Source organism: Psychrobium sp. 1_MG-2023 (genome assembly GCF_030689115.1).
Taxonomy (GTDB): Bacteria; Pseudomonadota; Gammaproteobacteria; order Enterobacterales; family Psychrobiaceae; genus Psychrobium.
In genome coordinates, this window is the sequence record NZ_JAUYVJ010000009.1 from 1 (window position 1) to 57671 (window position 57671).

At 40.6% G+C, this 57671-nt stretch carries 41 protein-coding genes and 2 pseudogenes (1 of these 43 running past the window's edge); 16 read left to right on the forward strand and 27 right to left on the reverse strand.

Going from position 1 to position 57671, the window contains the following annotated elements; all coding sequences use genetic code 11:
* Nucleotides 1-908: 908 nt before the first annotated feature.
* On the forward strand, nt 909-1031 hold the full coding sequence (locus Q8W26_RS06305) for a hypothetical protein (RefSeq protein ID WP_305472764.1): 123 nt from the start codon (nt 909-911) through the stop codon (nt 1029-1031).
* Between the two features lie 217 nt (nt 1032-1248).
* On the opposite strand, the pseudogene Q8W26_RS06310 reads toward Q8W26_RS06305, so the two are convergent.
* From Q8W26_RS06310 to Q8W26_RS06360, 11 genes and pseudogenes are all read right to left on the reverse strand, one after another.
* Nucleotides 1249-2267, reverse strand: a pseudogene (locus tag Q8W26_RS06310) (IS256 family transposase).
* An 81-nt stretch (nt 2268-2348) separates the two neighbouring features.
* Nucleotides 2349-3632, reverse strand: coding sequence for a hypothetical protein (locus Q8W26_RS06315; protein ID WP_305472765.1), 1284 nt, complete (start codon nt 3630-3632; stop codon nt 2349-2351).
* A gap of 179 nt (nt 3633-3811) precedes the next feature.
* Nucleotides 3812-5845 carry an ATP-dependent helicase gene (locus Q8W26_RS06320; protein WP_305472767.1) on the reverse strand — a complete coding sequence of 678 codons (2034 nt, stop codon included), beginning with the start codon at nt 5843-5845 and terminating at the stop codon, nt 3812-3814.
* A complete protein-coding gene (locus Q8W26_RS06325; protein WP_305472768.1) occupies nt 5835-6827 on the reverse strand; it encodes a hypothetical protein in 993 nt (330 codons plus the stop codon). Before Q8W26_RS06325 ends, Q8W26_RS06320 begins: the two co-directional genes overlap by 11 nt.
* Nucleotides 6828-7000: 173 nt before the next feature.
* Nucleotides 7001-7105: pseudogene (locus Q8W26_RS06330) on the reverse strand (HNH endonuclease); the annotation flags it as partial.
* A gap of 226 nt (nt 7106-7331) precedes the next feature.
* A complete protein-coding gene (locus Q8W26_RS06335; protein WP_305472770.1) occupies nt 7332-7931 on the reverse strand; it encodes a hypothetical protein in 600 nt (199 codons plus the stop codon).
* Between the two features lie 8 nt (nt 7932-7939).
* Nucleotides 7940-8302 (reverse strand): mCpol domain-containing protein, encoded by a 363-nt coding sequence (locus Q8W26_RS06340; protein ID WP_305472771.1) that lies wholly within the window; start codon nt 8300-8302, stop codon nt 7940-7942.
* A 431-nt stretch (nt 8303-8733) separates the two neighbouring features.
* A complete protein-coding gene (locus Q8W26_RS06345; protein ID WP_305472772.1) occupies nt 8734-9309 on the reverse strand; it encodes a hypothetical protein in 576 nt (191 codons plus the stop codon).
* Between the two features lie 51 nt (nt 9310-9360).
* Nucleotides 9361-9780: a Mov34/MPN/PAD-1 family protein gene (locus Q8W26_RS06350; RefSeq protein WP_305472774.1), complete on the reverse strand. Its 420-nt coding sequence runs from the start codon at nt 9778-9780 to the stop codon at nt 9361-9363.
* 23 nt (nt 9781-9803) lie between these two features.
* Complete coding sequence (locus Q8W26_RS06355) at nt 9804-11525, reverse strand: ThiF family adenylyltransferase (protein ID WP_305472776.1); 1722 nt, start codon at nt 11523-11525, stop codon at nt 9804-9806.
* Nucleotides 11522-12763: a CBASS cGAMP synthase gene (locus tag Q8W26_RS06360; RefSeq protein WP_305472778.1), complete on the reverse strand. Its 1242-nt coding sequence runs from the start codon at nt 12761-12763 to the stop codon at nt 11522-11524. The genes Q8W26_RS06355 and Q8W26_RS06360 overlap by 4 nt, the downstream gene beginning before the upstream one ends.
* Before the next feature lie 1013 nt (nt 12764-13776).
* Here Q8W26_RS06360 and Q8W26_RS06365 point away from each other — a divergent pair.
* From Q8W26_RS06365 to Q8W26_RS06380, 4 genes are all read left to right on the forward strand, one after another.
* Nucleotides 13777-14361 (forward strand): hypothetical protein, encoded by a 585-nt coding sequence (locus tag Q8W26_RS06365; RefSeq protein WP_305472780.1) that lies wholly within the window; start codon nt 13777-13779, stop codon nt 14359-14361.
* 60 nt (nt 14362-14421) lie between these two features.
* Entirely contained in the window at nt 14422-15060 is a 639-nt protein-coding gene (locus Q8W26_RS06370) for a response regulator transcription factor (protein ID WP_305472782.1), read from the forward strand.
* Nucleotides 15047-16687, forward strand: a complete 1641-nt coding sequence (locus tag Q8W26_RS06375; RefSeq protein ID WP_305472784.1) for an MASE1 domain-containing protein — start codon at nt 15047-15049, stop codon at nt 16685-16687. The genes Q8W26_RS06370 and Q8W26_RS06375 overlap by 14 nt, the downstream gene beginning before the upstream one ends.
* A 345-nt stretch (nt 16688-17032) precedes the next feature.
* Complete coding sequence (locus Q8W26_RS06380; RefSeq protein WP_305472786.1) at nt 17033-18196, forward strand: hypothetical protein; 1164 nt, start codon at nt 17033-17035, stop codon at nt 18194-18196.
* A 132-nt stretch (nt 18197-18328) separates the two neighbouring features.
* Here Q8W26_RS06380 and Q8W26_RS06385 read toward each other — a convergent pair whose 3' ends face one another.
* Nucleotides 18329-19462 carry a GGDEF domain-containing protein gene (locus Q8W26_RS06385; RefSeq protein ID WP_305472788.1) on the reverse strand — a complete coding sequence of 378 codons (1134 nt, stop codon included), beginning with the start codon at nt 19460-19462 and terminating at the stop codon, nt 18329-18331.
* Between the two features lie 467 nt (nt 19463-19929).
* On the opposite strand from Q8W26_RS06385, the gene Q8W26_RS06390 reads away from it, so the two are divergent.
* The gene (locus Q8W26_RS06390; protein ID WP_305472790.1) at nt 19930-20811 is read left to right on the forward strand and encodes a GGDEF domain-containing protein; all 882 of its coding nucleotides are present in this window, start codon (nt 19930-19932) and stop codon (nt 20809-20811) included.
* Here the strand turns inward: Q8W26_RS06390 and Q8W26_RS06395 are convergent.
* On the reverse strand, nt 20808-21245 hold the full coding sequence (locus tag Q8W26_RS06395) for a F0F1 ATP synthase subunit epsilon (protein WP_101214353.1): 438 nt from the start codon (nt 21243-21245) through the stop codon (nt 20808-20810). The genes Q8W26_RS06390 and Q8W26_RS06395 overlap by 4 nt on opposite strands.
* A gap of 199 nt (nt 21246-21444) precedes the next feature.
* Here Q8W26_RS06395 and Q8W26_RS06400 point away from each other — a divergent pair, with 199 nt between their 5' ends.
* The 5 genes from Q8W26_RS06400 to Q8W26_RS06420 all read left to right on the forward strand — a co-directional run bounded on the left by Q8W26_RS06400 (nt 21445) and on the right by Q8W26_RS06420 (nt 27163).
* Nucleotides 21445-21627 (forward strand): hypothetical protein, encoded by a 183-nt coding sequence (locus tag Q8W26_RS06400; RefSeq protein ID WP_101214354.1) that lies wholly within the window; start codon nt 21445-21447, stop codon nt 21625-21627.
* 121 nt (nt 21628-21748) lie between these two features.
* Nucleotides 21749-22951, forward strand: a complete 1203-nt coding sequence (locus Q8W26_RS06405) for an ABC transporter substrate-binding protein (protein ID WP_305472793.1) — start codon at nt 21749-21751, stop codon at nt 22949-22951.
* A gap of 213 nt (nt 22952-23164) precedes the next feature.
* Nucleotides 23165-25117 (forward strand): methyl-accepting chemotaxis protein, encoded by a 1953-nt coding sequence (locus Q8W26_RS06410; RefSeq protein ID WP_305472794.1) that lies wholly within the window; start codon nt 23165-23167, stop codon nt 25115-25117.
* A 130-nt stretch (nt 25118-25247) separates the two neighbouring features.
* The gene (locus Q8W26_RS06415) at nt 25248-26615 is read left to right on the forward strand and encodes a DNA-3-methyladenine glycosylase 2 family protein (RefSeq protein WP_305472796.1); all 1368 of its coding nucleotides are present in this window, start codon (nt 25248-25250) and stop codon (nt 26613-26615) included.
* Nucleotides 26615-27163: a methylated-DNA--[protein]-cysteine S-methyltransferase gene (locus Q8W26_RS06420; RefSeq protein ID WP_305472798.1), complete on the forward strand. Its 549-nt coding sequence runs from the start codon at nt 26615-26617 to the stop codon at nt 27161-27163. The genes Q8W26_RS06415 and Q8W26_RS06420 overlap by 1 nt, the downstream gene beginning before the upstream one ends.
* 33 nt (nt 27164-27196) lie before the next feature.
* On the opposite strand, the gene Q8W26_RS06425 is transcribed toward Q8W26_RS06420, so the two are convergent.
* The 13 genes from Q8W26_RS06425 to Q8W26_RS06485 all read right to left on the reverse strand — a co-directional run bounded on the left by Q8W26_RS06425 (nt 27197) and on the right by Q8W26_RS06485 (nt 49038).
* Nucleotides 27197-28924, reverse strand: coding sequence for a diguanylate cyclase (locus Q8W26_RS06425; protein WP_305472800.1), 1728 nt, complete (start codon nt 28922-28924; stop codon nt 27197-27199).
* A gap of 343 nt (nt 28925-29267) precedes the next feature.
* Nucleotides 29268-30440 (reverse strand): 2-methylaconitate cis-trans isomerase PrpF, encoded by a 1173-nt coding sequence (prpF, locus tag Q8W26_RS06430; RefSeq protein ID WP_305472802.1) that lies wholly within the window; start codon nt 30438-30440, stop codon nt 29268-29270.
* Between the two features lie 95 nt (nt 30441-30535).
* A complete protein-coding gene (gene acnD, locus Q8W26_RS06435) occupies nt 30536-33127 on the reverse strand; it encodes a Fe/S-dependent 2-methylisocitrate dehydratase AcnD (RefSeq protein ID WP_305472804.1) in 2592 nt (863 codons plus the stop codon).
* 67 nt (nt 33128-33194) lie between these two features.
* A complete protein-coding gene (gene prpC, locus Q8W26_RS06440; protein WP_305472806.1) occupies nt 33195-34319 on the reverse strand; it encodes a 2-methylcitrate synthase in 1125 nt (374 codons plus the stop codon).
* A gap of 152 nt (nt 34320-34471) precedes the next feature.
* On the reverse strand, nt 34472-35350 hold the full coding sequence (gene prpB, locus Q8W26_RS06445) for a methylisocitrate lyase (protein WP_101214363.1): 879 nt from the start codon (nt 35348-35350) through the stop codon (nt 34472-34474).
* A gap of 41 nt (nt 35351-35391) precedes the next feature.
* Complete coding sequence (locus Q8W26_RS06450; RefSeq protein ID WP_305472808.1) at nt 35392-36066, reverse strand: GntR family transcriptional regulator; 675 nt, start codon at nt 36064-36066, stop codon at nt 35392-35394.
* Nucleotides 36067-36233: 167 nt separating this feature from the next.
* Entirely contained in the window at nt 36234-36371 is a 138-nt protein-coding gene (locus tag Q8W26_RS06455; RefSeq protein ID WP_305472810.1) for a hypothetical protein, read from the reverse strand.
* Between the two features lie 138 nt (nt 36372-36509).
* Nucleotides 36510-38387 carry a diguanylate cyclase gene (locus Q8W26_RS06460; protein ID WP_305472812.1) on the reverse strand — a complete coding sequence of 626 codons (1878 nt, stop codon included), beginning with the start codon at nt 38385-38387 and terminating at the stop codon, nt 36510-36512.
* Between the two features lie 572 nt (nt 38388-38959).
* On the reverse strand, nt 38960-41173 hold the full coding sequence (locus Q8W26_RS06465) for an EAL domain-containing protein (RefSeq protein ID WP_305472814.1): 2214 nt from the start codon (nt 41171-41173) through the stop codon (nt 38960-38962).
* Nucleotides 41166-43196: a sensor histidine kinase gene (locus Q8W26_RS06470; protein ID WP_305472816.1), complete on the reverse strand. Its 2031-nt coding sequence runs from the start codon at nt 43194-43196 to the stop codon at nt 41166-41168. Before Q8W26_RS06470 ends, Q8W26_RS06465 begins: the two co-directional genes overlap by 8 nt.
* A gap of 24 nt (nt 43197-43220) precedes the next feature.
* Nucleotides 43221-44351: an ABC transporter substrate-binding protein gene (locus Q8W26_RS06475; protein ID WP_305472818.1), complete on the reverse strand. Its 1131-nt coding sequence runs from the start codon at nt 44349-44351 to the stop codon at nt 43221-43223.
* 116 nt (nt 44352-44467) lie between these two features.
* Complete coding sequence (locus Q8W26_RS06480) at nt 44468-47320, reverse strand: response regulator (protein ID WP_305472819.1); 2853 nt, start codon at nt 47318-47320, stop codon at nt 44468-44470.
* Nucleotides 47321-47433: 113 nt separating this feature from the next.
* Complete coding sequence (locus Q8W26_RS06485; RefSeq protein WP_305472820.1) at nt 47434-49038, reverse strand: YdiU family protein; 1605 nt, start codon at nt 49036-49038, stop codon at nt 47434-47436.
* Between the two features lie 353 nt (nt 49039-49391).
* On the opposite strand from Q8W26_RS06485, the gene Q8W26_RS06490 reads away from it, so the two are divergent.
* Entirely contained in the window at nt 49392-50294 is a 903-nt protein-coding gene (locus Q8W26_RS06490; protein WP_305472822.1) for a DMT family transporter, read from the forward strand.
* Between the two features lie 38 nt (nt 50295-50332).
* Here the strand turns inward: Q8W26_RS06490 and Q8W26_RS06495 are convergent, their stop codons facing one another.
* Nucleotides 50333-52252 carry a TonB-dependent siderophore receptor gene (locus Q8W26_RS06495; RefSeq protein ID WP_305472823.1) on the reverse strand — a complete coding sequence of 640 codons (1920 nt, stop codon included), beginning with the start codon at nt 52250-52252 and terminating at the stop codon, nt 50333-50335.
* Nucleotides 52253-52379: 127 nt separating this feature from the next.
* On the opposite strand from Q8W26_RS06495, the gene Q8W26_RS06500 reads away from it, so the two are divergent.
* The 4 genes from Q8W26_RS06500 to purH all read left to right on the forward strand — a co-directional run.
* Nucleotides 52380-54494: a PQQ-dependent sugar dehydrogenase gene (locus Q8W26_RS06500; RefSeq protein ID WP_305472825.1), complete on the forward strand. Its 2115-nt coding sequence runs from the start codon at nt 52380-52382 to the stop codon at nt 54492-54494.
* 651 nt (nt 54495-55145) lie between these two features.
* On the forward strand, nt 55146-55847 hold the full coding sequence (locus Q8W26_RS06505) for an AzlC family ABC transporter permease (protein ID WP_101214373.1): 702 nt from the start codon (nt 55146-55148) through the stop codon (nt 55845-55847).
* Nucleotides 55847-56164 (forward strand): AzlD domain-containing protein, encoded by a 318-nt coding sequence (locus Q8W26_RS06510; protein ID WP_101214374.1) that lies wholly within the window; start codon nt 55847-55849, stop codon nt 56162-56164. Before Q8W26_RS06505 ends, Q8W26_RS06510 begins: the two co-directional genes overlap by 1 nt.
* A 227-nt stretch (nt 56165-56391) precedes the next feature.
* On the forward strand, nt 56392-57671 hold the 5' portion of the coding sequence (purH, locus tag Q8W26_RS06515) for a bifunctional phosphoribosylaminoimidazolecarboxamide formyltransferase/IMP cyclohydrolase (RefSeq protein WP_101214375.1). The gene runs 307 nt beyond the window's last position; only the first 1280 of its 1587 coding nucleotides appear in the window; its start codon is at nt 56392-56394; its stop codon lies off the right edge, out of view.

Below are 57671 nucleotides of genomic sequence, written 5' to 3' on the forward strand. Positions count from 1 at the left end.
TAAATATGACATTTCTAAACATATGGCAATTTATTTGTAAGTATTGGTAAGTGTATACAAGGGGTATATATGAGCATACGACTCATAATCGTCAGGTCCCGTGTTCGAGTCACGGAGGGGCCACCATTTATAAACGGTTTCCCAGTTAGCAGTCACTCACCAAACAATTTGGTGCTACGTATGTGCTACATTTCATAATTAAGTTTACTTTTCTAAGTATAAAAATCAACCGACTACTCAACCTGAACGACAATATCGATATTTCTATCGCAACACCTTAACTCACTCATCACTTTTAACTTGCCTGCTTCGCCCATATAAAAGCTCATTAATTCTTATAGACACCAACTTTTATCCACCTCTTTATTATTCTTTCGTGTAGCAGCCGCTTTTTTCCTCGAAAGACTTACTCCACTCTTTCCACTTTGTTCGCCCGCTGGGGCATCACCTTGTTTTTCGTTTTCTTATACACTCCCTAAACTTTCTATTTATCTCGGGGTACTCAATATGTAATAACTCATAAATAGATTTAAGCCCTCATTCTGATTTTAAAAGGAATAGTTAACTTTCACATTAGTGAGTTCAGTATTATTGTGAATACACTTCTCAATATTTAGTATTCACCATAATAAAGCGATAGGGCATTTAACGTTAATATCTCTTAACGTCAACTCAAACTTCACGCAGCTAGTCCCTCTAGATTTTCACGCACCATATAAGACACAGCAAAGATAAATGAAAGGTCAAGCTAATCAGCTTCTACTCATTTCAATTAAAAATTGTTGTCCCTACCCCCCTATATTTTACTTTCCAGCTTTGCAATTATTGTCATCGTTGACTAGCAAGGCTATAGCACCAAAAATCACCTAGCTTTCAAACACATTAACTAAAAAACAAAGGAAGATAATATGCAAAACTTATTCGTGAAACCATCTCAGAAAGAAACTGGAAAAAAAGCTGGCTGGCCTAGCAAAACTGGGGAGCCATCAGGAAAGAAACGTGATAATAACCCCCCGAAGAAAGGTAATTAAGTCATGAACATTCAATGTTCCGAGTGCTATTGCTCTATATATTATGATAGTTCAGATAATAGCAGTGTTACAGGAGAGCTCTGTGAAAGTTGTACAAATAAGCAAGAACAGTGTCTTTACGATGATGATGATTATTAAGTGTAATAGTTAAAAATAAGCACAGATAGGTTAGTTACGTTTATTCGACCCTGTAACAGATTCTGTGTAACTACCTAATTTATATATAGTCTGCGATACGGTCTTCAAACTCAATGATAAAACGATTCAATGCCGGTTTCCAGTTTCTAATCGGCATTGTCCATTTCTTCGATGCCTGCATAATGGCCAAGTAGACAACTTTCTTAGCCGAATCATCATTTGGAAAGAGTTTACGGTTCTTGATAGCCTTTCTGATGACGCTATTTAATGACTCGATAGCATTGGTGGTATAAATCGCTTTTCTGATGTCCTGAGGGTAATTAAAGAGCGTGTTGAGATTAGCCCAATGTCGTTGCCAGGATGCTGAAATACTCGGGTATTTATCGTCCCATTTCTCGCCAAAACGCTCTAAATTGAGCAATGCTTCCTCTTCAGTCACTGACTGGTAAATCTTCTTTAAATCAGCAGCAACGGCCTTGTAGTCTTTGTATGGCACGAACTTCATTGAGTTCCTCACCATGTGTACGATACAAAGCTGGATTTGAGTATCCGGGAAGACGGTATTGATTGCATCAGGGAAGCCTTTTAGCCCGTCAATACAGGCGATAAGAATATCTTTTAGGCCGCGATTTTGAAGTTCGGTCAGCACGTTTAACCAAAATTTAGCCCCTTCGTTTTCAGCAATCCACATCCCTAGCAGCTCTTTATGACCTTCTAGGTTAACGCCAAGTGCTAAGAAAATAGCTTTGTTGATAACTTTATTGTTTTCCCTAACTTTGATCACTCGTCCATGGAAGTAAAGCGGGTTTGGTTCTTTTTAACTATTTCAGGCTCAAAACTGCTATTACGGTCACGCGGAGTCTCTAGTTCGAAAGCGCCATCTTCAGTTTGTACTTGCTTACGAGAGTACCCATTACGGCTATTGCCGGAAGATACCTTCTCATTCTTTTGATAACCCAAGTGATGATCGAGTTCAGCATTGAGTGCTGCCTCAACAGTGATTTTGGTTAGCATGGCTCTGAAATCATTTAAGTCTGCTTCAGATTTAATGCCTTTAGCGGCTTGCTTAGCAAATACTTCAAGTTCTTTTTTATTCATGTTCTACCTTCCATTGACCCACATAGGGTACTGATTGAAAGGCAGTTACACAAAATTATTTACAGGCTCGTTTATTCATAACTAACCTTTTTTTAGATGCGTTATTTTGCAGTCTTGCCAATACATCTTATAGTTATCATATGTCTCTTCTATAATTTCACCAATTTCAATTGCACTAATACCGGGAAGAGACTTAAACAATTCATTTAAGTGCTTATCAACCATTTTGTTTAAAGCAATCGCAATCATTGCAATCTCTTCTATTCCACGACTTTCGAATCCCAATATATTGACTAGGAATTTTTTTACAACATCTCGCCTTGGGTAAGATGCCCCTTTTCGCCAGTCATTAAGAAGTTCAGTTTTAGTTCGCTGTGTTGACGTAGCAGATGATTCACTTTTCTTATTAACTAAAGGAATATGCTTAGCTAACTCATACCAGCTTATTTCATTACCTTCTTTATAAGCCTTCGGGTTTAGTTTATATCTGAGGTTATTCAAAAATGATTCAAAAGGAGCACTTAAGACAAGCTCATTTCGTGTTGACTCATGCGTTAAGACTTTGGGCAATAGGTCTATGAAGAACCCTGTTTCTAATAAATCGTGCCTCTTAGACTCTTCTGGCGACGGGTAGTATGTACGGTAGTAGTTAATCAACCCAACTTCAAAGTGCGCCATCATCTCGAAGTAAAAGTCTAACTGCATTTTTAAGGCAGGAATGCTTAATGTTTTTAAATCGCCTATTGAAGGCTTTCTGTTAACCCTTTCTTTTGCATATTTTTTTAGTGAATGGATATCTTCCTTATTTAGTTTTGTGTGTTCAAACCAAAACTTGTACACCCATGATGCTTTATCAACATCACTTCTCAGTGTCTGCAACCCTTGCATTTCACGAGCTCCCTGATAAAGAAGATTTTCTTGTTCACACCGCTTTTCTAGAAAATTAATTAACAACTCCAAATCAAGATGATTTTTTGAGTTGAAGCCTTTAATCATCTGCCTCCACTCTGCATACCTAGCCCCATTTGATACATCTGAAATGGTGCTGCTGCTCAAGGACAGCTTAGGTATATGACAGCTGATTTTTGAAAAAAAGTTTATAAGTTTACTTTGCGTGTTCTTCCCAACACCTGTACCTGATAAGTTTCGGATTGATGTATCAGAAATACCTAACTTTATACCAGTAATTGAAACTAAGTGTTGGAGCATAATATACAAACTCCATTTAAACCCAACTTGATTCATTACTTCTTCAAGCGGTGGGAGAAACATGTTACTTGTCGATATATTAGTTAAAATCAACTTTTGTCCCTTAGCCAGCCCCTCACAGGTTTCTTTCAATTGATTTGATAGTGAGTTAGTCACCGTCTTCTCCATATTATCTAAACATTAATGAACGTGTTTATATCTCATAACTTATGTTTAATTTATTCTTGAAACGGTCTAACAAGGTGGCCAGTTTTACTTGACCACTTCAATACCATTGTAAAATAAAGATATTTGTCTGGTAAATAAGGTCCTGCCGTTTCCATCCAACAACCTTATTACAAACGCCTAAGCAATGAAGTATAGCGATTAAGCAGTTGCGACCTATTGCGAATATTTGTAATGCTCAACCCTTGGTGTATTTTTTCACCGATAGATATTGCACTTGATACGCCAGATTCAAACACAAACTTACTCGCAATTACGCTTCTGTTAGGAGATGATGACCGCCTATTATTCAACCAACGCTCTAAGAGGTCATCTGTAGGTGTATGCAATGTTAGCTTTTGTTTTGCTCTAGTAATAGCTACATAAAATAACCTTCTTTCCTCTTCTAAAGCGCCTGCTGTTTTTATTTCTTGCGGCCTAGCACTAGCCCCTCCCGGAAACTCTTTATCTATCAGTCCGGTGACAATGACATTATCCCACTCAAGACCTTTTGATGCATGAATCGTTGCTAATTCAATTACTGGCTCCCCGAGAGGTGCGCTAATAGGCTCAGACAATATGAGATTGACAAACTCTGTAGCTGAAATATCAACCGAACTTAGCAATTCAGCAATTTTATCAACACCTCTCGCTCTATCGTTGAGAACTTGACGAACAGGGGAACCCTCATCAATAGCTTCAATTATTCCAAGCTTTATAAGACTCTTCAATAAGCTAGAGGCAGCTATATCTCCCCCTTCTAGTTGTTTCAAACTTGACAACAGTTCAGCTTGCTTATTTGGGTTTTGTGAACTTGTAGGAAGTTGCTTATTAAGTATCAACCAAAAGTCTTCAGGTGCCCTTATTATTTTCTGTCTTATTTTTTTACTTTCTCCTTTCTTCCACCTTAGGCCTGAGTTATTAAGAAAACTGCTCAGCAAGCTTGAAATTTTCTCATGGTTGGAAATAAATGAAATGCCTTTATATATAACCAGAATAAAGCACATAACAAGTAAATTGACTTCATACCTAGACAATATCGAATTCTTGGATGATGAAATATAAGGCTGTTTCAATAACTTCAAAGCCAATTCAATCTCTACTAATTGCGCTTTAGAGCGAGCAATGAATGCAGTTGAGCCTTGTGCTGAATTAACGGCTTGTATTGACTGCCTTACTAAGGTTATGGTTTCGTCGCATGAGATTACATCTATACTAGTATTAATATTACTAGGGTGACTAATACATAGACCTTCGGCCTTGTTCTTATTTTTCGCGATAAGAACATTAGCCATTAGAGAAACTTTGTGCCCAAACCTAAACGTACAAGAGAGCTGGTACCTTACCGGGTTATTGAAATCTCTAGAAAAAATTCCTGAGATAAAGTCGGGCTTGCTTCCTCTCCACTCATAAATGCATTGATTGACATCACCAACAGCCATTACTTGTGCGTTATTTTTTGCAAGCGCAACTAATAACCTATGCTGAATATAGTTAGCATCCTGATATTCATCAACAATAATATGAGAATACTGAGGGATATTAAGGGGATATTTTCTAAAAAAAACTGATGCGTCAATTAAAAGATCATCAAAGGTTCGTAGCTCTAGCTCTTCAAGTAAATCAATATATCTCTTATACCCTACCTTATTGGCCTGTAAAATTTCTTCAAATAATGGATCATTATCTAACTCTTCAGGAGTTATCGCATCAGAACGAAATTTAGAAATTTGACTTTCAAAGTCTTCAATCTCTTTATTGTCAACATACTCATCTCTAGTATCATGGCCTATATTGTAAGCCTCTCTAATTATTGATTGGTACTGAGGGGCCGTGGGTATCAACAATTTTTTATATGGCAGCAGCTTATTGTCTTGGGCCTGCTCTATAACTTGTTTTGCCAAAGCATGAAACGTCTTAACGTTTGTAACTCCCATACTGCTCTTTAACGTTACCTTTAATTTTTCTGTAAAACTTATTTGCGCAGCTTTGTTATACATTAAAACCAATATATTAGCTGGATTTACTCCATTATTAATGAGGCGTTGAACTCGCTTTATCATAGTTGTTGTCTTACCACTCCCTGGCACTGCTTGTACCAAAGCGTGTCCAGAAGAATGGTTAACTACTCTCAACTGCTCATGTGTTAGCTTTTTATGAGTCAATTGAAACCTCATAGTGCATGCATATTTTGGCTTCGTCATAACCAACTAAATGATCTTTAATTTTGCATGTTATTCGGTTCTTTGAATGGTATAAAAAGCTTTTACACCTAAAGCAGTTAGGGAAGTCGTTCTCAGGATCTTTGAGTTCAAGCATTGATTTAATCAATAGTCTTTCCATCTGCTCATCTATCACATCAGGCCAGCAAGTCCTTGTCTGTAACACTTCCTGCTTAATTTGAGATAAAGCGCATAACTCTTTAGATAAGCGCCCCGCAGGGCTTATTGACCACAAAGCTATTGCCCTGTTTTTTTCTGAACAACTCTCCCTGCATTCGTCTATGTTTCTATCTTTCACTTTGAAGTGGTGTAAGGTTATAATTGGACTGGATTGGTTATATATCCCATTTTTTATATACTCAATATCCTCTTCACTTTTCACATCAAATTCAATGATGGGTATGTTCTGTGCGACCTTATTTTCACTACATTGATGTGTTACAAATATCTCTATATAGCATTTTTGTTTAGGTAGGTTAGCACATGTTAATAATACATCAGGAACCAAGTTGGTATCAGCATCGCATCGCTCAAGCTGAGCTTTGTCAAAAAGCTTTGTCAGATCATACTCTGCGTCAACTATAGATATACACTCTAAACCTGATTTGTTTAAAATATCGGCTTTGTAGGAACGACAATTTATTCGTCGCGCAAGTAAAATGGGGAGGGGATGTTTATTATGTTTAGCTTGAATAAAGCGATTATAAAACGTGATCTTTGCTGCACTATGGAGATATGATTCAAATCCACAACCATTTTTACCATGGCGAAAGTGGTGCTTTCGTATTTCACCTAAAGCAGGCGTCAGCTCAATACCGCACCCGGGGCACTTAAAAGTTTCGTTCCGATTAGTGACCTCTGATATATGTACTAAGTTAGCACTGGCATTAAGTGCATACGCATATCTTATATCCTTATTATCCATTTTCCTCACTCTTTCCACATCCTGTGTCAAACGATTCTATAACAAGAGTAAATTTGTTCAAGCGTTTAGTGTTTTGATATTAGGTAAAACAGGCCTTATATCTATTCAATATTGATAAACTCATATCTACCTTAAAATATGCGGTTAAGTGACAAAGCCTTGCACTTCTTAAATTAACCATAGTGCATTTCTCTATTACAATTGGGGCAAAGAGCAATGGCATTTTCAACAGTATCGTCACCATCATCAGCTAACCTTACTATATGATGCACTTCTAGGTATGGCTTTCTATTTTTCCTGCGATAGAGTGGGTCATCCTGTTAATAGACATTAACGTTAACTCATCTCATTATGGTTCTATTCAGAGTAAAATGACTTAGTGAGCATGATCTACGAAGCCTATTTAACATCTAAGAGAGTGCCAATTAATCTGGTTATTTAACCTAAGTCAACTTAAAATAAGCAATCTATGTTACGCACTTTACTGTGATGCTTGCTAGGCAATTAATAAAAAGATATATCTGCAACGGACTCTGTTGAAATTCGTTTAAGCATTATTCTTCCAACAGATTTTCGGTTAGTATAATATTTTCCTGAAAGCTTAAGAGCCGATTTATCTTCAATGACATCAAATATTGTTGAACCAACATATGAACCCCATGCCGGGTTTTTTGGCGTAGAGTTATACACATAGTAAAGCTTCTTTTGATTGTGCTCTATCGTAGGTGTAGTTTCCAATGTCACCGACTTTACAGATTCGCCATGTAGGTCGATTTCAGTTATTAATAATGACTGTCTAATTAATGCTCGCACCTCAAATTTAGCATCTTCTTCAGTTGTTACATGGCCGACCCAAACCCCATTAAGGTCAGGGTATAAATTCTTGTTAAACATTCGAATACATGCCCATACTTTTCTTGAGAACCATGGGGATAGCAAAATGAACATAATTATAAGTGACGATATTGATGATATAGTTATTAACTTGAAAATACTCAAAGGTTCAAAGAGCCTTTGCAAAGTAAAGTAAGCTAATACACTAATAATTATAGATAAAATTACAACGTATCTTAATAAAAGATCAAATCTTATAATCCTAAACATCTATAATCCTATTGCAAAGCAGAAAAGCATGATAAGCAATTTTTACCACTGCTTTTGGCGTTTAGCAGAGCAATATATGCTTCTCGCAGACTTTCTCCTACCCCTGCTGAAAAAGTAATTCCATTTGAGTGCAAAGAGCTAATATCAGAAAATATTTTGGAAAAGTTACATTCGTTAGTAGTGCTCGCGACTACGCCGTCAGCCGCTCGAAAGACGATAGAAAATCCATTATCGATTAAGTAATCCGCAATCGCTAAGGTCACATTTTCTAAATCATGGCTAATCAACTGCAATTTATTTTCATCGTTATTTAGATAGCACGAGGTGATTTTACGACCTATGTCATCACCATCAATAGAAATATACTTCAAAATAAAAACCCTTAAACACGTTAGGGTCAGAATTATACATAAAATGAGGTAATATGTGTGATTATGTAAACATATACTTAAAAACTAACGATATTAATTAGTTTTACAGGTCATAAGGACCTAAGATAATCTATACCGTTTTGAATAGAGGCGTAATTCTAGATATTTTTACTTTAATTTTACTGAAAAACCACCATCAAGGAGGCGATAGACTATTGAACTTTAGGGTTATATTACAGCCCTAACATGATTCTTATTTTGATGTTGTCGTGCATTGAAAGGTTCATGTAACAATCTAATAAATAGAAGGTAACAAAAACCTTATCGGTCACAAAGTGCCCAGTAACTATCATTAACACATCAAACAATAGCTTAGCTTTAGATAATTAACTAAGCTGTGAGGCGTATTAGTGTCTATTGAAAGCTGGCAATTAATCTTTCTCAAAAGTAATAGTACCAGCGGTATTTTCTTTCTTATTCCAGCAACGATTTGTCCAAAATAAACCTGACATCCTCATCGTTTTAACGTCATCAACAATTACTCTGGCAGCACCATCATAAAAAGATGTATCTGTCTCAGTTTGGGTTTTGTTATGTCCTTCAAACATATAAGCTAACTCAAATTTATCGTCTTTTGTTCTTACGACCCGACAATAATCAGCGTAGGTTCGTCCAACGGTAGTATTTGCTTTCATTCGAATTCTAAAGAAGTCGGCTTCAATCTCAATCGGGAATGACACCTTTGTACCATCATTGTAATTTGACGATATTTCCCCCATCCAACGACCATTAAAGTCTGGGCATAAATTTTCTTTTAGCCAGTCGAAGTAGATCCACTTCCAAGCATACCTGCCAACCCCCCACACTAAGAATGCTAGTGACGTTACAGTGAATGACAGCGACCTAATCAACGGTTGATCAATGACATTAAAGTAAAAGAAAAAAAGCGAGACTGATGGAGTTACCACCAACCACAACCGCACTTTAGAGTTTAAGACTTCCCACATAAATCGTTTTCCTGGATTTTAAAATACTGATTAAACTTAGAATGTTTTTTGTTACTTAATAATACCAGCCTCTAGTAAACTTTTCCCATCCCAGTATCCATACCAGCGTGAAATACGACCCTGAATGATTACCACCATGGGGCGTTTCTGGAATTTACGGCGCCAGTCTTTTGTGTCAATCGAAGATGGAGAGGGGTGATCTTCAGCATGGGTATGCCAATCACCAATAAACGTTTTCGTTGTTCCTGATTCGTTCCAAGCTTTTGTGGCTAAAGTTTGATGTCTCTCACTTCGCCGGAAAAACCTATATCTTGAGCGCCTGTCGCCTCTGGAGGGTTCCGTCGCCTCAACAATGTTGATGTGCTCACCACGGTACTCGCCAATCAATATTCCCCCCGACTCAGCTTGTTTTAGTTTCAACTGCCGATGAGACTCTAGAGCTTGCAGCACTCCATTCTGAATCAAAATCATTATCTCAGTGCCTTGGACAGCTATCAATTCTGGCATATAGGACAATTTTTCATTGGTGACATGTTTTTTTCAGGATATTGCCTAGCTTTCGGCGAAATAGCTTTTTGTAAGAAATTCACCTCTCCTTCCTGCTCTTGCTTTAAAAGGCGCATAGCTAAAGCAGCAGCAATCATGCTTGCTTCCGGACCGAAAGGGAGGTGTGACTCGCCGCAAGTACGTTTGAATAATTGACTGGCTCCCTGTGCATGCTTTGTGCTAAACGATTGATATCTGTCTGTGCGGGGGCTACTGTTGTAATTAAACTGGCATGCATAGCAGGCCCCCTCTCCGGTGTAAATTAGCGCCTTAGCTTGGTGTCCGAAGCCGGAAACCCAGCTATGTATAATATTTGGTCTTGATGTCGCAACATTCCGTTCGTGATACCATTTTGTGAGCATTAATGAAAAGCCTTGTTCACCTGTCGCATCGACAATAAGATCCCACGGTTTGTCGATTTCTGTTCGAGTGAATTCACCTGCTGCCCTAGAGTTTGGAGCCAGACCTTGTTGCTGGAAGTAATGTGCCATGGCATCACTTTTCTTCTCATCCAGATAGATGGTTCCTAAAATGTGTCGACCAAGATTACCAGTTCTTAGAATATCTGCATCATAGAAGCATAGAACACCACGCCCGACACCAGCACCTGACTGGACTAAACTCTGGGATAGATACCCTCCAACAGTCCCGCAGCCAATCACGCAAATTCGCATATCTTGCAGCCCTTTGAACGTGGTGGTGTTTCGCTGATAGATATACTCCTTCGTGGCATCTTCCACTAAGAAACGAGTGAACTTCGACAAACAATGATGCTTGGTCAGCGTGGAGAATGTTTGTCTTAGATTAAGCTTTTTTCTCTTGGGAAGGTTAACACCTAACGCAACTTTTCCTGCACGCTCCAGCGTCAATTGTAGCCCGATATATGTTGTCTCATGACTCAGTAGGATAAAGAAGTGAGAACGATTCTTTGCTTCTTTCCGAAGCTTATCCACCAAATTAGCCGTTGCATTGTGATCAACTAGCCGCAACCAAGCTAGGAAACTTCCTAGCGTTGTGAGCGGCCAATCTGCATCAAACGGTATGTAGAAGGGCTGCTTCACACTAACACGGATAACTGGGCACAATTCAGATGGGTTGACAATCGATCCTCTTGGATAGAACCCTCTTTTGAGCGCCCAACTCAAAGCTTCAGAAACACTACCTGCAATCAAATATTCAGTAGCTATGCTTTCATCAAGCTGCTTCCTGTCAAAACTGTAGAGTTTGCTATCGGAGCCACTAGAATAAAGGTAACAGGCTTTATGAAAACACCAATAGCTAGTAAATTCTGCTGCGATATCCAAACGGCTGGTACCTTTAGCCCAGCCTTCAATGATCTGCTCAAGCTGCTCGATGCAAGCAGCGATTAACGCCCTGGGGTTGAGTGGGTCAATATTCTTTGTTGCCTCATCGAATAAACAGATTGTTTGATTGCCTTCCAAGTGAGGCAGGCGAACACCAGCTAATTCATCAGGCAAAGACAACAGTTTTGGCTTTGGCAACTTCAAAAGCGAAGGATCGCTAATAGGTAAATGAACTGTAAATTCACCTAAACTGGAAGCAAATACCCGTATGAACGCAGGCATAACCGGATATGAATCAAGAACGGGAGCGTATTTAAATCCGTGCGCTAATAGCTCGTCTGAAACTTGGTCCAGTGCACATGTCATCCAGCATCACCATTAGGCACAACTGGAGCGGGGTTCGTCTTGGCAGGCTTTGACATAATATCTGCCGTTACCCCGGTAACAACATGGATCATATCTTGCCGATTTGGCACCCGCTCACCCAAGGCTCGCCTGAAGCTGTCGACAGTCTCTTGTTTGTTACTGGCTTGCTTCAAAGCAAACGACAGCTCTTCAGCTAAAGCTTCAGCTGCCAAATAATGCTGATTTATCTCGGTGTCTGACATATTCGATTGCGGGTACAACTGTGGCTTTCTTTCGTCAGTAGGATTCGGAATACTATCAATCAATTGCTGCCCTAGCCGATTCGCGCAGAGCATCAATGCCTCACTTTCCTGCTCTTGTACAAATCTAATTCCACGCTCTACAGTGATGTCATTAAAGGATTTCACTGCACAAGCCATCAGAGCGATTGATGAAGGACCACCGCTTGGAAACCTATAGTCTCTCCACGCTTTCAAGTGTCTACAAACATTACGAAGTATCTCACCGTGCATATTAATGTTGCTTTTAAACCACTCGCTGATCGTGGCAGGGTCGCTAACAACCCAGTTTTCACTATCTCGAACAGCCAGATATACATCATCTCTTGCAAGAAGTGCACGTGAATCTGTCAGCCAGTTATTTATTGTTTTAGCGTCCATTGATGCTAACATGGCAGTGTGTCTCTCCAAGGGAATCGCATAAAGTGGAATGTCGATGTGGATTAAATCGCTGACGATTAAGCGGGCACATGTATTTTTCGGCTTAAACTTCCAGCCCATATCTTCAGCGAGCTCAATGAGTGTGTTATCAACAATGAAGAAAAATAAATCTTTTGACACGATCGGGCTATCGCGGAAGATATCTAGCGGAAGATAGACACCGTCATCCAAATCTATTTGCTGTGGTGGCTTATGGCAAGGAAGGTTTAGAGTTTTATAAACAAAACTGCCTTGGCTGTTAAATTTCGGCTTAAGATGGACTAAAGTAGCCTTTTGAGCAGGGTTAAGTTGTCGCAACCGCTCTGCGAAAGGGAGTTGACTGGCTTTCTCAGATAGCTGCCATTTACCATGCATATCCTGCTCAAACGCATTATTCAAAGTCCGAAAGGTATTGCGAACTGCTTCCCTTACAATTCGCCGGTATTCTTTCAGCTCTTTTATTTGGTACGGCGTAGGTGTGATCAGTGGAAGAAAGCTCTCTGTAGTTTTACTGAGAAGCGGTGTAGCGTTGTATTTCATTATGTTGAAACTCCCTTATTCGTTAGCTGCCCACCTATCTGGATCAGAATGGCAAAGATCACAAACCGTTACCGGAATGGTTTTAAATTTAATATTTATTTTTCTGGGAAGGTGATACTCATATCCTATATCAATAGAACTGGGGATATATCGATTAAATTTCAACCCATTGTGGATTTAATTTTTGTTAATATTGGTTAATCGGCTTTTTGTTGTGAGCGTCGATTTAGAGTTGTTTAAAAAGAATTTTATGTTGTTTTATGGAGCCCACAGGCTTTAGCCGGTTGCGGACTCATATAAAATGCGTTGCTTTTATTGTCCGCTCTTTCTTAAGAATGAACTTAAACTACTGAACTGGTCTATGACTGCTTATGTCTATTGCAGTTATTTGTGTATTAATTATTAACTTACCCTGACAATTTTTGATGTGTTACCAATATTATCACTGAAAATAAAACTATATACATATCAATACTTAAGAACGTTTTAACTAATCATTTCGTCTTATTGCACAGTTTGCTACACTGCTTGTTACACACGTGAATGGTCACTAACTATGAATTTCTTTAACATCAGTAATCAAGAATTTACGAAGCTGACTTATCGACCAACTTCCATATATTAAATATTCCTACGTTTACTTTAATTCCCCCTACGAAACTATCCCCTTTTATTTTCACGTATCATACAACACACAGCAATAATAACTCAGAATCGAGCTAGCCAGTTGATACGACCTCTATGCAGAAAAACAGCGGCACTAAAAGTGAAAATTAAGGGGGCGCAGCCAAAACAACAGCATTTTTTATCACCTAAACTAGCTCCACCAATCAACTTACCGCACAAACATCTAAGAATATTTCCTAGCTAAGTAGGAAACTTACCAATAGAACTCTAATCATTTTTTAGATTAAATAACATCAAGATATTTTAGTTTATTATGACCTAAAGCGAGTAAGACTAGTATGGAACCATTAGTCAAAGCTTAGTAGGAAAATACAAAGGGACTCTTGATGAAAGCCTCTCTCCCAGAGCAACAGTCACTAAATAATTTAACAAACGAGCCAATGTTAATTAAACAAATTATAGGCCCAATTATTTTAAGGTTTAAACATTTTGGAAATGAGACTTACTCTATTTCTTGGGTCAGTAAATTAACTCAAGTGACAACCACATTAAGCAAAGTAAATGGCAGTCAATACACAATTCATCGAGCATGGAAACAAAAGAAGCATGTCCATGAGCCACTCATCGAAGAGTTTGACACACTCAAAAGAGCACTTTCATACTTCCTTGTAAATACTGATACTTATAAAGTTGCCAAAAGTGTTGTCAAAGACGCAAAAGAACAGGTTGTCGACTGGATAGCTCAAATTGAAGAGACTCCCGTTACTTCATACCCTAAAACAAGTAAAGCTCAGAGCCGAATTGGGTTTCCTGTATTAGTCGGTGAGCATCAAGAGCGAGAGGGAATAGTATTAAAAATGCTGCCACCTGAAAAGCCAGGAAGAAGCCCTTTAATTGAATTGAGGTTAACTAGCGGCTCACGGTCGGGTAAAATTATTCGTATACCAACAAACAAAGTATGGATTGAGTAACAAGCATTTAATTTTATCTGGTATATTAGCCACAACTAAAACTACAAGGAAAGTAGGTTAATGAAGATAGCTTTACTTGATGACCATAAACTCGTACGAGATGGTTTTAAAAAACTTATCGAGCTTATCGATGACTGGGAAGTTGTTGCTGAAGTCGATTGTTACGACAGCGCACAAATGGTTATGAAAGGTCTCGATGTAGATATTTTTGTTATTGATATCTCATTAGGTAGCAAAAGTGGCATTGAGTTCGTACGCTTCATCAGCAAAGCATACCCAACAGTCAAACCCCTCGTCGTCAGTATGTATGATAGCAACCCTTACGTTCAAGACGCTCTGGACGCTGGTGCATGGGGTTACGTGTCTAAACGTTCGGCCTCTGATGAGTTACTAGACGCTATCAATGAACTCATCAAAAATAAACGTTATTTAAGCCAAGACATCATTGAAAAACTTCACTATCAACCACCGCAAACAGATAAAAAAATATCTCTGCTCACCGCAAGAGAGCTAGAAGCTTTTCCATTATTTTCTAAAGGGTTTAGCGCAAAAGAAGTTGCTTCAAGTCTTAATATCATGCCCAAAACGGCTCATGTTCATCGATCTAATATATACAAGAAATTAAATGTAAAAAATCAGTTCGAACTATTAAAGATTGCTTTAAACGAGGGCCACATACGATTACATGAACTTACATAATATCACTACCCTATCGCCAAAAAGAATTGATAGTCAAGCCTGTGCCATTGAGTGTGGTAAGCAACTTTCTGTAGCGGTCATTTGTATTTTATTGTCCGTTCTATTCTTTGATCTTAGCATGTTTATGGAAATAATTCCCGGGCAAGCAAATTGGTATTTAAATGCTGGCTGGCATCTAATCATATTCCTACTGTTACCTTATAGGTTTTGGATAACGTTATGGGTGGCACTACGACTCTATACGGCCTACATCATCTCCCGAAACACTGGTGTATTTGACTTCGAATTGTTTTATGGGCTAGAGCGACAATTCTTTATTTTCCTTTCTATGTTTGCTTATAGGTACTTTTGCGGAGTCCCCTCTCTGACCAGCGTGAAGGGCGTCGTATGCCTATTTGGCTTAGCAGCCTTTATTGATATATTTAACTGGTTGTTATTCATTGAGGCGTTTGAGTTCGAGCATAACATCACAGGGGATGAGTGGCTTATCCATCAATTGAGCATGGCCTTGGGGGATTTCATTGGTCAATTATTGATTATCCCACCCATATTACTAATCCATTGGTTCATTAAAAATACACAGCGGATAAATAAGACTGACACTATTCGAGGGTTAACCGCTTTAATAAGCATCTCAGCTGTTAGCCTCTTCGTCTTTTGGCAACGACCTGACACTTACTATTTGGTTAGATTATTAGCTTTTATTCCCGTTGCTTGGATGGCTTACCGCTTTGGTTGGCTCGGTGGTGTATCAGCAATGATAACAGCAAACACCTTAATCACTATTGAAGTCGCTATTACAGGCGTTCCTCAAAATACCATAGAGAGCCAAGTATATGTCATCACAGTTTCATTGACTGCATTGATCTTGGGTGCCGCTGTGACAGAACTAAGAGAAGCCAACGCTGCACTATTGTTAAACAATAATAAACTCCAACATTCTCTTAATAAAAACAGCCAACTCGCTGCCAGAATTGTGGACGTACAAGAGACCGAGCGAAAATACCTTTCTCAAGAACTTCATGATGAAGTCGGTCAAAGCATAACGGCTTTAAAGCTAGAGCTGAAAGTTATTCAACATATGCTATTAGAAAAAGCGCCAGATGCTATGTTGAAAGGGCTTAATGACAATGCTAATGCAATTTATGAGTCGGTATATCAATTAATGCACTGGCTTAGACCACGCGTACTGGATGACTTAGGGCTAGAAGAAACGTTAACTGGCTCAACGTTTAAACAAAATCTAAGCAAGGCAAACATTGAGTATGTTGCCTCTGTCGATAAAGGCATCAATAAACTCCCTGACGCATTTCAAATTGCAATATATCGAATATGCCAAGAAGCGATAACAAACTCGCTCAAGCACAGTAATGCCACAACATTTCATTTGTCAGTTGAAATCAATGAAGCTAGCGTCAATGTATCCCTGCGGGATAATGGCTCGACTAAAATTAACGAGGCCTCACCTAATGAGTATAAGTCATCCTCTGCAGAAAAAGTTATCGGTAAATCTGGCTTTGGACTACAAGGTATTGAAGAACGAGTTCAATCGTTAAAAGGAGAGATAGTTATCCTAACTGAGCATGGGTATAAAATTAATATTAAGCTTCCTCTGAATTACTTATAGTTGTGCAGAACACTGCTCTTCCTTTCAAGCTACTCCATTTTAAATAGTTAACCAATTTAAAATGGAGTAGCTTGAAAGGAAGCAAAAGTAATCGCACATTAGTGATTAATTTTTCATTCTGGTATTCTCTTCATCAATACATTGTCACTAAATCAGAAAGCAGCTCAGCAAGGCACACTTTAAGACCAACACGCCCCGAATGACAACTAACCCTTTATTTTAAAGGCTTTTTATGACATCCTCGATTAGAGAATCGTCGGGATTTTCAATGTTCACAAGGATGCGGCATGTTAGTTAGTTGGCAAAGAGTGTTTCAATCGTACGACTCCCACAGGGAGGAATGTCATGTCTAAGTGGCTAGTTTCAATCATTGCATTCACCATCATTTGCATTACGTTACTCTTCATTAATGATGAACAAAGCTCAGAAAAGACGACCAATGTTAGTGTGCAGCCCTTAGTGGTAACGAGTGAAACACTTCCCAAGATTGCTATTCAGGAGGTTGTAAAAAAATCAGCAGACGCAAAAATAATTGACAATCGCAGACCCCTTGAGATTGTTGAAGGTCAAGAGGAACACTACATTGTCGAATGTGAACCTGAACTTTTGCCTGAACTTTTACCTGAAACAAAGCAAGAAGAGCAAATACGTCAATCGTATGTACAGTCTTTGAGCAGCTCGTCACTGCCATCGAAACAGCTCGCCTATGCCTTATTCTCAGTTCCACCAGATGATAAATCACGACTCGATCTGTTGTCATCGTTTAATGGTCGCTTCCCACACAATAGCATTGTACTCATGGAGATGATCAATTTATGCACAGCTTCGTTAACACATCCTGCTTGCAACCAAACTTTACTTGAAAATGCGACTGATATTGACGGTAACAATGGTGCGCTATGGTATCAAATCGCTAATTATCATGCGGCAAGCGGAAATGAGTTGGCGACGTTAAATGCAATGCGTGAAGTCACAAAGTCAACTCACTTCAATGAACGCTTCTTTAGCGATATCGAAGTATATATGCAGGCACTAAAAGGAAGCGGAGTTGGAAACCACATCAGTAATCGAAGTACGGCAATCGGGATCAATGCGGCGAAGCCCATGAACGTTTCAGCTATTGTAAAATTTTGTCGTCAGAAAGAGAGTTACGATGATATAACAGCTAACCTTTGCTTAGAATTAGGTCAACTATTAGAAGTGCAAGCGAAAACATTATTCAACTCACACATCGGCATTGCCTTACAAGATTTTGTTCATTTGGCCGAACACAATGAAGATGCACTTAAGGACAATAAGCATAAAAAGGATAAGCTCCGCAAGGAGGCATTCACCAAGCAGTTTAACAAAGCGATGACATTGACCTGGCTTGATGAAAACCTTTACTGGTACTTGGTCAAGGTCCGTGAACGTTTCGGTGAAAAAGAAGCTGCAAATTTATTAGTCAAGGAAGCAATATCACGTTCACAAAGAGAAGATTATGACCCTTGCCCTACCACAAATCGCTAGAGTGAGTTGTTAAGGGTGATCAATGGTACTGGGCTATCGGGGCTGTAGCTCCGACTTTTAGTATAATACCTAACCTAAATGACTAGGTAAGCTAGATACATTTTAAACATCTACTAATCCTAGTTTCAATTTTTACGCCATTGCCTTTTGGACTAAAAGCATATCAGATTTTTTATAAGCGACTCGATTTCTACCATTATTTTTAGCAATATAAAGCTGCTGATCAGCATGCTGATATAAACTTTCAATTGATGCGTGCTTTTGGCATAGCTCAGAGATACCAATGCTGATGGTAATATCCATTGAAAGCCCATCTTTAATAAAGCTCTTAGTCTCAATAGCATTACGAATATTTTCTGCAATATTAGCAGCTTCATCCAATGAGGTGCGATTGAGTAAAATAGTAAACTCCTCTCCACCAATTCGAGCAAACACATCACTTTCACGTAAGGTTTTACCGATACTGTTCGCTAATTCTTTTAAGATAAAGTCCCCTGCCTGATGCCCATAGTTATCGTTAATGCTTTTGAAAAAATCGATATCAAGCATTAAAAGCGAGACGCTCGTTTTCTCTCTGGTGGCCAGAGCAATTAACTTTTGAGATACTTCAAAAAAATAACGCCGATTGTGTACATTGGTTAGGTTATCAATCGTCGATAAGTGATGTAGCTCCTCAACACTTCTTTTTAACTCATCATGTGCTTGAATACTCGACAAGCGGCTATCATGTATCGCTTTAGACAGTAAAATCGTCGCTGGGATGTAAATAATAGCTAAAACCACTAAGCCAGTATGTTGATGCTGACCGTAATAAATCATAATGACAATTTGCGGTATGATCATGCAAAAGAAAAAGGTCAAATAAGCCCTATACAGCGATGACATCGATAAAGCTGCTGCTGTGATAATCCCTATGCTCATCACAAAACTGACTAATTCAAAAGGCTGTGGGGCATATATAATGGATAGTACTGATGATGCATTCCACATGAACGCTTGAAATACATTAGAAGCAATAAAATACTTCTCATTCCGTGTGAGATTATTTTGATCTTGTTGCGCTAAATAATAGGTAAACGATTTTGCATTATGTAAACGATACGCCGCTAACAGCACCTGAAAAGCCAACCAAATAGTTAAGTATGCCAATGGTACGAATGGCATGAATATCCAAAAATAGGCATATGACACGATCAGCATTGCCACCATCGCTCTGGGGGTTTGGTTAACTAAGCTTTCTATAAGTTTAGGATGAACAGATGACATAATACTTCTTAGCGTTCTTTATTTTTTAAATACTTCATTAAACTTTCAACTAAACCATTAAGGCAACGAAAGATTAATATTCAAATAACGGGCAACTTGGAATGAGTCAATGAAGTTGCTCTAGGTTATATAAGGTTTAAATACGTTGCTCTCCCATAAAAGAGCGATGGCTAAACTTACTGACTATTTTGAACGATCAAAGGGCATTTTTCTATGCGACTTCAGTGTCGATTTGGGCCCGATTTAAAACACAGGTTCAGCTGAACCCTGACAATAAAAACAAAATCCGAGTGGCATGAAGCACTCATCTGTATGATTACGATATACCTATACAATTAAATCAAAAAAATCACTTTCTCAATCAAAAGAATAATTAAATATTCAGCTAAGTGTGCAATCTTTTTATAAGCTTAATATAAGTAATAATCTAATTAGTGAGTGATTTAATGACAATAAAAATGAGGCCAGTGAGACTAAAGACCCTAATCATTAGCTATTCCATAGTTTTATTAGCATATGAAGCTTCTGTTGGAGCGATTACTCCGCCAAAAGAAATTATTGAAGTATTAACAGAATTCACAATGCTCATTGCTAGCCTAGTGATTATGTTTTATATCGATCGGTTAAAAGAATCACGCAGTGTCTTTTGGATTATGAATATTGGTGCCTCGCTGCTTTACCTCGGCCTTTTTTTTGATTTTTTTGAGGAGTTTTTTATTCAGCCAAATATCTTAGATAATTCTTATGAAGATATTATTCAAACAGCTGGTTTTTTGATTATTTGTCTTGGAATACAGCGCTGGATTAGCTTACATTGCAATTTAGTCGCGCAATTACATAAAACAGCTTCAACAGACCATATGACAGGACTGCTAAACCGGCGGGCATTTTATCAGCACGTTGAAAGCGACTCACCATTAACACCTATTCATAGTTCTTTTCTTCTGATTGACATTGACCACTTTAAATCTATTAATGATCAATACGGACATGCTTTTGGCGATATTGTTATCAGCAAGGTCGCCACCATTATTCGTTCTAATATCGGTGATAATCAGCTAGCAGTTCGATGGGGTGGTGAAGAGTTTTTAATCTATTTCAAGCAATGCGACGGCTCACAAGCGAGCATTATTGCAGAATCACTTCGAAGCACTATTGAGAAAGCAACCTTTACAGATCATACCAATAGTGTGAGCTGTACTGTCAGCATTGGCTTGTACACCACTCAAGAGCAAGTCAGCTACGATCACGGTATCGATCGAGCAGATATAGCACTATATCAAGCAAAGCATAATGGACGTAACAATGTCACTGTTTTTAAGACGGACGAAGTGCTAGATCCTCATTAACGGCCTTTTTTCTTGCGTAACATAGCCAATACCCTAAGTTGTGCAATCGCATTCGTTAGTTCTGCGAGCGCTGCTGCATAGTCCATACTAGCACTCCCTTTAGGGTTCTCTCGAAGATAAGTTTCTGCCGCTTTTTTCGCGGCTAATGCCGCCTCTTGATCTAAGTCCTTGCCTCTAATAGCCACATCAGCAAGGATATTAACGGTGCGAGGCTGAACCTCAATAATACCGCCAGACACATAAATCACTTGCTGGTCGCCTTTTGCCGTTTCTAAACTTACAAAGCCAGGTTCAATAGCGGTTAATAAAGGAACATGCCCTGGGTATATTCCCATTTCTCCTAATGACCCGCTCACTTGAAGTGATTTAACATCTCCTGAAAATATAGCCTCTTGAGCATTCACCACCGCTAAGTGGAGTACTTTTTCTGTCATTATCACGTCCCTTCAATCTTTAGTTATATTACTTTCAATAGGATATAAGCTAGCGCTAAAAAAAAACGTTCGCGTATTAAACATAGGTATATACTTAACAATGAAGCGCTCGTTTTTCAAGCACTTTACATTCTGTCAGAGTAATGTAATTTCGAAGAAAAATTAAGCAGGGTTTTAGCAACGTAGAGAAGTATTTACCATGACTGATAACCTCAAAGAGTCTCACCCAATACAGCATGCGATGGCACAGCTAGTTACTGGCTTACATGAACGTCCAGATAAAGAGTACATGCGCCGTAAACTTATAGCCGTTGAAAGAAAGGTTCACCAACAATTACGAGACCTATCTCGTGACGATCTTGAAGAGTATGAGATCTTTTAATTAAATAAAATACAGGTGAGTGTCGCAAATGGATTGTAACAAGACCCCTTTTTATTCATCACATTTATTGCGGTGTAAGCGATTACACCGCAATAAATCCCTTACGCTTCGAAATAAACACATGATAAAAATATTATCCTGCTCATTAATTTGTTGCTTTATTCTATTCTTTAACCAGCAAGCTTTCGGTGAAACTAAACTAGTTAAAGCAGAACCAAAGCAATTTCATGTGATGATATTTTCCCCTTCAACGCAAGATAATAAATTTTGGCGTAACGTTATTTCTTTCGCGCAAGCAGCCGCTGATGACTTGCATATTCAACTTAGTATTAATTACAGCGATATTATTAACCGCAAGCTATACCTACAGCGAGTTGAACAAGCACTGGCCGTTCCAGAAGAGCAGCGCCCTGACGCAATCATTGCTGTCTCTTATCGCAAAGTCACCAAGAAAATTTTGTCGTTATCTCATTATTACAACGTGCCAGTGATTATGGTCAACAACTCACTTCCCGAAGAGGATAGCTCTTTTATAGGACCTCCTCGCAGCCGCTATAAGACTTACTTGGGGCATATTACTCCTAACGAACAAAACTCGGGCTATTTATTAGCTAACTATTTAATCAAGCAGGCTTCACTGTCCTCACCAGAGCAACGGGTCACAGTCGCTGGGATCGGTGGCTCAAGAGAAGCTCCTGAGTCGCTAAGCCGCTATAATGGTTTAATGATGGCAGTTAGCGAAAACAATTCGAGCCTGACTCAAATGGTGTTTTCTAACTGGGAAGGAGATATTGCTTATAAACAAGCCTCTTCTTTACTCAGACGTTATGACCCCCTCCATATCATATGGTGTGCCAGTGATTTGCTGGCTATTAACACCCAAAAAGCAATTAATGAGCATAGCCGTACCGTTATCACAGGGGGGATCGATTGGACAAAAGCAGGCGTACAAGCTGTTTTAGATGGTGAGCTATCCGCCAGTGTCGGAGGGCATTTCGCTAATACAGGGTTCGCCGTTATCTTATTGCACGATTATTTACACGGTAAAGATTTTGCTGATGTTATGCCATTAATGCTAATTACAGAAAGTAAGCTATTGACTCAAGACAATGCAAAGCAATATGCGAAGCATCTGCTAGCACAAGACTGGTCATCGATTGATTTTAAGTCGTATTCTAGGGTTTATAAGCCAGAAAATACCAGCTATGACTTTTCAATAAACTATCTATTTTCGTTATTAGAAAAAGAACAAAAGTTACCTCACAACAAAAAGAAACAGAGCCATTATACTTATACTCACCTCTCAAAAATCACTCAACATTAACAATAAAAACATTAGAAAAAACTACTAAACAGCTCACGAGACCCGCTTAGACACAGCTTATTCCAAATAAACCTACCATATAACCAAACCAAAATTCATTAATCGTAATCGAACATTGCGAATAAGAATAATTACGGTTAGCATGGATGCGAAGACATAATATGACACGGGTCTTTTAACAGACTTGCTGACTCCTACTTAAAAGGAATTACTATGCTCAATAATCTCAGGTTAAGAACAAAAATAGCACTCTCATTTGCGTTGGTTATGTTAATTTTAACCTGCGCTTCAGTTGCAGGTTTTATCGGGCTAAAAAACTCTGAGCAAGGGTTTATAGACTATCGAGGGTTAGCACGGGATAGTAATCTGGCCAGTGAGCTTCAAGCCAATATCTCAACGTTAAGAGTTGGCAATAAAGAATATATTGTCTCTTCAAACCCAAGCTGGATAAACCAGTTTGAGCGTCATACTCAACAAACTAATCAATTGCTCGAGAAAGCCAAGGTTGAAATACAGAAACCACAGCGCGCGCAATTAGTTTTAACCATTTCAGCACACCTTGATGAATATAAAACAACGTTTAGCAATGTCGCTCTCCTAAGTAAACAAAGAGAACAGGTAAGGGTCGAGCAGCTCGACCCCAATGGACGCAGTATGCGTAAAGCAATGACCGAAGTTATTGCATCAGCCTTCAGTGACAAAGATACAACCGCATCCTATTACGCCGCCCAAGTGCAAGAAAGCTTATTATTGGGCCGTCTTTATGTGAGTAAGTACCTCAACAGTGGATTAATCAGCGATTATGAGTTTGCCTTGTCTCAACTACATGAGCTCAAAGATACTCACTTTAATAAACTACAGCAAAACATTGAAAACCCGACTCGAATTGAGTTACTAGCAAGCTTTGAGCAGAGCCGTATCGCGTATATGCAAGCATTAAAGTCAGTGTTCGAATTGACTCAGCAACGCCATCAATATGTTGAAGAGCACTTAAATCGAATTGGTGGTTTATTGACTCAAGAAATTGAACACCTTAAACAGTCAATCATTGCAGATCAGGATACATTAGGCCCAGAATTACAAAGAAGTAATGACATGAGTGTGACTTGGGTTGCGCTATTTACTATTGGTGCAGTTACTTTAGGCGCGTTAATCGCCTACACAATAGGCCGTACAATTACCAAACCCATCCTTCAAGCAGTTTCAGCAGCGCAGCAATTGGCAAAAGGCGATTTAATGAGTGATATTCCTCGCGCTGGGCGTAATGAAGCAGGACAACTACTGGATGCTCAGCGCAATACTGCCGCGAGCCTCAAAGTGATTATCGGTGAAATTACCGATGTAAGTAATGAAATGAATGACTCAGCTAACCGCCTATCAGTGGTGAGTGAACAAGCCAGCCAAGGCGCCGCACAGCAACAATCAGAAACAGATCAAGTGGCGACAGCAATGACAGAGATGGTGGCCTCAGTACAGGAAGTATCAAGCAATGCCATGATGGCCTCTGATATTTCTAGTAAAGCAGATCAAGACGTTACCAAGGGCTATCAATTAGTTGTTGAAACACAAGACAGCATTAGCCAGCTTGCTTCAAACATCCAAGATACGTCACTGAAATTAAATCTTGTCGAACGTGAAAGTAAGAATATTGGTCATATTATGGATGTGATAAAAAACATTGCAGAACAGACCAATTTATTAGCCCTTAATGCGGCGATCGAAGCTGCGCGAGCAGGCGAACACGGACGAGGCTTTGCTGTAGTAGCAGATGAAGTACGTACACTCGCACAAAAAACACAAAACTCAATTCAAGAGATCCAAACACTTATTGAGCGTCTACAAACGGGGACTAATGAGGCCGTATCAGCGATGGCTAAAGGAATTGAAGACACTGAAGAGAGTGTTGGAAAAATAAATTTAACCGGGCAGGTGCTTGATGATATTCGTAAGGCAGTCACTGCAATCAATGATATGAACATGCAAATAGCAACTGCCGTTGAAGAGCAAAGCACCGTTGCAGAAAGTATTAACGAAAATATTTTAAATGTCAGAACGGTCTGTGATGAAAGCACACAAACAACAGGTGAAACCGCCGATTCAAGTGCTCAACTGCTCGTTATCTCTGACAAGCTACAAACCATGGTGACTCAGTTTAAAATTGCATAACTCGGTGAAGGTTTGGTTGTATCGTCATTCAACAGAACAATCAAACCTTCACTACCGATTGTGGCTAGAGTTTTTCACTGCCTAGGCTATAGTAGATCGACTGACTCAATCGTTATGACCGAACTATTTAATGCTTTTAGACCCGACAACATGCCACAAAGCCCGTTTATCTCGCGATCCACGATTCGATGGACGATTTTTCACTGCCGTTAAAACCACCGGGATCTATTGCCGGAGTATTTGTCCAGCTTCACCCCCTAAAGAATGCAATGTCACTTATTACGCTAGTGCAACAGAAGCAGCCAATGCAGGCTTTAGACCCTGCTTACGCTGTCGTCCAGACAGTGCGCCAGATTCACCAGCATGGCAAGGGGTAAATACAACATTAAACCGAGCAATAAGGCTCATCAACCAAGGGGCATTGCAGCAAAACTCATTACCTGAATTGGCTCTAAGGCTTGGCATTGGCGATAGATATCTCCGTCAATTGTTTAAACAGCACTTAGGTATGTCTCCAAAAGCTTACGCCTTATATCAACAATGTTTATTCGCCAAACAGTTGTTGCACCAAAGCAGTTTATCTATTACAGATATTGCCCTAGCCAGCGGTTTTAATAGTGTCCGTCGATTTAACGACTGTTTTAAAGCACAACTCGCGTTAACCCCATCTCAAGTACGAAAGTCGACTCAGCAGACAACGTCAACGATTGAGCTCATCGTGCCCTATCGTCCACCTTATCATTGGCCATTGTTACGTGATTTATTAAGTAGTAGAGCCATTAATGGCCTTGAATGGTGCAATGAAAATAGTTACGGCCGCAGTTTTAGCTGGCTTGAGAGTACTGGGAAGTTTACCGCTTTTCATCAGAATGAGAATCACAGCTTCCGCCTTGAAATTGAACTTGATGAGCTTAGCCAGTTGCAGCCAATCATTTATAATATTAAACGTCTACTTGATCTCGATGCCGACACACAAGCTATCGAACATGACCTAGGCAGTGTCATCAATAACGCATTTGAATTAAAACAAGGGCTACGCTTGCCAGGTATTTGGAATATGTTTGAAGCGGGCATTCGGGCAATTTTGGGCCAACAAATATCGGTCACCGCAGCGCGGAACTTGGTCACTACACTAGTCCATGAATTAGGCACCCCTCAGGGAGATAAGATAGTGTTCCCTACTCCTCAAGCCATCGCTGACAACGAGTTAGTGTTCTTGAGAATACCCAATTCACGTAAACAAACGTTACGAAATTTAGCCCAACATTACCTTGATTCAAACGAGCCTGATGAGCCACAAGCCTGGCTTAAATTAAAAGGAATTGGCCCATGGACCGTTGATTACGCTAAGATGCGTGGACTCAGTGACCCTGATGTTTACCTTGGTGGTGACTTAGGTGTCAAAAAAGCCGTAGCACAGACAGAGAAAACTTTCGATCCGCAGTTAGCCTCCCCTTGGCAAAGCTATCTAACGTTTCAATTATGGAGTCAATTATAATGTTTACAGACTACTTCGATAGCCCGTTAGGGTTAATGGAAATTAAAGCATCGTCACAGGGTATCACTCAAGTCATTTTTTGTGGCGAGCAATCGAGCCAAGTCAATGAAGCACAAAGCATCACAAATGAGCTAACCAAGCGTTGTAAGCTGCAATTGGCTGAATACTTCACTAAACAACGACAAACGTTTGATTTGCCATTAGCCCCACAGGGGACGCCATTTCAACAACAAATTTGGCATTGTTTAAGCCAAATCCCATTTGGGCAAACCTTATCTTATGGCCAAATCGCTCAACAAATTAATAACCCTAAGTCAGTCAGGGCGGTGGGTGGCGCCAATGGCCGTAACCCAATCACTATCATCGTACCCTGCCATCGTGTCATTGGCGCTAATGGCTCATTAACAGGATATGCCGGAGGCACTGAACGCAAGTTATGGTTATTAGAACATGAAGGCATAGTCATAATACCATCAGACAATAATAACCAGCGGTCACTTAAGCAGGTCATTAAGACAAGGCAAGAAAAGACACAATTTCTTAGCTAACCTATAACGACTATTTCAATTTACCATTAGCATCTATTGCAAGGTTGTAAGTGGCCATTCACTCTTATCTGCGGTAACTTTACCTTGCTTATTATGATACATTCGTTCATCAGCAAGAGTTAAACAAGCGGAAGTGCTGTCTGTCTCTATGCTGTCAGCAATACCATAGCTCACTCCTGCAAATGGCCATGTTTGTTGAAGCTCTCCTTCGCATTGCTCAATCCATAGTTTTGTTTGACAAATTAAACGACGCAAGTCCTTTTTTGTCACCGTATTAAATAGCCAAACAAACTCATCTCCACCCGTTCTAAAAACCTGACCGTATTCAGCGACTCGTTGTGACATGACTTGGGATGTTTTTATTAAGAAAGCATCGCCTTGCGCATGCCCTAATTGATCATTAATTTGCTTCATGCCATCTAAATCAATAAACACAATAGCATAATAGCGACTGAGCTTAGCCAAACTCTCATTGAGCGCATAACGGTTAGCGATTTGAGTCAACGAGTCTATTCGCGCAATAGAAAATTGGTGTTTGTAATCTAACTGTTGCAATCGGAGCCACTCAGATAACGACAGTAAAATACAAATACAATCAATCGCTAACGCAACCATAACGATCAGCTCTGGATGGGTTAACCCTTCAATCAGGTTAGTATGGGATAACACATAATAGAGGAGTGATACGCAATAAAGGCTATTGCCGAATAAGAAATACTTAGCCCGAAAGTCACTCACATACAACATTTTAAAACCAATAAATATCGCCAGTGGAATCCAAAACATGGCAATGAGGTGCGATATGAGAAATACGCTCGAGAAGTCAAGCCACAACATAATAAAGGCCAATATGCAGCACAATACTGCTAAGCTATCAAGCACTTGAGTCAATGTTTTGTGTAGACGTATAGGCCCATGACTAGACAACGCCGTTGCCGTATCAGCGATAAATAACAACTTAGTAAACTGACATGCGCATGCAATCGCGACTGGGAACAGGTAAATTCCTAAATATGAAAAATTAAATGAACTGGTTAATAGGATATCATCGATGAGACCTGACGCAGCAGCCCAACCTAAGCCGTGAAGCCCAATATAACCTGCACACGCTATCGTCACCGCTAAGCGAGTTCGAATAAACACTAATAATGCTATCAACGCTAAAGTTAGCATGACCGTAATGGCAGCTATCGTGACCGTATTTTCAACGAGCTGTAAACGATAGAAAGCAGGCTGGTTATAAATAGTCAGGTGTAATGGGGTCGCGTAGTGCTTTGCATTAACATACAGCCAAAGCTCACCTGTTTCATAGGGCTCAATCGTAAAACCGACGGCTTGATTGTGCATTAATACGGGAGTATTAATATCCTGAGTTTGAGAGAATCCATTTAACTTAATTAATGTACCATCACGTCTTTTCCAATAGGCTACGCCAGCATCAATGAAGTTCGCACTAGGTGACGCGTACCAGCTGCGCGCTTGAGCATGACTGTTTTCAAGGGATACACGAGCAATATAAGCACCTGACGAGCCAATGGTTAACTCGTTAAGAGGCTTTGATTGATAATAGGCTTGCTGGATTTGTTTGAACCCTGCTGGTTCAAATAAGTTAACCGCTCGCCACACTTTGAAATCTGGAAGTTTAACCGTTGATTCTTGCGAGAAAGAGACCTGTGATTCTGCTCTCAACGGGATAACGATAGTGATAAAAAAGCCAATAGAAAATAAAAACAGCTTAACCAGTTGAGTATTTAACATCATTGTAGAATACCTCTTGAAGGCCTTTATACAGCCATCATAGCACTTATCAATGAAAATAATGTATCTGATAACAACCTAATAGGAGATAAATATACGCTAGATCAATCACCACTTATCTAACGTATATTTAACCATAATAAAAGCTATGTCTTAGTTAGCTATTGCGATTTGTTAATGCCACCTGCTCTTTGATGTGCTAAGTAGAGTTGCTGATTAATGTGAAGCTTTCTTGAGTACACCAGTTACTTTTCTTTGCTTCGCCAAAGAAAAGTAACCAAAAGAAAGGCGACCCGTAATTTAATTGCTTACCTTTAAGTGAAAAGCTGTCTTAACGTCACCGATTTTAATGCGCTGGCACCCTAACCCAGCCCTCCATTAAGACTCGAGCACTGCGGCTCATTCCCACTTTAAGCACTTGCCATTGTCCGTCTTGTTGCTGCGCTTGTGCGCCGACGGTTAACGTACCTGACGGATGACCAAAGGTGACACTATCACGCTCACCGCTACCAGCAGCAAGGTTAACTAGCGTACCGGGTATCGCGGCAGCGGTACCGATGGCCACAGCAGCAGTACCCATCATCGCATGATGGAGTTTACCCATTGATAACGCACGGACATTAAGATCGATTTGCTGTGCCAATACTTGCTTACCACTTGACGAAAGGTAGTCTGTTCCCGGCGCAACAAAAGCGACTTTAGGTGTATGCTGGCGAGCCGCTGCTTCGCTGATATCGCTAATTAGTCCCATTTGAACTGCACCATAGGCACGAATTGTTTCAAACCTTGCTAATGCAGCCTCATCATTATTGATCACATCCTGTAATTCTGTGCCGCTATAACCAATCTCCGCAGCGTTTAAAAAAATAGTCGGAATACCCGCATTAATCATAGTCGCCTTAAACGTACCAACACCTGGCACCTCCAATTGATCGACTAAATTACCCGTTGGAAATATAGCGCCTTCACCATCGGCAGGATCAACAAACTCCACGGGAACCTCCGCTGCTGGGAAGGTCACGCCATCAAGCTCAAAATCACCCGTTTCTTGAACTTGACCGTTAGTCATCGGAACATGCGCAATAATCGTCTTATTAATATTGGCTTGCCATATACGCACCGTACAAACACCATTCTCTGGTATACGGCTATCATCGACCAAGCCCGAGCTAATCGCAAATGAACCTACCGCAGCGGTTAAATTACCACAGTTGCCACTCCAATCAACAAATGGTTTATCGATAGCAACTTGTCCAAATAAGTAATCAACATCATGATCCACTTGTGAGCTTTTCGCCAAAATCACCGTTTTACTGGTGCTTGACGTCGCTCCGCCCATCCCGTCAGTTTGCTTGCCGTAAGGATCTGGGCTACCAATGACACGTAACAATAATGCATCACGTGCCGCCCCTGCCACTTGAGCTGCTGGCGGTAAGTCAGTTAAATTGAAAAACACCCCTTTACTGGTGCCACCACGCATATAGGTTGCGGGTATTTTTAGTTGCGCTAAATGTGCCATGAAAAATCCTATCAAATGACGGTTTGAACATGAGCAGCGAGCCCTACCTCACTGCCCATGATCTCACCTATAACTCTGTGCTGCGACTCGACAAATTAAGCATTCGACTCTAAGAAGTCCTGCGCGAAGCGTTGTAGTACACCACCAGCAGAGTACACAGACACTTCCTCTGCCGTATCGAGACGACATTTAACAATAATGATGATGACTTCACCATTACGCCGCGTCATTTCCACCTTCAATGAAGCCCCAGGAGCAGGCGTACCAATCACGTCAAAGGTTTCAGAACCATCAATATCAAAAGTTTTACGGGTTTGCCCTTGAGAAAACTCAAGTGGTAATACCCCCATACCAACTAGATTAGTGCGATGAATACGTTCAAAACCTTCGGCTAAAATTACTTCAACACCTGCTAAGCGAACACCTTTAGCCGCCCAATCACGAGAGGAACCTTGACCATAGTCAGCACCAGCGACAATAATTAACGGCTGCGCACGGTCCATGTAGGTTTCAATAGCTTCCCACATTCTAGATTCTGTGCCTTCTGGCTCAATGCGCGCCAGAGACCCTTGCTTGATCTCTCCTTGTTCATCACGACACATTTCATTAAGTAACTTCGGATTAGCAAAAGTCGCACGTTGAGCGGTTAAGTGATCACCGCGATGCGTTGCATACGAGTTAAAGTCTTCTTCTGGCACGCCCATTTTATCAAGATAGGCACCAGCAGCGCTTTCAAGCATAATCGCATTAGAGGGTGATAAATGATCCGTGGTAATGTTATCGCCAAGTACCGCTAACGGCCGCATCCCTTTCATCGTACGCTCACCCGCTAATGCACCTTCCCAGTATGGCGGTCGGCGAATGTAAGTACTTTGTGGACGCCAGTCATATAATGGATTGGTGTCTTGACCGTAATCCACTTTTAAATCAAACATTGGGCTATAGATTTGCTTGAATTGCTCCGGTTTTACACTTGAAGAAACAATTGCATCGATCTCTTCATCGCTTGGCCAAATATCTTTGAGGGTAATCGGATTCCCTTGCGAATCAGTCCCTAAAGCATCTTTTTCAATATCAAAGCGCATCGTACCGGCAATGGCATAAGCTACCACTAGCGGGGGCGAAGCCAAAAACGCTTGTTTCGCATAAGGATGAATTCGGCCATCGAAGTTCCGGTTGCCTGATAATACGGCTGTTGAGTATAAATCGCGGTCGATGATCTCTTGTTGGATCTTAGGATCCAGCGCGCCACTCATGCCGTTACAGGTAGTACAAGCGAAACCAACAATACCAAAGCCAAGTTGCTCTAGTTCGGGTAATAAGCCTGACTCTTGTAAATATAACTGCGCGACTTTAGAACCTGGCGCGAAAGATGATTTCACCCAAGGCTTACGCACTAAGCCAAGTTCATTGGCTTTCTTGGCAATTAACCCTGCTGCGACAACATTGCGAGGATTACTCGTATTGGTACAGCTGGTAATGGCTGCAATGATCACCGCGCCATCAGGCATCTCGCCTGCTTGCTCTTGCCAGTCTTTGGCAATACCGCGCTCAGCTAAATCAGCGGTAGGTAAACGACGATGTGGGTTAGATGGACCAGCCATATTACGACACACCGTTGATAAATCGAAAGTTAATACACGTTCGTATTCGGCAGTCTCTAAACTATCACCCCATAAACCCGTTTCTTTGGCATAGTTTTCAACTAAGGCTACTTGCTCAGGCTCACGTCCAGTTAATTTCAAATAATCGATGGTTTGCTCATCGATATAGAACATCGCGGCGGTTGCGCCAAACTCTGGCGTCATGTTTGAAATGGTCGCGCGATCGCCAATGGTTAAATCTGTTACGCCATCTCCGAAGAACTCTAAGTAACTAGAAACAACACGCTCTTGGCGTAAAAACTCAGTAATCGCTAATACTATATCCGTTGCCGTGATACCCGGCTGACGCTTACCCGTTAATTTCACTCCAACAATATCCGGTAAGCGCATCATAGACGCACGCCCAAGCATCACATTCTCAGCCTCTAAGCCGCCGACACCAATGGCAATGACCCCTAAGGCATCGACATGAGGCGTATGACTATCAGTACCGACACAGGTATCAGGAAAAGCCACACCGTCTCGCGCTTGAATCACTGGTGACATTTTTTCTAAGTTAATTTGGTGCATGATGCCGTTCCCAGCTGGGATCACATCAATATTTTCAAAGGCAGTTTTGGTCCACTCGATAAAGTGAAAACGGTCTTCATTACGGCGATCTTCAATCGCGCGGTTTTTATCAAAGGCGTCTGGGTCAAAGCCACCATGTTCAACAGCTAACGAATGGTCGATAATTAGTTGGGTTGGTACCACCGGATTAACTTTTGCTGGATCACCGCCCTGTTCGCTAATCGCATCACGTAAGCCAGCGAGATCAACCAAGGCCGTTTGACCTAAAATATCATGACAAACCACACGAGCGGGATACCACGGGAAATCTAAATCTTGTTTGCGGTTAATTAATTGTGCCAACGATGGAGTCAATGACTGTGGGTCACAGCGCCTGACTAGCTGTTCTGCTAGTACGCGTGAGGTGTAAGGAAGTTTTTCATAAGCGCCAGGTGTAATGTCATTGATCGCCGCTCGTGTATCAAAGTAGTCAAGCTCACTATTAGCGAGCCGTTTTCGGTAATTGCTATTCATAGGATATTCCAAGAGATCGACTTATTGAGCCAAGCCGTTTGGCTCAATAAGTAATTTAAAACGAAGATTAACGCGCGCTAATTGGCACAACCTTTCTTGGCTCACTACCAGTGTAATCTGCACTTGGGCGGATAATGCGGTTATTTGAGCGTTGCTCCATTACATGAGCTGCCCAGCCCGTTAAACGTGAACAGACAAAGATAGGTGTAAATAATTTGGTTGGGATTCCCATATAGTTATAGGTTGATGCATGAAAGAAGTCAGCGTTACAGAAGAGTTTTTTGGTGTCCCACATAAACTCTTCACAAGCTACTGAAATATCGTAAAGTGAGGTATCACCATTTTCTTGTGCCAGTTTTTGTGACCACTCTTTAATGATGACATTACGCGGATCAGAAGTACGATAAATCGCATGACCAAAGCCCATAATTTTTTCTTTTCGCTCAAGCATACCAGCCATTTGCTCTTTGGCATCAGTTGGTGATTTAAAGCGCTCAATCATATCCATGGCCGCTTCATTAGCACCACCGTGTAATGGACCGCGCAATGTACCGATAGCACCGGTAATACATGAAAACATATCAGATAAAGTCGAGGCACAAACACGTGCAGTAAAGGTCGATGCATTAAATTCATGCTCAGCGTATAAGATAAGCGACACATCCATCACGCGACGGTGTTGTTCAGATGGCGTTGTACCATTAAGTAAGCGTAAGAAGTGACCCCCTAGTGAGTCTTCATCTGAAGTACAGTCAATCTCTACACCGTCATGTGAGAATTTATACCAGTAACACATAATGGCAGGAAATGCGGCTAATAGACGATTTGAAGCACGTTGTTGCTGTGAAAAGTCTTCTTCTGGTTCCAGGTTACCTAAGAATGAACAACCTGTGCGCATCACATCCATTGGGTGAGCATCTTTAGGAATACGTTGTAAGACTTCTTTTAGTGCTTGTGGTAAATCACGTAGGTCATTAAGCTCTGCTTTATAAGCAGCCAGTTGTGACTCTGTTGGCATTTCGCCATTAAACAGCAGGTAAGCAACTTCTTCAAAGGTTGCGTTTTCAGCAAGGTCTGCCACATCATAACCACAATAGGTTAATCCGCTCCCCGACTTCCCGACTGTACATAACGCTGTTTCACCAGCACTTTGACCACGTAAACCTGCACCACCTAATTTCTTATCAACCATTGCAATTTTCCTCTGTCACTATTGTTTAATTACACCTAAGAGTCGCTCATCAGGTGCAGTTTTATTTATAATTGTTTTACTTATTCTCAGCTTTGCTGTTATTACTTATTGCCATCAAAGTCCCATATAAAGGCACTACTGGCTTGTTTTTATTATTTGTTTTTACCTTCGGAGAACAACTTATCCAGCTTTTGCTCGTAGTCGTGATAGCCTAAGTAATCGTATAAATCCATCCGGGTTTGCATCGTATCAACCACCGCCTTTTGATCGCCCTCATTAAGGATAGATTGATAAACGCGTTCTGCTGCTTTGTTCATCGCTCTAAAGGCAGATAAGGGGTAGAGCACCATCGCTGCGCCCCATTCGCCCAGCTGCTCTTTATTCCACAACTCAGTCTGACCGAACTCAGTAATATTCGCTAAAATTGGTACATCTAATGCTTCTGAGAATGCACGATAATGCTCTTCTGTTTTTACCGCTTCAGCAAAAATTCCGTCAGCGCCCGCGGCCACATAGGCTTTAGCGCGCTCGATTGCTGCCTCTAAGCCTTCTTGAGCAAAAGCATCGGTACGCGCCATAATGAAAAAGTCAGGGTCCGTACGCGCATCAACTGCCGCTTTAATGCGATCAACCATTTCTTCTGTCGAAACAATTTCTTTATTAGGACGATGACCACAGCGTTTTTGTGCTACTTGATCTTCCATGTGCACTGCAGCAGCGCCCGCCTTTTCCATATCACGAACTGTTTTCGCGATATTAAATGCACCACCCCAACCAGTATCAATATCAACCAACAATGGTAAATCGCAAGCAGCGGTAATACGTTGGACATCAACAATCACATCATTAAGTGACGTCATACCTAAATCCGGTAGACCATAAGAGGCATTCGCGACACCGCCACCCGATAAATAAATGGCTTGATGGCCAATTTGCTTAGCCATCATGGCGGAATAGGCATTTATTGTACCGACGATTTGAAGTGGTTTATTGTCAGCTAATGCTTGACGAAACTTTTTACCTGCACTCATGCGATTCTCTCTCTTAACGTTATTAATTTGTCGTTCTCTAGTTACGTATCGTTATTTGGTTTTAGTAATTTTTGTTCAATATTATTTTTGGAATATAAAATATGACGACGCATTAACATTTCAGCTAGTTCTGGGTCACGATTAGTGATCGCCTGAACAATATGTTTATGCTCATCAAAAGCCGTACTCACTCGCTCACCCGCCATACCTAATTGCACGCGATACATTCTCACAAGATGATAGGTCCCTTCTAATAGCATCGAAATAAGATGGTTATTCTTGCTGCCAAGAATAATACGATAGTGAAAATCAACATCACCTGCTTCTTGGTAATAATTAGCACTGGTTCTCACTTTGTCTGAATGTGAATCTAAAAGTAATTGAAGCTCAGCAATTTCATGCTCTGTCATATTGGTTGCGGCAAGGCGAGCAGCCATCCCTTCAAGCGACTCACGAACTTGATAAAGTTCGATTAACCCTTCAGGCGTTAATGCGACAACGCGAGCACCAACATTGGCTTTTCGTTCAACTAAATGACACGACTCTAAGCGGTTAATTGCTTCACGGACCACCGCTCGACTCACTGCATGCTTTGTCGACAATTCAGTTTCACTAAGCTTAGCACCTGCGGTTATATCACCTTCAACAATGTCCTTACGAAGTTGATAGAAGGTTTTATCTGCGGCGGTAACAGGGTTTTCATTAAAAAATGTCATTGTTTCCAAATTCAAATGTTTTAAGCAACTGTCGACAATATAGTCACGATAATGTAATCCGTCAACTTTAAAGGCTCAGATTGTCGACAAAGTGAGTGTAATTTAGACTAATGAACTAGAAGAGGTAAAAGGAATGAGGGGGAAAGTCAATCAAGGTGATTGGTCAATTAATCCTTAAAGCGGGCGATAAAGGTCATCATAAAATCTGCTTCTTCAGCACTAAGACTGAAGCTTTCAAGTGAACCAAGAAATTCAAAAAATCGGTCTAACTCTGGGAAGTGCTGGCTTTCTGTGATGACCTGCATTTGCCGCCAGTCATGAAATAATCGTTGTTTGTTCAATATGCTTAAGCTGTGCCCCTAGCTCACTCTCTGGAATTTGAGAATGACTGACATATACCAGAGCAACAAATACGTCTTGATTTAGATAGGTCATATTAGGTATTAACTTGCTGTTCTCTTATTGTGGTACATATCTTCATCAGACTTCCTAATCAACTCCTTTATCGTCGAACCGTCGTAAGGGTATGTCGCTATACCGATACTAATCCCAATTTCTAGCGCTTGAAAGTCAATGACCATCGGTTTAGCTACATTCGCTTTAATTTTATTGACCAAACTTAATGTATCGAACCTTGTATCGATATCTTCAGCTAATACAATAAACTCATCACCACCAAAGCGTGTAACGGTATCGACGTCACGGACGGTATTTTTCAGTCGCTCAGCCACAGTAATTAACACCGTATCACCAATAGAATGCCCGTGATCATCATTAATTTTTTTAAAGTTATCTAAATCTAAGAACAAAATAACAAATGAAGTCTCTTTCCTATTAGCCCGGCTTATCGCCACTTCCATCCTTTCATGGAGTAAGCGGCGTGTCGGCAAGCCAGTTAACGCGTCGTGTAATGCTAAACGCTTAAGTTCTTTTTCTCGCTTGAATGTTTCAGTGACATCCTTGATGACAGCAACACATTGAATGCTTTGTTCAAGCGTTACCGTAGTCACCGTTATATTGGCTAAGAATAAACTGCCATCTTTGCGTTTCACTTCCACTTCACGTCCCAATAAATCTTGCCATTGCAAAGCTTCATTATCGGGTAAAGCCTTAGACTGCGCTGATAGTAAAAAGCTGTTAAGTCTCTGACCTAATAAACCAAACTCATCATCACCAAACATGGCTGCGGCGGCTTTATTAGCAAAAATAATAACGCCTTCAGGGTTTGTAATTACTACCGCTTCAGTTAAATAATTCAAGATATCTTGCTGCTTTAACTGCTCAAGAGTCATTAATGCACTCAATTTATTGCCAATTTGGTTTAAGGAAGTCGCTAGTATTTGAAATTCATCATTACTATCGACTTCAGCTTTCACGTTAACATTGCCAAGCGACAGTGCCTCACTAGAATGAACGAGTGTCGTCACGGGCTGCATCATCTTTTCAATTAAGCGGTGAAAGACCGTACTGACAATGATAAATAGGATAAGAGCCGTCACTATCAGCACCAATGAATAGCTGTAGATTAAACCAAATACTTGTTCCTGAAGTAGAGTCACAACCACTGTGATATTAAATGGTTTAAGCAGTTTAGCTTTGGCGTATAACACATTGTTGTTTTGATCTTGAGTCGTTATTAATTTTGCAGGTGAGTTCACTATTAATTGATAAGGTGACAGAGCCAGTGCTTTGATCTGCTGTTGCTCAGAGGAAACCGCAATCGGAACGAATGTATCCACATGAGCAAAATACACATCGATAGGAAAGTAACTGTGATCCACGACTTTTTCAGCAACCATCTCATTCAAAGAGGCCAAAGGTCGAAGAAAAGTAACGACACCAAGCTCGTTATTCGCAAAGGTAATAGCATGAATGAAATGAATAAGGTAAGCATCATCACTTTCTGAATAAAGCAGTTCAATGTGAGGTTTATTAATGGCTGCCTGAGCCATCATCTGTTGTTGGTTTATAAAATTGACGGGATAGTTCTGTTGAGAAATAGCGACACCGCTATGGTCAAAAATAGCAACTGATGGCGTGTATTTAGATTGAATGTCGGTCTTATTAACTGATTGTTGTGCAAGCCAGGTTTTAAACACATGAGGAGTGTAGCGAGGCTCGGCAGCAGAGACTGCATTGACGAATTGTTTTTGGGACATTAACTGGCGACTCAGAAAATGATTAATCGTCCATTGACTATCATGAACTAAATTATTTAAATGATTATTGATTAACTGTTCAGTCGCGCGATTGACTTGCCACAGACTTAAACTACAGATAATAAGCCCAAAGCAAACCACTGCAGTGATCAATGTCACCATTAATTTACTTTTGATGCTGAGGTTTGTTCTTATATTTATTAATGGCACAGAACACTTTTATCAATCATTCTTGGTATTGATAAGTATAGGTGTCTTTTCAAGTTCAGTGCGTGGTTATGCCACTAGAAACAACAAAGGCGTAACCTAAGTTACGCCTTTCGTTATTATCAATCCATTGATATAGGTTAATCCGTTTAACCCAGTATTAAGTCATGTAATACTCTAAGCAAGCCCTGCTATCTATCCATAGCCCTTATTCCATTGCTGCCTTCTTGGCGGCGGTCTTTTATCCGTTCCTTGACCAGAAGAGACATTCCGTATGTCCCCGTGCTTCCTACGAGATAAATAATAGGTGATTTAGATAATTCGATCGAGGTAGTCAAAAAATAAAAATAGCCCACAGCGATTACCCTTAACATCCCTAAATAAATAAAAATATAACTATCAACCACTTAAAGTTTGAGTCATCAGAATCATGCTATCTTAAAATACAAAGTCTTACTTGTTTGTGAGAGATCTCGCACAACCCCACTAAACAATAGCTATTCTCATTTAGATTTGAATTAAGCGAATTAACAAGCATTAACTAATATTTCATCAATCGACATCGGTTTAAAATAATAAAAGCCTTGCGCAATATCGACTCCTTGTTGAGTGAGTAAATCGACTTGCTCTAATGTCTCCACCCCCTCAACCACCACCGTTTTATTCAAATCGTAACAAATTTGTAGCATCCCCTTTAAAACAAACATTGCATTTGAATCATCAGAAATATAGTTAACAAATGAGCGGTCTATTTTTATCACATCCAGTGGCAATTTTAATAAATAAGACAATGATGAATAACCTGCACCAAAATCATCTAAACACAACACAAAGCCAAGTGCTTTAAGTTCATTTAAGTGTTGAATTGCCATATCACTTCGTACCAAAGCATTTTCAGTGATCTCTAATTCAATTTTATTAATATCAAAGGGGTGAGTGTTCATTACTGCCTTTAACTCTTCAATAAACTCACTGTGATGTAATGAGTTAGCCGAGATGTTTACAGAAATAGGTTTGGTGATATTAGGATGTTTCTCTAAAATTTCTAATGACTTTCTAAAGACATACATATCGATATCAAAGTACATTCCTGACTGCTCGGCAACTGGAATAAAAGCATTGGGTGGAATAATACCCTTTTGTGGATGTTCCCAGCGTACTAACGCTTCATAGCCCACCACTTCACCAGTCCCCATCGACACCTTAGGTTGAAGAACTAAAAAAAGTTCTTCTTGATCAAGGCCGTTACGTAGGTCAGCTAAAATACCTAATCGACTTCTTGCTTCATCTTCAAAATGAGGCTCAAACTCTTGTCCAGCTCCGCGCTTACTCTCTTTAGCCACACGAAGAGCTATCTTGGCGTGACGTAAAACCGTTTCTACATTAAAATTAGCCTCAGCAGATTCATGATGAGCTTCTCCAATTGACACTCCTAAACGAATAGAGCTTCCTTCGACGATAAAGGGTTTAGAACATTCTTTAACAACGTCTTTAACCGTCATATCAGTATCAGCTAGTAGTACAGCAAATACATCAGAGTGAAGACGTGAAATTACACTATGCGCGGAAAAGGTTCGTTTTAAGTTTGACGTCATCGCCTTCAATACTTTATTGCCAAACTCAAAACCTAAACTCTCAACAATGTCATGAAAGTAATCGATATCAATGACAAAAAGCGTCACCCTTTCATTCGCTTGTTGAATCACTTTTTTTGCACTTTCGATAAACCCTGTATTATTGAAAAGAGATGTCACTCCATCATAATAAGCAGCCTTATTTAATCGAGTAAAAAATTTAGCATTTTCGAGCCCTAGTGCTACATTTAAGCAAAAAACTTGCAAGAGCTCTTCATCAATTCGAGATAAACTAACCTGCCCTTCAAGCACCACAACCCCTGTCCAGTTTGAAGGCGTTGATAAAAAGAGCGCTGTCATCGAGTCATTAAACACGTGTTTTTTGGTTGATAAGGCTAGCTGTGCAATTTCTCTTGCTTCTAGTTGACTAATCTCATCAATTTTTACACCATAAATCTCACTAAACTTCTTTGATGTTGCCACAACAAGGTAAGACTCTTTGACCAAGTGGCCGTTATTATCAGCCTCCAGCAGCGGCCTTTGAGAAACACAGAAAATTCCTGGAGTTGAAATTTTTAATAAGGCGTTGATTTGCTGTAGCACACCCGATGCAAAGTCATGGACTGAATGCTCTTTCATTAAATTGGCAGACGCATCTATCACATTACGTAGACCTTTCTTGCTTTCTGAAATTGCGCTTAAGTGGCCAAACGATCGAATCGCAGTAGCTAATGCCGTATAGAGTTTATTTCTGGTTAGTTCATTTTTAGTCTTATAATCATTAATTTCATAGCGCTTGATAATATCCTCTTCAGGTGCGTAGCCCGGTTGACCAGTCCTGAGGATAATCTGCACCATTTCCATGTGCAATTCATGCCTAATTCGCTCGGCTAATTCAAGTCCGGCTTCAGAGCTTTCCATCACCACATCGAGTAAAATAACAGCACAGTCCCGATGCTGCCCCAACAAATCAAAGCCCTCTTTAGCCGAGTACGCGCTATAAAACTCCAAGCGTTTATCTTGAATAACAATGTCGCTTAATGCGAGTTTTGTTACATCATGTACGGACTGCTCATCATCAATAATAACGACTTTCCATGAATCAAGTGGTAACTTCGGTTGCTCACAATCATTATCTTCAATTATCACCAAAGGAATATCAGACATTAGAAGCCTCCTTACTGCTCGGTGCAACAATAGGGATCATCATCTCAAATGTAGTCCCAACATGACTTTCAACATTAATACTGCCTCCCAAAACATGAGAAACAATATTATGAACGATATTAAGACCTAGCCCTGAGCCCCCCTCACCAAGCTTAGTCGTATAAAAAGGATCAAAAATTTGATTTAAGTTGGACTCTGCTATGCCTAATCCATTGTCAGAGAATAAGAATCTGACCTTATCACCCACCAATGAAAATCTAATATTTATTTCCCCTTCTTCTCTACCGTCAAACGCATGTAGCATCGCATTGTTAAATAAATTCGTAATCACCTGCCCTAATGGCCCTGGATAGCTATCCATGACAATATCATTATCACCTTCTGTCACAAAGTTAATATTTGTTCGAGTTATTTGGTGGTGTAACGTTGAAGTAATTTCATCAACTGTTTCTGCTAAATTAAAGCTCCGTCTTTTAGAGCTTGTTTGATCCACAGCGACTTGTTTAAAGTTATGAATTAAGTGAGAAGCTTGTTCTAGCGAACGATCAAGAATTGTTAACGCCTCTTGAGTCTTCACCTCAAAATTATCTAACGAAGAACGTTTAAGAGCCCCCGATTTAACTTGCTCTAAAAAGCCTTTCATATTTTCTGCAATAGTCGTCGATACAGTTACGCTGACACCTAATGGCGTATTCACTTCATGAGCAACCCCAGCCACTAGGTTACCCAAAGATGCCATCTTTTCATTTGAGACTAACTTCTCTTGGGTATCCTTTAACTGCGACAGAGCCGTTGTTGCTGTATCTCGCTCTTTCATTAAGTCTTTCTGCATTCGCTCTTTCCGTTCGCGCAAGTCATCCAATTCACACAACTCTAATTTAAGTTGTTGTAAGCTCACTAAAACGTCACTGAGTTCATCATTGCGATCTGCCACCTCTAATTCAAAATCTCGCTCGCCTACCCTTAATTTATCAATAGATTTGGTAATGGTTTTCAGTGGGATAAAAACCATTTTTCTTGTATAAATTGTCATGGCGAAAGTCAATGTAACAATCAATACGGTAGCACTGACTAAAACAATCACAAGATGGTTAGCAACATTGCCCAGCCCAACCATCGAGCGATTAACATTTTCACGAGCTTCAGAAGATAGAGCATCTAATAACTTCTCTGCCTCAGTGAAGCTTTGATGCTCTAAATCATCTATGGCTTGCATTGCATTCTTTTTAGTTTGCGTTGAGTAGCTAACGAACACCTTTTCCCCACCCGATTTTAATTCATTAAATAAACGTTCAATTTCATTAATTCTAATAATCTCTTGAGGCTTCAATTCTAGTGGTTTTAGCTGTTCTAAAAATGACGCAAACTGAAGTGCGTTAGCAAAGAACGATCCTCTAGCATCAAGGTTTCCCATAACAAAGCGATCCAAATCAGACAGCATATCCCCTGCTTCGTCAGTAAGTTCCAAGTAAAAGCGTACTCCAGGAAGATCATCATTAATCACATCATTGAGATCTTTGACAGAACCAACATCGGCAATTTCTTCTTCTTTTAATTCATCAAGTAAACGCTCTAATGGCTCGCCAACATTAGTGATTAGATGCTGAATTTGCTCAGCGGCTAAGGCTTCACTGTAAGGGCTATAAACAGCAAAAACACGGCTTTGTGCTTGCTCTTTATGAGCATTAACAATTCGAGTTACCCGTTTAATATCATTATATTGTGCGATTTCTGTAGGAATTAGCTCTTTGAATCGATTGAATTCGTCATAGTTCCCAAAGTACTCTTGTTTCTCTTCTGGCTCTCCTAAAACATATTCCAGTAAATTAGAATTCATATCGCCAAGTTCTTCTAACATAGCAAGGGTATTCAGCGCTGCAGGCATGTCATGGGTTGTCACTTCCTTTGTCGCGTTTTTGATTTGATTGACCAGCACAATCACGGTTAAAGAAAAAATTAAAACCGACACAGAGATCAATACAAGTACAATATTTATCCGTGAAGAAATGGATTGGCGCTTCATCGTTCTCTCCAAAAAGAATAGTAGCTAGTCATTTAATAAGCGTTCAATTGAAAAATCATAACTCTGCTGGGAAGGGTAATAGACTCGAGAGTATTTTTTAAAATCAATACCATCCCAATCTTTGTTAACTAACAGTTCATAATATTTATCAACGTTAGCACGGTGTATAACCCCACCGGAAGAAAAGCTGACTAATGGAAAAACTTCCGCAAAGTCTTTGCCATGAAAATAATCATGAAGTAGTACGACGGCAAAACCCGCATCGGTAAAATGACCACCCGCGGTAGCATCTAACTTGCCCTGTTTAATTGCTGCTATCGCCTCTTTAGTCCAATCAAAACCACCACTAACTACGTGTTTTTCGAGTGGTGAGTTCCATGCCTTAGCACTATGTAAAGCCATCAAATCACTCGCATACCAAGCAACATGAATATTCTTATAACGTTTAATTAAAGCAGTCGTTTTTCGTAACGCTTCCGCGCCTTGCCAATCGGCATGAACCACCTGAAATAGTCGTGCCATCGGATCTTGTTCTATAACTCCTCTGAGCCCCATATTACGATTAAATGTCTCGGGGGCATCACGAGAGCCACTGATGCCAACAACGTTCACAACTTGAGTTGGAATATCCTTTTTTGCTTGTGCGACTAACACCTTGGTGAGTTGTTTACTTAAATCGTAATCGTTGGCACTCATATGACCTAAATAAGTAGGGTAATTTACACGCGGTAAACCAATTGCCTCTCTTGATTCATGAGGCAAGCTATTATTAATTAAGAAGATAGGAATCTTATATTTAACGGATAAGGCAAGTATTTTTTTAGTTCTTCGACGATAGGATACCGCTAGGATAGCATCAGGGCGCTTAGGTGAACGTAATAGAGCTTCCATTATTTCAAGGTAAGTCAACCCATGGTGAGAGGCATTATAAACAACGCTAAAATCAACGTCTAAGTCATTGGCGCTCGCCCGAGCAAAGTTATGAACGTCTCCCCAAAAACCTTCATCATTACTGGTGGGAGAGACAAGCACAAAACTAAGTTTTTTTGCAGGCTTTTGTTTTACAGTGTTGGTTTCAAGTGTGCCAGTAGCCATTGCCACATGACTCGTCACTGTGAAAATTAATGAAACGACTATTCCAACCCAATACCTCATCAACACCCCAACAAATTGTTATTATGCTTCTAAAATATAATACATCCTTCACGTATTAGCTCAATGTATTTGTCAACACACTTCATTCAAACTACCCGCTAAAATCGATCCACTCATTAACGTTCGCTTGTCGAACCAGTCATAGCAAGCTTTTGTAATTCAGCCAATAATTCTATCGTCAGCCCTTTGATACTTTGATACTGCTTGTCATTAATCTGCCTTTCAAGGTTAATCGCTAAACTCGCAATATCAGAAAAACCAAACATTAATGCCGCACCAGCTAAACGATGGGATATTACTGCCACTTTTCTGTAATCAAACTGCTTAAGCGCTAACGTCAATTGTTGATGCTCCGTATCTAAACCAGCGATAAAACTACGGGTCAAATCTGAAGTATCAACCTCATCGACAGAGCTCAGATCTGAAGGCGCTATTACCTGACCAAGATAAGTTCCCACTTTATTGATAAAAGAAAGCCTAGCAATTGGCTTGCTAATAAAATCATCAAAGCCGACACTCAAATATTGTTCCACTTCATGCGACATAGCATTAGCGGTTAAGGCAATCACAGGTTGTTTAACACCGCGTTGGCGTAGCTCTTTTAACGCATCGATGCCATCCATCTCAGGCATTTGAATATCAAGTAAATACAAATCAGGGTTATGTAATTCTGCTTGGGTCAGCACCTCTAGTCCATTCATAGCCTCAACAACCGTTAGTCCAACGGAGGACAATAGTCGGCTGACCAACCTCAAATTATCGGCATGGTCATCGGCCACCAGCACTGTTCCTGTTAATGCCGTTATTGGCTCTTGATGATCGACTTGCATTAGCTGCTGCTTAGATGCTTCGTTGACAGAATCACAAATGATGTAAGGTATTTTTAACGAAAATAAGCTCCCCTTACCCTGTAAACTTTGCACGGCAATAACGCCTTGCATCATTGTCGCCAGCTGTTGCGATAAACATAGCCCTAGCCCTGAACCACCAAAACGGCGACTGATCGAGCTATCTCCTTGAGTAAAATTTTGGAATAACAGAGGAATTTGCTCCGCAGCAAGGCCAATTCCTGTATCAATCACATTAAACGTTAAATCACTACCGTCAATAACCACAACCAGATCAACACGCCCTTTATGGGTAAACTTAATCGCATTAGAGCAAAGGTTGATTAGAATTTGTAATAACCTAATTCTATCCACTTCAATAAACATTGGTTGTGGGATATCTCGAACAATTTTAAAGTGAAGGCCTTTTTTAACCGCTTGTTCAGTAAACAAGTCCACCAACTCATCGAGCAAAGCGTGTAAGTCATGCGGCTTAATTTCCAGCTCAAGTTTATCGGCCTCAATTCGGCTGAGATCTAAAATATCATTAATTAAATTCAGTAAGTGGTTACTATTGTTAAAGATGATTTCAACTTCTTTATTAATGTATGCTTCATCCACATCACCGCAGATAATTGCTTCAGCCTGACCGATAACGGCTGTTAATGGAGTTCGTATTTCGTGGCTCATATTGGCAAGAAATTTACTCTTAATCTCATTCGCCCGATGAAGGTCATCCATCAACAGTTCTAACTCTTGAGTTCGTTGTTTGACTTGCAACGAAAGCTGGCGCTTTAAATCACGCTCGATATTACGGCGATAGATAAAGAAACCAATACATAGGATCAGAAACAACGCCAGTAAAATAAAGTAACGCTCTTGCTCTGCCTTATCGAGTTTTAATTGCTGTATTGCTCTTTTTTGTGTTAATTCAGAAACCTCTTTTTGCAGCTGCTCCGACTCAAGTAATGCCCTATATTGAGCAAGTTCTATCTCTAACCCTTTATTCGATTGCTCTTCTTGTTTGCCCTTAAATTGATAAAACCCTTTGACCGCCTCAGCTCGTTCATCAATTGACGATCTAAACAACGCAAGAACCATTTGGCTGGCATTAACCTTTTGAATTTCATTGAGCTCTTTCGATTTAGCAATAGATAAATTAACATTTTTAATCGCATTCTCAGTATCACCAATAACGAACTGCGCAACAGCTAAATTTGTTAGCCCAGCGGCATAAACCGTATAATGCTCCCACCGAAGTCCCAGAGTCACAGCTTGTTCTGCATGTTGCATGGCTTCAACATGGCGACCTTGCATATTATAAAGCTCTGCGAAATTATTATGCTGTGAGCCCATAAAATATTTATTATCAGTTTTTTTGTAATAGTTAAATGACTTCTTTAAATAGTATTCTGATTGTTCAAACTTTTTAGCGCTGCGGTAAGAGTTCCCGATGTCGCCGTAAGTTAATGCAAGTCCTTCTTCGTCGTTCAATTCGCGATAACCCGCAATCACTTCGTTGTATATATCAATTGCAGTATCGTAACGAGAGGTGCGAAAAAATAACCCACCCACATTCATTTTTAGGTCGACTAAATCAACAGCACTGCCATGTATTTTATAAAGGGATTCAGCTTGTTGATAGCTTAACAGTGCATCTTTCATTTCATACATAGCAGCCTGCACTAGACCTATATTGTTATACATATGAGCCAATGCTAGAGGCTGTTCTGATGTTTGATAATATTCTTTTACTTTGTCATAAAAAATTAGCGCTTGTGGGTAGTTACTCTTGTAATAATAAACCACGCCAATGGCTTTATTTATTTTAGACTCAATGTTATCTAAGCCCTGCCCATTAATTCGAAGGCTGGCCTCTTGCAACACCTTTAAAGCGACTGTTAACTCTTTGAGTTCAACATAAATTCGAGCTTGAGTGAGTGCTATTTCAGCACGTACACTTGGGGTAAGGCGGTGGGATTGTAATAACTGTTCTAAACTTAAAAGCGCTCGCTGTTTGTCTTCAAGAGCAACAATTTCGTTTAGCTTTTGTTGCAAGTTTTCTGATATTGCAGCAGGCGCAGAAATACTCCAGATGGTTAACCAGCTAAAAATAATGATTAGCTTTACAAAATATCGCACTGGGCACCTCAGGCTCTGATCTGCTGATTACTGGAGTTTTAAGGGAAAATAACACTATAACTCATACTAAAATATAATTACTTAAATAGCTATTATCTCTTGAATACAAATATTTACGAGCTACACGACAGCATTGAACATCCCGGTTTGTCCCTCGCCCAATCAGGGCGTTTTTGTGCATAGCGCTCAAATTCAGGCTGCTCATCATAAGGAAATTGTAACAGTGTTTGCAGCGTTGCTATTTCACTAAAATCCCCTTGTTCGGCGGCGGTAATTGCTTGCTGAGCAAGATAATTTCGCAGAACATATTTAGGGTTAACTTTATTCATTGCCGCAGAACGGCGTTCGTCCGAAATGTTTTGTGTGCTAATTCGCTCTAAATAGGCGGTTAGCCATTGGGCTAGTTGCGTTAAATAAAGTTCATCAACCTGCTCTAAATTATAGTAACAAGGTGTAAAACATTGTAATAATTGTTGTGGTTCATCTACAGGCTGTTGCTGCTTTAACGTTGCCAGAGTACGGAAAAATATCGTCATATCCGTTTCTATCGCCATCAAGAGCGTTTCAAGTTGCTCAATTAATGGCAAATCTGCTGCTGAATACTGCACTAAACCTAGCTTACTCGCCATCATATGTGTCCATTGTTGTTGATAGTCAGTAGCAAACTCAGCTAAAAGTGCTTCTAACGGCTCAGCTTCATCAACTAACGGGTAAATGGCATTAGCCAGTTGAAATAAATTCCACTGCGCAATCTCACCTTGGCGACCAAAACAATAACGCTTGCCTTGAGCATCAGTAGTATTAGGTGTCCACCCCAAATCAAAGTTATCCACCCAACCATAAGGTCCATAATCTATCGTCTCACCAATAATCGACATATTGTCAGTATTCATTACGCCATGAACAAAGCCTACACGTTGCCACGCAATTACTAATTCGCAAGTCCGTTGGCAAACCTCTTTAAACCAGGCGATGTAAACATCTGGGCCGATTAATGTAGAGTCTGATAATAAATGGGGAAAATCATGCTTAATGGTAAAATCAGCTAAGCTTTTTAACAACGCCATATCCTGACGCTTCGCGGCCAGCTGGAAGTTACCAAAACGCATAAACGATGATGAGACACGACACACCACAGCTCCAGGTTCGGCTGCGGCTCGGCCATCATAGAACATGTCTCGAACTACCTCATCCCCAGTCAAACAAAGGCTTAAGGCTCGAGTCGTTGGAATACCTAAATGAAACATCGCCTCAGAGCACAGAAACTCCCTCACCGAGCTTCGCAATACTGCACGGCCATCGGCGGTACGTGAATAAGGTGTCGGTCCAGCACCTTTTAGCTGTAAAGTTTGATGCCCCGTCGGGGTGACGACCTCTCCAAGGTTAATCGCCCGTCCATCACCAAGCTGACCAGCCCAGTGACCAAACTGATGTCCGCCATAACACATCGCATAAGGTGTCATGCCATCAAGTAAGCCATTACCACTAAATACTTTACTAAATAATGGCTGTGCCAAATCATCACAGTCAAAACCACAAGCAATTGCAACATCATAAGATACAGCGACTAGCTGCGGCGCTGCCGTCGGGGTGGGCATCGCTAAAGAATAGGCGGCATCAAATACCTGACGCACAAAATTTTCAGGCTCAAGATCAGCCGTTAACTGTGTGACAAAGCGGTTATCAAAGGTGAGTTTATGCTGTAGTGATGAAGTCATTAGTAATCTGTGAAAACGTGTATTTTCCCTATCATAACAACCCCCCTGAAATTAACTAACAAAAATTAAATTATTAGTTGACTTAACTTTCAGCAAACCGCAGTATCGATAGTCTGTTTAATCAAAAAGTAAACAATTAATGCTTAATCTAATTTGCCATACACAAATTGCTTGGATGCGCTGGTTGCGAGTCAATCACCTGCGTAGCTCGGGACCGTGGCAAAGATAAATTAACCTTAATATTCATCTTATTTTTAAAGCCGCAGCCTTCACCCTGCGGCTTTTTTTGTTCTAGCCCAGAGAGTTTCAGCTGCTCATATAACTACAGAAGTAACAAGCAAGGAGTGAATGAAATGAAAGTGCCTATCGCCTATTTGAGCGTTATTTTAATTTGGTCAACAACACCACTCGCCATCATTTGGAGCAGCGAGAGTGTCCACCCAACCATGGCCGTATTATTACGCATGCTTATTGCTGCTGTTTTAGGTAGTTTTCTGTTAGTGTTAATGCGCATCAAATTACCGATGTCGACAACGGCACTGCGCCTTTACGCTTATTCTGCCCTAGGTATTTATGGTGGCATGATGTGCGGTTACTTTGCTGCCGCTCATGTCAGTTCCGGCATGATGTCATTAGTCTTTGGCTTATCTCCTGTAGTCGCCGGATTATTAGCCCCGAAAATTTTAAATGAAGCAAAACTAAGTCCGGTTAAATTACTTGCTTTAGTGGTTTCATTTTTAGGCTTAGCTATTGTCTGTTGGGATAAGTTAAGTACAGGACAAACCAACCTTTTTGGCATGTCTCTGGTGATTATTGCGATGTGTTTTTTCAGCCTCAGTTCGGTCTTGGTAAAAAGTGTCACTATTAGTATTCACCCACTAGCGACAACCATTGGCGCACTGTATTGCTCGCTGCCATTTTTTGCCTTAACCTGGTTAATTACCGATGGCAGTTTCAACACTGAGCAATGGACGAGTCAGTCAATCGCAGCCATTGTCTACCTGGGTATCTTTGGTTCTCTAATTGGTTTTATCGCTTACTTTTTTGTCTTGCAAAAACTCGATACCAGCACCGTTGCTTTGATCACGTTAATCGCGCCAGTATTCGCTGTCACATTAGGCGTCTTGCTTAATGGTGAGAGTATCAGTTACAGCTTACTCATTGGTGCGGGGTGCATTATGTTAGGACTTAGCATATATAATTGGGGAGAGAAACTCTTTAAAAAGCGGACTGTAAGTGTGCTAAGCAGTAAATAAAGTATGAGGCTACTGACGAAACTCAGTAGCCCGTATGATTAAATCTTATAATCAATAGCAAAAGCCACTTGCCGGCCATGATTCATAAAACCAACCGATTGCTCAAATTGTTTATCAAACAGGTTATCAATCGCAAGAGATAAACGCAGCTGCTGGCTCAACTGCCAACCACCACTCACATGCCACTGCAAATAACTCGGAAGCGTTAGCTCTCCTGTCGCAATCGAACTATCGAAAAATTCGCTGCGATAGTCACTTCGTATATTGGCATCGAATTGCTGCCACTGCATATTGATAGCCGCACCTCCAGACCATTGAGGTCTGCGGCGTAAGTTTACCTGACTGCGTTTGATATCGCTGTCTGTATAGGTAACATTAAAGGCAATATCAAGCCACGAATTAACCGCGTGGTTCACCCCCCACTCCCCTCCTGTCGCATCGACAGCGCCACGATTAACTGCTTTAAACATGACTGGGTCAAAATCAACTAAGTTAGTATAGCGATTATCAAAAATGACTAAGTCCATAGTCAACGATTCATCATTGGTATAGTGCCAGCCTAATTCGTAATTTTCGCTTGATTCAGGCTTTAACTCGCTATTACCTATTAACGGATGTGCAAGGGAGAAAAAACTCGGTAGTTTATAACCTTCACTATAATTAAACGAAACCTGATGCGCTGGAAGAAACTGCCAAGAAAGCCCAACTTGATTTGCTAAATCAGCAGAGAATTCAGAAGGGTTTTCATAGCGTAGTCCAACGCTCAAGCTTAATTTTCGCCACTGTTTTTGTGTTTCAATGAAAACGGATGATACTTGCTGTTCCAATCTAAAGTTAACTGGAACCAACATCCCAAAATCTAAGTTGCCTTGATTTTCACCAACCGCATCACGGTGACTAACCCCTGTGACAACTTGCCAGTCAGCGTTGGCCAACCAGTGAGCGTATACTTGCGCTTCGGCACGTCGATAGGTCGATTCAATTAAGCTCGCTGGTACTCCAGAATACACACCATTACTAATCCCCGGATGGTTTGAAGTTTCTTGCTGTCGTTGCCACGATAAAGCAAAATGTAATGACTCATATAAGCTCTCTGAGTCCCCCAATAGCTCACTACTTAAACCCGCCATGACAAAATCACTGCTACGCAATTCTGGTGTGCGCTTTTGAGCATACAACTCGCCGCCACTATCTTCTGCCAGCGAAGCCGCTTCTCGATCCCCGACTAGCAAAGAGAATCGATGGTTAAGCCGCTCTCCTAAACTATTAAGTGTTATTAATGCTTGCTTATCCTTTGCCTTTGACCAGGTATAATATTCAACCTCTGAAGAAGAGACATTTACCAAAGCCGTTACTTTTTCTGTTAAGTTTCCTGTTAAGGTCACATCCATTTGACGGTAATCGTCACTGCCTAATTTGGCCTGCAATATAGCTTGCGAGGCGCTAGGCTGCTTTGTAATAAAGTGAATCACACCACTAATCGCTTCACTACCATAAATGGCAGCCACCCCACCTCGATAAACTTCAACACGCTCAATGGCTGCAACACTTAAGCGATTAAAGTCAAATCCTCCACCACGACTGTTGGTCGAGTCATTGACCACCACATTATCAATCATGATTAACGTAAAGTTTGATTCGCCACCACGAATTGAAATATATGATTGCCCAGTACCAGCACTCGTTTGCGAAAGACTGACATTGGGTAATAGCTGAAGTAAGTCGGTCGTGGATGCCGGATTGAGGTTGTCAATTTGTTCGCGAGAGATCACAGAATGACTGCTCAGGGGGGGCTTAGCTAAACGTGTACCAACGATTGATAGCTGCTCTACCACTCCATCATCTATTGTAGTTTTACTTTGAGTATTCGCCCCCACTGTTTCAGCAGCAGATGCACCACTTGGTAGAAAAGAAAGAATCAAGGATGATGCTAGGGTGTAACGCATTAGGTCTTTCACATAAAGCTCCTTGTAAAATAAAAATAACCGACTTTGTTCTAAGTAAAATGATCATGCCTGTATAAAAAGTCTACACTCTAAATAAAACATTGCTAATTATTAGTAACTCTTTGATAAGGATAATTTAGTGGATAGACAGCAGATAAAGATTTCAGGGATCGTTTTTGTTGGCCAAATGGTATTAATGATTCTCGCTATACTAAGCGCCTATTACTACACTCGTAGCCATGATTTAATTCCCAAATCGATACTCAAAGTGCCTAGTGTGCATGTCAGTCGAGACGATTTATGGCACATAGCTAAGATTTTTGCCGGTTGTTACTTCATCCAAATTAGTTTGAGCCTCTTGCACCTGCGCAGCCATGCCTTTGCTTCAACAGCGCGTTTTGCCACAGAGTATATTTATTATTTATGGGCGTATACCACAGCATCGTTATATATTTTTATTGCAACAACGATTAATTACGATGCTCAACTAGTAGCAGCAATCGGGCTATTTTCAACCATTCTCTATGCATTAAGCTTGTTAAGCTGGCAGATAATATGGTTACAGCAACCGTTTTTTAAAACATTAACACAGGCGATAATCAGTTTATTTAAACGCTTCGCTACGCTCTCAGGCATCCTTGCACTAGCCTATTTCATTACCCCGTTATTATTAGGTAAAGCCTTTACCTCTGATCGAGACGTCGCTAATAAGATTACCCAATGGCGCATTTGGTTTAACCCCGTTGACTCCACGCCTTGGGGGTTTAAAAATGTCGTCCCCCAATTTAAGTTTCATCAACCTGTCATTGCAAAGCCAGCAAACCCATTTAATAACACTCTTTATGTACTCGAACGCTTTGGTGGTGTTTACAAAGTCGCGATCGAACACACCAAACAGCCAGAAAAAATATTAGACATTTCGTCATTACTTGGTGAAGTAGAAATTGAAAACGGCGCTGTCGGGCTCGCTTTTAACCCATTAGATGTTACTAGTGATAATCAGCCCACTCGCGCTTATCTTTATTACACTGACACTCGTAGTGCTAATACACAGTTTAATCGTTTATCGGTATTTGACTTAACCTTATCGACACAGGATGAGCGCTTAGCCTCTGAGAAAATTATTCTACAACTCGAACGGGTTAATGACGGTTTTCATAATGGGGGGTCGGTTGAATTCGGTCCTGACGGTTACCTGTACCTAGGATTAGGCGAAGGAGTTCACCCAAAAAAAATCCTCTCCCTTGCTGATACTCTGCGCTCGGGGGTAATTCGCATCGATGTCAATCAGCAGTCATCAAACATTGAGCTTGCCACCGAACAACCCAATCATATAATCGCGCAGCATTATCGTATTCCTGTTGATAATCCGTTCATTGGCAACTCTAAGGTTCGTGATGAATATTGGGCCGTTGGATTGCGCAATCCATTTAGGTTTAGTTTTGACTCAACAACCTCACAGTTATGGCTTGGCGACGTAGGTTCTACAGTATGGGAAGAGATTAATCGCATCGAAAAAGGAATGCACTATCAGTTTCCGCATGTTGAAGGCCTACCTCATGCCGATAGTGAAAGAAATAATCTCGGCTTAGTTGAGCAAAAACCTTTCTACACTTATCAACATACCGCCTACGATCGAGCGGTAATTGGTGGAGTCATTTATCGAGGGCAGCAATTAAAAACACTAGTAGGACAATATATTTTTGCTGATAATTACTCGGCAAAAATGTTTTCACTCGACCCCAACAACCAGCAGAGTGAAGTAAGGTTTATTGCCCGCGCCAATCAATATGCTCAACGTGGCATTAGTTCTGTGACTCAATTAAATAATGGCGAAATCCTGATCACTACCCTTGGTGCCGCTTCTGAACCTTCAGGGCAAGTACTCCAGCTAGTGCCTATAGAACAAGCCAATGTGATTGAAGATACCCCTGATGACACCCCACCAGCAGGTTACGATGAAAAGATTGTTGCTAGCTTATTTGCGGTAAATTGCGCGCGTTGTCATGGCGTAAAAGGCGATGGTGATGGCCCTGATGCCAAGGCGCTGGGGGTACCGTTACCGGATTTCACCTCACCGTTGTATCACTTTAAAACCTCGGCTGAAGATATCGAATTAATTATCAATAAAGGTGGTCCAGCGGTCGGCAAGAGCCCGTTAATGCCACCTTGGGGAGGCTTTTTAAAGCCCCATGAAGTTGAATACTTAGCCATTTATATACAGTCGCTACCGAGTAAGCATCACCACCATTAGCGCTAAAGGTATGTCACTGTTAATTATTGCGATTTGTTAATGGCAGCGGATCTTTGATGTGCTAAGGCGAGTTACTGACTAATGTGAGGCTTGCTTGAGCACACCAGTTACTTTTCTTTTATGAAATACATCCATGTATTTCCCCCTTGGGCAGCTTTGCTGTACAAAATTGTTCCAGACAATTTTGTGCTTCGCCAAAAAAAGTAATAAAAGATTAAATTGCAGGGAGCAATTTAAGACAGCTTTAGCTGGTCCGTAGGACAAATAACAAGGATGTTATTTGCAAAGGCGACCCGTAATTTAATTGCTGATCTTTAAGTGAAAAGCTGTCTTAACGTCACCGATTTTGATGCGCATCCATACGCCAAAATCTAAAAATTCGTCCCTGAATTTTTCTCCTAACAGCTCTCCCCTTAAAGGCAATTAATACCGGGGCATACCTCATACCAAAGAGTAACCCACCATGCTTAACACATTGAATTTGAATCAATAAACACATGTGAAACAGTTGACTGCGATAAAGCCGCGCTAAAGGGGTAATGCAATAACACAATTAATAGCAAAACGACAAACTGACTAAGACGTTTTGCTATTGTATCTGCCTGATAATTTTAATAATCTGTTTGGTCGGCTAATTATCTAGTACTGTGTATGAAAGACTCACCCAAACAGCTATTTTTTAAAGGCGTATTCGATGCGCTGCCACTGATTGTTGGCGGCGTTCCTTTTGGAATCATTTTTGGCACCCTAGCACTCAATGCTGGACTTGATGGTTGGCAAACAATGGGGTTATCAAGTATCGTCTTTGCTGGCTCAGCCCAATTTGTCGCGGTAGGAATGCTAGCAGCGGGTACGTCGATCGGTTTTATTGTTGGCGCGACTCTGATTGTTAATTTACGTCACCTTATCTATGCGGCCAGCATGCTGCCTTACGTCAAGCATCTGCCACAGCGCTGGCGTATTCCATTGGGCTTTTTACTCATTGACGAAGTGTTTGCCGCCACTTACCCTCGCCATCTTGATAACCCTGACTCGGCGAATAATCATTGGCATTATTTAGGTGTTGGTGTGGCTTTTTATGTCAGCTGGAATCTGGCGACCTTAGTGGGCTTATTCTTTGGCAGTAACATTGAAGGCATTGGTGAGTGGGGCCTAGACTTTGCAATGTCCGCAACCTTTATCGGTATGGTGATGCCTCACTTAATTAATCGACCAATGATTATCGCGGTGTTGGTCAGTGGAGCATTAGCCGTCGTATGTTATGACTTACCGCATAAACTCGGTCTGGTTATCGCTTCAGTCGTTGGCATGGCTACTGGCTATATACTTGAACAACAAATGAAGGAACAGTAATGAATATTTGGCTACTCATTGCGTTAATGGCACTAGTGACTTTCAGCATCCGTTATGCGTTATATGCCAGAGCGAACGCGATTAGCTTACCACCCAAGTTAGAGCGAGCACTAAAATTTAGCGCCCCCTGCGTGTTAACCGCAATTTGGGTTCCTGCGGTCTTAATGCCACAAGGCGAGCTGGCGTTATCACTAGATAACCCTTATTTAATTGGTGGCGCTGTTGCCGTTGTCATTGGCTTATGGAAAAAAAATATTCTCTTGACCATTGTGCTCAGTATGCTGACCTTCTTCAGCTATAAAGCACTAATGTTGTAAAAATACATAATTAATACCGCAAGATAACAACAAGCTGGTATTTTTTCGTCATAAATACGAATTTTTTTGCCACTTAGATCACATTTTCTTGTAAAATAGACACCGATTTTTTTGGCGTTTAGCCAGAAACACACTATTCCTAAAAATTATTACCTAATCCAATTCTTTAATGATTTGAATTTATTAATAATTTTTAACTTACTTTGACTAATGAGGCTTCATAAAACATGTCAGCATCAAGACCTATCAAACGCGCTTTATTAAGCGTTTCAGATAAAAACGGTATCGTAGAGTTCGCTCAAGCATTAAGCGCAAAAGGTGTAGAAATTCTTTCTACTGGCGGTACTGCCAAATTGCTGGAAGCTAATGGCATTAAAACCATCGAAGTTTCAGATTACACTGGCCACCCAGAAATCATGGACGGTCGTGTAAAAACATTACACCCTAAAGTACATGGCGGCATCTTAGCTCGTCGCGGTGTTGATGAAGCAGTAATGAGCGAAAACAACATCAACCCTATCGATATGGTTGTTGTTAATTTATATCCATTTGCTGACACTGTAGCAAAAGAAGGTTGTTCATTAGAAGATGCGATTGAAAACATCGATATCGGTGGCCCAACCATGGTTCGTTCTACAGCGAAAAACCATAAAGACACCACCATCATCGTTAACGCATCAGATTACGATCGTGTTATCGCTGAAATGAATGAAAATGACGGTGCAACAACGTACCAAACACGTTTTGATTTAGCGATTGCCGCCTTTGAGCACACAGCCGCTTACGATGGCATGATTGCAAACTACTTCGGTACTATGGTGCCTTCACACCGTGAAGAAAGCAGCGAAGAGTCAAAATTCGCTCGTACATTCAACACGCAGTTAGTTAAACAACAAGATTTACGCTACGGTGAAAACAGCCACCAGCAAGCGGCGTTTTATGTTGAAGCGAACCCAGGTGAAGCATCTGTTTCTACTGCTAAGCAACTTCAAGGTAAAGCCTTATCATTTAACAACATCGCTGACACGGATGCGGCACTTGAATGTGTTAAAGAGTTCGCAGAACCAGCTTGTGTTATCGTTAAACACGCTAACCCATGTGGCGTTGCAATCGACGACAACATTCTTGGGGCTTACGATCGCGCCTTTAAAACTGACCCAACGTCAGCTTTCGGTGGCATCATTGCCTTTAACCGCGAATTAGACGCAACGACTGCTGAAGCTATCGTTTCTCGTCAATTTGTTGAAGTTATCATTGCGCCAAGCATCACTGACGAAGCACAGAAGATCGTTGCAGAAAAGAAAAACGTTCGCCTTTTAGAGTGTGGTGAGTTCTCAGACAAAGCGGCTGGTTACGACTACAAACGCGTTAACGGCGGCATGTTAGTTCAGGATAAAGATTTAGGCATGGTTGGTTTGGACGACCTAAAAATCGTTTCTAAACGTCAACCAAGCGAGCAAGAGCTAAAAGACTTAATGTTCTGCTGGAAAGTGGCTAAGTTCGTTAA

What these genes read in the sequence shown, in the direction of transcription:
- Q8W26_RS06335 (WP_305472770.1), bottom strand. Translation starts at nt 7,931, where the DNA reads ATGTTTAGGATTATAAGATTTGATCTTTTATTAAGATACGTTGTAATT.
- Q8W26_RS06395 (WP_101214353.1), bottom strand. Translation starts at nt 21,245, where the DNA reads ATGACAGAAAAAGTACTCCACTTAGCGGTGGTGAATGCTCAAGAGGCT.
- Q8W26_RS06420 (WP_305472798.1), top strand. Translation starts at nt 26,615, where the DNA reads ATGTTTACAGACTACTTCGATAGCCCGTTAGGGTTAATGGAAATTAAA.
- Q8W26_RS06475 (WP_305472818.1), bottom strand. Translation starts at nt 44,351, where the DNA reads ATGAGGTATTGGGTTGGAATAGTCGTTTCATTAATTTTCACAGTGACG.
- Q8W26_RS06370 (WP_305472782.1), top strand. Translation starts at nt 14,422, where the DNA reads ATGAAGATAGCTTTACTTGATGACCATAAACTCGTACGAGATGGTTTT.
- acnD (WP_305472804.1), bottom strand. Translation starts at nt 33,127, where the DNA reads ATGAATAGCAATTACCGAAAACGGCTCGCTAATAGTGAGCTTGACTAC.
- Q8W26_RS06385 (WP_305472788.1), bottom strand. Translation starts at nt 19,462, where the DNA reads ATGTCATCTGTTCATCCTAAACTTATAGAAAGCTTAGTTAACCAAACC.
- Q8W26_RS06460 (WP_305472812.1), bottom strand. Translation starts at nt 38,387, where the DNA reads ATGGTGACATTGATCACTGCAGTGGTTTGCTTTGGGCTTATTATCTGT.
- Q8W26_RS06305 (WP_305472764.1), top strand. Translation starts at nt 909, where the DNA reads ATGCAAAACTTATTCGTGAAACCATCTCAGAAAGAAACTGGAAAAAAA.
- Q8W26_RS06355 (WP_305472776.1), bottom strand. Translation starts at nt 11,525, where the DNA reads ATGACATGTGCACTGGACCAAGTTTCAGACGAGCTATTAGCGCACGGA.
- Q8W26_RS06470 (WP_305472816.1), bottom strand. Translation starts at nt 43,196, where the DNA reads ATGAAGCGCCAATCCATTTCTTCACGGATAAATATTGTACTTGTATTG.
- Q8W26_RS06450 (WP_305472808.1), bottom strand. Translation starts at nt 36,066, where the DNA reads ATGACATTTTTTAATGAAAACCCTGTTACCGCCGCAGATAAAACCTTC.
- Q8W26_RS06505 (WP_101214373.1), top strand. Translation starts at nt 55,146, where the DNA reads ATGAAAGACTCACCCAAACAGCTATTTTTTAAAGGCGTATTCGATGCG.
- Q8W26_RS06410 (WP_305472794.1), top strand. Translation starts at nt 23,165, where the DNA reads ATGCTCAATAATCTCAGGTTAAGAACAAAAATAGCACTCTCATTTGCG.
- Q8W26_RS06350 (WP_305472774.1), bottom strand. Translation starts at nt 9,780, where the DNA reads ATGATTTTGATTCAGAATGGAGTGCTGCAAGCTCTAGAGTCTCATCGG.
- Q8W26_RS06345 (WP_305472772.1), bottom strand. Translation starts at nt 9,309, where the DNA reads ATGTGGGAAGTCTTAAACTCTAAAGTGCGGTTGTGGTTGGTGGTAACT.
- Q8W26_RS06325 (WP_305472768.1), bottom strand. Translation starts at nt 6,827, where the DNA reads ATGGATAATAAGGATATAAGATATGCGTATGCACTTAATGCCAGTGCT.
- Q8W26_RS06455 (WP_305472810.1), bottom strand. Translation starts at nt 36,371, where the DNA reads ATGCAGGTCATCACAGAAAGCCAGCACTTCCCAGAGTTAGACCGATTT.
- Q8W26_RS06490 (WP_305472822.1), top strand. Translation starts at nt 49,392, where the DNA reads ATGAAAGTGCCTATCGCCTATTTGAGCGTTATTTTAATTTGGTCAACA.
- prpC (WP_305472806.1), bottom strand. Translation starts at nt 34,319, where the DNA reads ATGGTTGATAAGAAATTAGGTGGTGCAGGTTTACGTGGTCAAAGTGCT.
- Q8W26_RS06465 (WP_305472814.1), bottom strand. Translation starts at nt 41,173, where the DNA reads ATGTCTGATATTCCTTTGGTGATAATTGAAGATAATGATTGTGAGCAA.
- Q8W26_RS06415 (WP_305472796.1), top strand. Translation starts at nt 25,248, where the DNA reads ATGCTTTTAGACCCGACAACATGCCACAAAGCCCGTTTATCTCGCGAT.
- Q8W26_RS06400 (WP_101214354.1), top strand. Translation starts at nt 21,445, where the DNA reads ATGACTGATAACCTCAAAGAGTCTCACCCAATACAGCATGCGATGGCA.
- prpB (WP_101214363.1), bottom strand. Translation starts at nt 35,350, where the DNA reads ATGAGTGCAGGTAAAAAGTTTCGTCAAGCATTAGCTGACAATAAACCA.
- Q8W26_RS06375 (WP_305472784.1), top strand. Translation starts at nt 15,047, where the DNA reads ATGAACTTACATAATATCACTACCCTATCGCCAAAAAGAATTGATAGT.
- Q8W26_RS06485 (WP_305472820.1), bottom strand. Translation starts at nt 49,038, where the DNA reads ATGACTTCATCACTACAGCATAAACTCACCTTTGATAACCGCTTTGTC.
- Q8W26_RS06405 (WP_305472793.1), top strand. Translation starts at nt 21,749, where the DNA reads ATGATAAAAATATTATCCTGCTCATTAATTTGTTGCTTTATTCTATTC.
- Q8W26_RS06510 (WP_101214374.1), top strand. Translation starts at nt 55,847, where the DNA reads ATGAATATTTGGCTACTCATTGCGTTAATGGCACTAGTGACTTTCAGC.
- prpF (WP_305472802.1), bottom strand. Translation starts at nt 30,440, where the DNA reads ATGGCACATTTAGCGCAACTAAAAATACCCGCAACCTATATGCGTGGT.
- Q8W26_RS06425 (WP_305472800.1), bottom strand. Translation starts at nt 28,924, where the DNA reads ATGATGTTAAATACTCAACTGGTTAAGCTGTTTTTATTTTCTATTGGC.
- Q8W26_RS06365 (WP_305472780.1), top strand. Translation starts at nt 13,777, where the DNA reads ATGAAAGCCTCTCTCCCAGAGCAACAGTCACTAAATAATTTAACAAAC.
- Q8W26_RS06380 (WP_305472786.1), top strand. Translation starts at nt 17,033, where the DNA reads ATGTCTAAGTGGCTAGTTTCAATCATTGCATTCACCATCATTTGCATT.
- Q8W26_RS06360 (WP_305472778.1), bottom strand. Translation starts at nt 12,763, where the DNA reads ATGAAATACAACGCTACACCGCTTCTCAGTAAAACTACAGAGAGCTTT.